The sequence below is a fragment of the Streptomyces sp. NPDC026575 genome, from assembly GCF_055567415.1.
The window spans coordinates 57,672-105,479 of the sequence record NZ_JBVHQM010000030.1 but is presented as its reverse complement, the minus strand read 5'-3'; the positions used below and the strand labels follow the sequence as shown (position 1 = coordinate 105,479).

The 47,808-nt window shown below is 68.5% G+C and carries 32 protein-coding genes and 4 pseudogenes (1 of these 36 cut by a window edge); 16 read left to right on the top strand and 20 right to left on the bottom strand.

Translation table 11 applies throughout. From position 1 onward, the window contains the following. Together ACZ4NB_RS32110 and ACZ4NB_RS32105 are read right to left on the bottom strand one after the other, a co-directional pair. The coding region (locus ACZ4NB_RS32110; protein ID WP_467666557.1) for an SDR family NAD(P)-dependent oxidoreductase at positions 1-341 on the bottom strand (341 nt) is incomplete at its 3' end. 244 nt (positions 342-585) lie between these two features. After that, on the bottom strand, positions 586-1,368 hold the full coding sequence (locus tag ACZ4NB_RS32105) for a VOC family protein (protein WP_467666556.1): 783 nt from the start codon (positions 1,366-1,368) through the stop codon (positions 586-588). Between the two features lie 123 nt (positions 1,369-1,491). On the opposite strand from ACZ4NB_RS32105, the gene ACZ4NB_RS32100 reads away from it, so the two are divergent. Further along, positions 1,492-2,526: a helix-turn-helix transcriptional regulator gene (locus ACZ4NB_RS32100; protein WP_467666555.1), complete on the top strand. Its 1,035-nt coding sequence runs from the start codon at positions 1,492-1,494 to the stop codon at positions 2,524-2,526. An 84-nt stretch (positions 2,527-2,610) separates the two neighbouring features. Here the strand turns inward: ACZ4NB_RS32100 and ACZ4NB_RS32095 are convergent, their stop codons facing one another. Further along, a complete protein-coding gene (locus ACZ4NB_RS32095; protein ID WP_467666554.1) occupies positions 2,611-2,937 on the bottom strand; it encodes a TfoX/Sxy family protein in 327 nt (108 codons plus the stop codon). A 233-nt stretch (positions 2,938-3,170) separates the two neighbouring features. Here ACZ4NB_RS32095 and ACZ4NB_RS32090 point away from each other — a divergent pair, with 233 nt between their 5' ends. Beyond that, positions 3,171-3,503 carry a hypothetical protein gene (locus ACZ4NB_RS32090; protein ID WP_467666553.1) on the top strand — a complete coding sequence of 111 codons (333 nt, stop codon included), beginning with the start codon at positions 3,171-3,173 and terminating at the stop codon, positions 3,501-3,503. 322 nt (positions 3,504-3,825) lie between these two features. Here the strand turns inward: ACZ4NB_RS32090 and ACZ4NB_RS32085 are convergent, their stop codons facing one another. Together ACZ4NB_RS32085 and ACZ4NB_RS32080 are read right to left on the bottom strand one after the other, a co-directional pair. Beyond that, complete coding sequence (locus tag ACZ4NB_RS32085) at positions 3,826-4,980, bottom strand: oxygenase MpaB family protein (RefSeq protein WP_467666552.1); 1,155 nt, start codon at positions 4,978-4,980, stop codon at positions 3,826-3,828. Positions 4,981-5,722: 742 nt separating this feature from the next. Continuing rightward, a complete protein-coding gene (locus ACZ4NB_RS32080; protein WP_467666551.1) occupies positions 5,723-6,136 on the bottom strand; it encodes a winged helix-turn-helix transcriptional regulator in 414 nt (137 codons plus the stop codon). Positions 6,137-6,221: 85 nt separating this feature from the next. Between ACZ4NB_RS32080 and ACZ4NB_RS32075 the strand changes: the two genes are divergently transcribed. Both ACZ4NB_RS32075 and ACZ4NB_RS32070 read left to right on the top strand, forming a co-directional pair. Next, positions 6,222-7,034 (top strand): NAD(P)H-binding protein, encoded by an 813-nt coding sequence (locus tag ACZ4NB_RS32075; protein ID WP_467666550.1) that lies wholly within the window; start codon positions 6,222-6,224, stop codon positions 7,032-7,034. 82 nt (positions 7,035-7,116) lie between these two features. Then, positions 7,117-7,344, top strand: coding sequence for a hypothetical protein (locus ACZ4NB_RS32070; RefSeq protein WP_467666549.1), 228 nt, complete (start codon positions 7,117-7,119; stop codon positions 7,342-7,344). Positions 7,345-7,842: 498 nt separating this feature from the next. Here the strand turns inward: ACZ4NB_RS32070 and ACZ4NB_RS32065 are convergent, their stop codons facing one another. Both ACZ4NB_RS32065 and ACZ4NB_RS32060 read right to left on the bottom strand, forming a co-directional pair. Continuing rightward, the gene (locus ACZ4NB_RS32065) at positions 7,843-8,862 is read right to left on the bottom strand and encodes an isopenicillin N synthase family dioxygenase (RefSeq protein ID WP_467666548.1); all 1,020 of its coding nucleotides are present in this window, start codon (positions 8,860-8,862) and stop codon (positions 7,843-7,845) included. A gap of 546 nt (positions 8,863-9,408) precedes the next feature. Beyond that, a complete protein-coding gene (locus tag ACZ4NB_RS32060) occupies positions 9,409-10,017 on the bottom strand; it encodes a hypothetical protein (protein WP_467666547.1) in 609 nt (202 codons plus the stop codon). Positions 10,018-10,450: 433 nt separating this feature from the next. On the opposite strand from ACZ4NB_RS32060, the gene ACZ4NB_RS32055 reads away from it, so the two are divergent. The 3 genes from ACZ4NB_RS32055 to ACZ4NB_RS32045 all read left to right on the top strand — a co-directional run bounded on the left by ACZ4NB_RS32055 (position 10,451) and on the right by ACZ4NB_RS32045 (position 15,144). Continuing rightward, positions 10,451-12,508 carry a transglycosylase domain-containing protein gene (locus ACZ4NB_RS32055; RefSeq protein WP_467666546.1) on the top strand — a complete coding sequence of 686 codons (2,058 nt, stop codon included), beginning with the start codon at positions 10,451-10,453 and terminating at the stop codon, positions 12,506-12,508. A gap of 60 nt (positions 12,509-12,568) precedes the next feature. Continuing rightward, a complete protein-coding gene (locus tag ACZ4NB_RS32050) occupies positions 12,569-13,858 on the top strand; it encodes a polysaccharide deacetylase family protein (protein WP_467666545.1) in 1,290 nt (429 codons plus the stop codon). A 155-nt stretch (positions 13,859-14,013) separates the two neighbouring features. Next, on the top strand, positions 14,014-15,144 hold the full coding sequence (locus ACZ4NB_RS32045) for an amidase domain-containing protein (protein ID WP_467666544.1): 1,131 nt from the start codon (positions 14,014-14,016) through the stop codon (positions 15,142-15,144). 177 nt (positions 15,145-15,321) lie between these two features. Here the strand turns inward: ACZ4NB_RS32045 and ACZ4NB_RS32040 are convergent. After that, positions 15,322-15,654 (bottom strand): annotated as a pseudogene (locus ACZ4NB_RS32040) (transposase); the annotation flags it as partial. 357 nt (positions 15,655-16,011) lie between these two features. Between ACZ4NB_RS32040 and ACZ4NB_RS32035 the strand changes: the two are divergent. The 3 genes from ACZ4NB_RS32035 (at position 16,012) to ACZ4NB_RS32025 (ending at position 21,278) form a co-directional block, all read left to right on the top strand. Next, complete coding sequence (locus ACZ4NB_RS32035; protein WP_467666543.1) at positions 16,012-16,767, top strand: IclR family transcriptional regulator; 756 nt, start codon at positions 16,012-16,014, stop codon at positions 16,765-16,767. 106 nt (positions 16,768-16,873) lie between these two features. Beyond that, entirely contained in the window at positions 16,874-19,717 is a 2,844-nt protein-coding gene (locus ACZ4NB_RS32030) for a SpoIIE family protein phosphatase (RefSeq protein WP_467666542.1), read from the top strand. A 418-nt stretch (positions 19,718-20,135) separates the two neighbouring features. Continuing rightward, on the top strand, positions 20,136-21,278 hold the full coding sequence (locus ACZ4NB_RS32025) for an ABC transporter substrate-binding protein (RefSeq protein ID WP_467666541.1): 1,143 nt from the start codon (positions 20,136-20,138) through the stop codon (positions 21,276-21,278). Between the two features lie 730 nt (positions 21,279-22,008). Here the strand turns inward: ACZ4NB_RS32025 and ACZ4NB_RS32020 are convergent. The 3 genes and pseudogenes from ACZ4NB_RS32020 to ACZ4NB_RS32010 all read right to left on the bottom strand — a co-directional run bounded on the left by ACZ4NB_RS32020 (position 22,009) and on the right by ACZ4NB_RS32010 (position 23,424). Continuing rightward, a complete protein-coding gene (locus ACZ4NB_RS32020) occupies positions 22,009-22,347 on the bottom strand; it encodes a hypothetical protein (protein ID WP_467666540.1) in 339 nt (112 codons plus the stop codon). A 212-nt stretch (positions 22,348-22,559) separates the two neighbouring features. Further along, a pseudogene (locus tag ACZ4NB_RS32015) lies at positions 22,560-22,763 on the bottom strand (IS701 family transposase); the annotation flags it as partial. Positions 22,764-22,887: 124 nt separating this feature from the next. Beyond that, positions 22,888-23,424 carry an Lrp/AsnC family transcriptional regulator gene (locus tag ACZ4NB_RS32010; RefSeq protein WP_467666539.1) on the bottom strand — a complete coding sequence of 179 codons (537 nt, stop codon included), beginning with the start codon at positions 23,422-23,424 and terminating at the stop codon, positions 22,888-22,890. Between the two features lie 59 nt (positions 23,425-23,483). On the opposite strand from ACZ4NB_RS32010, the gene ACZ4NB_RS32005 reads away from it, so the two are divergent. Then, positions 23,484-24,749: a trans-sulfuration enzyme family protein gene (locus tag ACZ4NB_RS32005; protein WP_467666538.1), complete on the top strand. Its 1,266-nt coding sequence runs from the start codon at positions 23,484-23,486 to the stop codon at positions 24,747-24,749. Between the two features lie 761 nt (positions 24,750-25,510). Here ACZ4NB_RS32005 and ACZ4NB_RS32000 read toward each other — a convergent pair. Then, positions 25,511-28,054 (bottom strand): NACHT domain-containing protein, encoded by a 2,544-nt coding sequence (locus ACZ4NB_RS32000; RefSeq protein WP_467666537.1) that lies wholly within the window; start codon positions 28,052-28,054, stop codon positions 25,511-25,513. A gap of 671 nt (positions 28,055-28,725) precedes the next feature. After that, positions 28,726-28,896 (bottom strand): annotated as a pseudogene (locus ACZ4NB_RS31995) (transposase family protein); the annotation flags it as partial. Between the two features lie 979 nt (positions 28,897-29,875). Between ACZ4NB_RS31995 and ACZ4NB_RS31990 the strand changes: the two are divergent. Continuing rightward, positions 29,876-30,310: an ankyrin repeat domain-containing protein gene (locus ACZ4NB_RS31990; RefSeq protein ID WP_467666536.1), complete on the top strand. Its 435-nt coding sequence runs from the start codon at positions 29,876-29,878 to the stop codon at positions 30,308-30,310. Positions 30,311-30,372: 62 nt separating this feature from the next. On the opposite strand, the gene ACZ4NB_RS31985 is transcribed toward ACZ4NB_RS31990, so the two are convergent. Together ACZ4NB_RS31985 and ACZ4NB_RS31980 are read right to left on the bottom strand one after the other, a co-directional pair. Continuing rightward, positions 30,373-30,528: a hypothetical protein gene (locus ACZ4NB_RS31985; protein WP_467666535.1), complete on the bottom strand. Its 156-nt coding sequence runs from the start codon at positions 30,526-30,528 to the stop codon at positions 30,373-30,375. A gap of 190 nt (positions 30,529-30,718) precedes the next feature. Beyond that, positions 30,719-31,468 (bottom strand): transposase, encoded by a 750-nt coding sequence (locus ACZ4NB_RS31980; protein ID WP_467666534.1) that lies wholly within the window; start codon positions 31,466-31,468, stop codon positions 30,719-30,721. A gap of 370 nt (positions 31,469-31,838) precedes the next feature. On the opposite strand from ACZ4NB_RS31980, the pseudogene ACZ4NB_RS31975 reads away from it, so the two are divergent. Beyond that, a pseudogene (locus ACZ4NB_RS31975) lies at positions 31,839-31,952 on the top strand (FAD-dependent monooxygenase); the annotation flags it as partial. Between the two features lie 222 nt (positions 31,953-32,174). Here ACZ4NB_RS31975 and ACZ4NB_RS31970 read toward each other — a convergent pair. Then, positions 32,175-33,002, bottom strand: coding sequence for a hypothetical protein (locus ACZ4NB_RS31970; protein WP_467666563.1), 828 nt, complete (start codon positions 33,000-33,002; stop codon positions 32,175-32,177). 130 nt (positions 33,003-33,132) lie between these two features. On the opposite strand from ACZ4NB_RS31970, the gene ACZ4NB_RS31965 reads away from it, so the two are divergent. The 3 genes from ACZ4NB_RS31965 to ACZ4NB_RS31955 all read left to right on the top strand — a co-directional run bounded on the left by ACZ4NB_RS31965 (position 33,133) and on the right by ACZ4NB_RS31955 (position 37,729). Next, positions 33,133-33,992 (top strand): IS5 family transposase gene (locus ACZ4NB_RS31965; RefSeq protein WP_467666562.1). Its coding sequence is split into 2 segments (ribosomal slippage): positions 33,133-33,486 and positions 33,489-33,992, totalling 858 coding nucleotides; the frame shifts between segments, so codons are not numbered across the junction. 661 nt (positions 33,993-34,653) lie between these two features. Beyond that, a complete protein-coding gene (gene proS, locus ACZ4NB_RS31960; protein ID WP_467666533.1) occupies positions 34,654-36,066 on the top strand; it encodes a proline--tRNA ligase in 1,413 nt (470 codons plus the stop codon). 463 nt (positions 36,067-36,529) lie between these two features. Then, positions 36,530-37,729 (top strand): MFS transporter, encoded by a 1,200-nt coding sequence (locus tag ACZ4NB_RS31955; protein WP_467666532.1) that lies wholly within the window; start codon positions 36,530-36,532, stop codon positions 37,727-37,729. Positions 37,730-37,831: 102 nt separating this feature from the next. On the opposite strand, the gene ACZ4NB_RS31950 is transcribed toward ACZ4NB_RS31955, so the two are convergent. The 4 genes from ACZ4NB_RS31950 to ACZ4NB_RS31935 all read right to left on the bottom strand — a co-directional run. Continuing rightward, positions 37,832-38,695, bottom strand: a complete 864-nt coding sequence (locus ACZ4NB_RS31950) for a TauD/TfdA dioxygenase family protein (protein WP_467666531.1) — start codon at positions 38,693-38,695, stop codon at positions 37,832-37,834. Next, a complete protein-coding gene (locus ACZ4NB_RS31945; protein ID WP_467666530.1) occupies positions 38,682-39,461 on the bottom strand; it encodes a class I SAM-dependent methyltransferase in 780 nt (259 codons plus the stop codon). Before ACZ4NB_RS31945 ends, ACZ4NB_RS31950 begins: the two co-directional genes overlap by 14 nt. After that, positions 39,454-46,926: an amino acid adenylation domain-containing protein gene (locus ACZ4NB_RS31940; RefSeq protein ID WP_467666529.1), complete on the bottom strand. Its 7,473-nt coding sequence runs from the start codon at positions 46,924-46,926 to the stop codon at positions 39,454-39,456. Before ACZ4NB_RS31940 ends, ACZ4NB_RS31945 begins: the two co-directional genes overlap by 8 nt. A gap of 110 nt (positions 46,927-47,036) precedes the next feature. Beyond that, positions 47,037-47,808: the 3' portion of a serine hydrolase domain-containing protein gene (locus ACZ4NB_RS31935; RefSeq protein ID WP_467666528.1), read on the bottom strand. The gene runs 422 nt beyond the window's last position; only the last 772 of its 1,194 coding nucleotides appear in the window; its start codon lies beyond the right edge, outside the window — the gene reads right to left on this strand; the stop codon is at positions 47,037-47,039.

The following is a 47,808-nucleotide window of genomic DNA, read 5'->3' as shown; positions in this document are numbered from 1 at the left end:
CAGATGGCGTTGACGAGGATGTCCAGCCGCCCTCGTTCCCGGTCGATCCGCTCGGCCAGCGCCCGCACCTGGTCCGCCTGGAGGTGATCGACCACCGCGGCGATGCCCTCGCCGCCGGCCGCGGTGACCAGCTCGGCGGTCTGCTCGACGGTCTCCGCCGGCCGGCCCATCTCGCTGACCGTGCCACGGGTGGTGCGGCCGGTCGCATAGACGGTGGCCCCGGCCCGGCCGAGCTCGACGGCGATAGCACGGGCCGCGCCGCGACTGGCCCCCGTGACCAGCGCCACCTTTCCGGCCAGCGCCTTCTCCCCACCCGCACTCTGACTCTTCCGCGCCTTCACGGCATTAGCTCCTTCTTTGCATCGATAGTCGTGGATGGGAGTATGAGGCGGATACAGGTCACTTTCTGTCCTGCTTGCCGCGCCCACCGACATTCACCCAAGCGCTCCGTTTGCCTGGGCTCGCTCAACGTCACCGACTTCGATGCCGACCGGACATTGCCGTGATCGGAGCAGGTCAGCCGCCGAATCCGGAGAACCCACCCACACGGCCCGCCGGCCCCCGGTATGGGTCCCGTTGGTCGGCTCAGTCCTGCGGCATGGTGAAGAGGCCGAAGCGGTTGCCGTGGGGGTCGGTCAGGCGGGCGAAGACCAGGCCGTAGGCGGTGGCTTCGGGGCCGTACTCCACCGCTCCGCCGAGCGAGACGGCCCTGGAGACGTCGGTGGGCACGTCCGTGGCCAGGAACGTGGGCATGGCGAACTCCGCGCCGTCCGCAACCGCGCTGTAGTCGTACATGCCGCCGGTGGGGGCCGGGCCGGTGAAGATGCTGTAGTACGGCGTGCTCACCGAGCCCGGGTCCTGCTCGAAGCGCCAGCCGAACGCCTGGGCGTAGAAGGCCCGCGTCGCTTCGGCGTCGGTGGTGCCGATCTCGAAGCTGGCGAACGCGCCCGGCTGAGGCCGGCCCGCCCCCTGCTCCGCCTGCTGTGCACCGGTGCGGGAGACGAGCGTGAGGACGTTGCCGCGCGGGTCGGTCACGCGGGCGCGGACGGTCCGGTCGCCATCCGGGGCGGCCGGGGCGACCACGGTGGCGCCCAGTTCCTCCAGCCGGGCCGCGTCGGCGACCACGTCATCGGAGAAGACGCGCAGGCTGGTGGCTTCCTTGCCGCCGGCGGCGTGCTGCCGGATCAGGCCCATGGGGGCGGCCGCGCCCGGGGCGGTGATCCGGATGCAGGTGGAGCTGTCGGCGCCGGAGCCGGGTTCGGTGGCGAAGGTCCAGCCCAGTAGCGGGCCGTAGAAGTCCTTCACGGTCTTGGCGTCAGCGGTGTCGATCTCGAACCCGGAGATCATGTCGAGGCAGGACAGTTCCATGGCGCTTTCCTTTCGGAGGATCGGGAGGATCGGGAGAAGCAGAGGGGTTTCTCCCGGCTTGAACACCACCGTAGGAGCCCTTTAGGACACCTCGCGTCACTATTGCCTGGCAGGCTGAAAGACATGACCCAGGACCTGCCCGCCCGGATGCTGCGCCTGCTGTCCCTGCTGCAGATGCGCCGCGAATGGACCGGCGCCGAGCTCGCCGAACGCCTCGGTGTCACCCTGCGCACCATCCGACGCGACATCCACCGTCTCCGCGACCTGGGCTACCCCGTCCACGGCGCCACCGGAAAGGCCGGCGGCTACCGCCTGGCCGCCGGAACCGACCTCCCGCCGCTCCTGCTCGACGACGAGGAAGCCGTCGCCGTCGCGGTCGCCCTGCGCACCGCCACCAGCGGCGTGCGCGGTATCGAGGAGAGCGCGGTGCGCGCCCTGGCCAAGCTGGAGCAGGTCCTGCCCGCCCGCCTGCGCCACCACGTCGCAGCCCTGCACACCGCCACCGTCTCCGTGCCCTGGGCCGCCGGCCCGCAGGCCGACCCCTCCACGCTGGCAACCCTGGCCGCGGCCTGCCGCGACCATGAGGTCGTCACGTTCACCTACGCGTCCAAGAGTGACGCCGCTGTGGAACGGCGCCGCGCCGAACCGCACAGGCTGGTGGTCGCGGGGGACCGCTGGTACCTGGTCGCCTACGACACCGACCGCGCCGACTGGCGCACCTTCCGCGTCGACCGCCTCACCGACCCGGCCCCCACCGGCCGCCGCGTCACCCCACGACCCCTGCCCGCCGCCAACGCGGCAGCCTTCCTCGCCGCACGCATCGCCGCCGCCCCCGCCCGCTACACCCTGACGGCCACCGTGCCCCTCGACGCCGAAACGCTGCGCGATCGCCCCGGGACCCTTCCCGACCGCGTCCGCTCCATCGACGAGCACACCAGCACCCTCGACCTCACCGCCGACGACCCCCGCCACCTCGCCGCCCAGCTCTTCCGCCTCGACCCCGGCAGCACCGTGAACGGCCCCGCCGAACTCGCCCCGCACCTGGAGGAGCTGGGACACCTGCTGCTGCGCACCGCCCGCGCCCTCGCCCAACCCCTCGACGGGACGGACCAGCACGGCGCGGACCAGCACGGCACCGACGGCACCACGGACCGCTGACGGCACACACCCGCCGCCCGCCCCGCAGCCCGCTTCGCCACCGTGCACGGGGCGGGGTTCGTCACGGCGGGCGGACGGCCCGGCCTACTTGGGCGGTAGTTCGGCGGCGGCCTCCCAGCCCAGACACAGCCAGTCGTCCAGGACGTCGTCGTCGAGGACCTCCCCCGCCACCAGCAGCCAGCCCTTCGACACCCGGCCCTTGACCTCGAACGGCCGTGCACCGGGCCGGGTCAGGGCCTCCACGGTGTCTTCCGGCGCGACTCGTACGAACAGCTCGTCGCCGACCACACCGGCCACCGTGTTGCCCTGCGCCATGAAGACCAGCCCGCCGAACATCTTCTTCGCCGTGACCGGCTCGGTAGCCTCCAACTGCTCCCGGACCCGCTCAGCCAACACCTCGTCGTAAGCCATAACCTCACGCTACCCAGGCACCCCACCGTGCGCCCCCGCACCACCCCAGCCCGGCCCAAGCCGCACACCCTTCCCGGCCTGCCGTATCCGCCCAGCACGATGCAAAGGCCCGCCGAGCCCGGGGCCACCACAACGTGGTCTGCCTTCGGGCTACGCCCGCACTGTCAGCGGGTGGAGATCTGGTACTGCTGCGTCTCGGAGCACTCGGTGGATCCGATACCAAGGACGCCCGCTTGCCACGACCCCATGCGGACCTCCAGTTCCTCTCCCAGGGCGAGTTGTCCGGCACCGGGCCCTCCGCCGGGCTGTCGGCCCGCCACGTGACGGCGACCTGCCCCACCAACACGGTCCTGATCGGCGGTGGCGCCCGGACCACCCCGGCCAGCGTCGGCAGCCTCAAGCCGATCGCCCGCTTCCCCACCTTCAACGACCCGGAGCACCACTTCGGCCAGATCGCCGCGGGAGACGGCGAGAGGGGCCCCGACTCCTGGACGGCGGTCGGGGGGCATCGGAGGCGGACGCGACGAGAACAACATGACGTACGCGTACGCGATCCGCAGTGGTGACGACAGCGTGCGGCTTCCACGAGGTACTGCTGGTGCCACGGAGCGGTGACCTTGAGGAAGTGGTGGATGCCTTTTGCCGCGTTCTCAGCCATGTTCGCGCGGCGCTGGCGGATGTTCCGGAGCGGTTGGTCGGCGGCAACCGTGTGCATGACCTGGGGCCTGAGGGGAATGAGGCAGCACTGGAACTGGCGACTGACGCCCTCAGTCGCACCGGCCTGGTCGAAACAATCGCCGCCTCCACGGTCCCCTCTCAGGACCGGGCCCTGAGAGGAGAGGGGAGCGCGCGTTGTCTCCGCCGCGACCATCCGGCTGTCCCGCTGGGTCAGCGGTCGTCGTGCAGTTCCTGGTGCATCTGGGGCTGGTCGTCCTCGTTGTGGGTGAGGGCGTAGTTTTCGACTTCGTTGAACGCCTTGGAGGCGATACCGAGGATGTCCTTGTAGGGATTGACTCCGACGGCCTTCTTCGCGGTCTCGCCGAACAGTCCGCCGGCCGTGTTGCTGAGGAGGCCGTGGCCGGCGGCGAGGGGCTTGCCCGCGAGGTCGAGGGGGCTCTTCGGGATGCCGGCCATGTCGGCGTACTTGTCGGTGAGCGCCACGCGGGTCAAAGCGATGTACGCGTCACTGACTCCCGGCCCGACAAGCTCCCGGTAGAACTTGATGGCCTGCGCGGTCATGAACACACCGTCGTCGGTCTTCTTCCACTCCTCGTCCCGCACCTGGTTCCACAGGCGCTCGACCTCATCCGCGTTCTTGGGCAGGAGCCACTTCTCCGGGGTGCCGAGGTAGTGGTTGACGTAGTGCCAGGCGCCCACGAAGCCGTTCGCGTCGTCCTTGGAGACGTGCAGGCCCAGGTTCGCCATGCCCTGGAGGATCTGGGTGCTGAAGACGCAGGTGGCGCCGGTGGTGTACTTCTGGGAGACCGGCTCACCCCACTTGCCGTAGTCCCACTCGCCGCTCTTCTTGTGCAGCTGCCGCACCGAGGCGTGGACCATGCGGACCTTGGTCACGGTGGCGGCAAGACTGCCGTCGCGCATGGCGTTCTCATTGCCCATACCGAGAAACAGACGCGAGGACTGCGACAGCCGCCGGCCCGGTCCCTTCACGCCGCCGAGCCGGCCCGTGGAGCGCAGGGTGAAGGCGCCGGTGGGCGAGAGGTAGGTCCCGATGAGGCCGACGGTGCCCTGGAGCATGGACGCTTCCCCGTGATGGTGACGGAAGAAGCTCTCCGCCGCCTTGACGTCCGCCTCGCTCCAGCCCGGCGGCGGTGCCTGCGCCTCCCGAAGGAACTGGGCGAGGCGCTCGGGCAGCTGGGAGAGGTCCTGGCCGGGGCCCAGCTTGTTGATGGTGCGGAACAGGTGGTTGACCCCGTCGACCTCCCGGTTGTCGATCAGCTCGGACACCAGGGTGTCGGCGGCCGGATCACCGACCTTGTTCGCGGCCTCCAGCTCGCCCTCGATGTTCGCCGTCGTCAATGCCACAGCACAGCTCCGTCCTCGTCGATGGATAGAGGCGACCTCGTGGCCTGGCCCAAGCAAGGGCAGCGGTCAGCGTGCCGCAGCACAGCACACCCCCGGCAGCGTCGGAACAACACAGGTCATGCCGGGAAGGCAAGGTCACCGCCGGGGATCTTGCCCGAGCCGACTCCAGCCCACGTTGCCCCATTCGAGGGGCGTGGCCGTACGCCGGCGCACTCAGGGGCGCACACCGGAAGCACCCAGCAAGGTGCCATGGGCATCTGCGGGAGAAGGACGCAGCCACAACAGCAGAACGTGGTCGGCCGGAAGACAGCGAGCATGAGCGGCTGGCCGATCGACCCCGGCACACCACCCCGCCGGATCGGCGAAGCCCTGCCCAAGAACCCGCGGGGGCACCGAGCGACTGGATCCTGTGGCGCCCGACCGACCGCCCGCGACGACGCGCCTGGCGACCAGGACATCGACCGGGAGGCCATGCACTCTGGCGCCCACACACTGAGCCCTCGGACATTCACGGCAATGCTCGTGGTCTGGCGGCAAGGGGAGAGCGCATGGGTGTGTTGTGGAAACTGGAGCCTGCGACAGCGGCGAAGCACCGGCTCTACCAGCGGACGCGTGGTGGCCGATCCTGCTCCAGTCATTCGCGCCGACGGCCGGACACGCCCTAGTGCTGCTCCGCGGAAGTTCGTGGAGGGGGATCAGCCCACGCCACGTCATAGGCCGGCAAGGTGCTGGGGCCGTTTGTTCAACGGATTCCGGAGTCGGGATGTTCGGCATCCCATTCCTGGCGTGCTCGAGCGATGACGTCGCGGTGTTCTGCCGACCAGTCGGCGAGGGCTTTCACCAGATGTGTGAGGCTGTGGCCCATCGCTGTGAGCTCGTACTCGACCTGCGGAGGCACGGTCGGATACACAGTCCGGGTGATAAGCCCGTCCCGTTCCAGCCGACGCACGGTGAGCGTCAGCATCCGCTGCGAGATACCGGGTATGGCGCGTTGCAGCTGCCGGAAACGGCGTACGCCCTGGGCCAGTTCGACTACCACCAGGACCGACCATTTGTCCCCGATCCGGTCGAGCACCTCGCGGATCCCGCAGTCCTCGTGCCCGTCGCCGCAGCTGACGACGGGCTCGGTGGTTACCTCCGTGTGCCTCTCTGACATTGAAATGCCTCCTTACGCGCCCTGACGCAAACCCGCAGGATGATCCCGGTTACCGAAGAGAACCTACCGGAACGGGAAGACCTTCATGATCCTGGTTACTGGAGCCACGGGCGCCCTGGGCACACTGATCGCCGAACGGCTGGCCGACCGCGACGACACCGTCCTTGGAACGCGCGAACCTCAGCGATTCGAGGCTCCGCTGCCTGTCCGCCGCATCGACTTCGACGATCCCGACACGCTGATCACGGGCTTCCAAGGCGTGGACGTGCTGCTGATGATCTCGGCAGGCTACGGCGAGGATGACACCGTCATAGCCCGGCACGGCAGTGCCATCGACGCGGCCCAGAAGGCCGGTGTGGGGCATGTCGTCTATACGAGCTTGACCGCCGACGGCGACCACCTTCCCTACGCCCTGCCGCACCGTTGGACGGAGCGTCGTCTCCAGCAGAGCGCCATGGGCTGGACGATCCTGCGCAATGGCCTCTATGCAGAGTTGTTGGCCTGGCTGGCGGCGCCGGCGGAGGATGGGCGGATCACTGCCCCACTCGGCAAGGGCCGACTGGCGGCCGTGGCACGCGCGGATCTGGCCGACGCCGCGGTACGGGTGACGGTGGAAGCTGCCGCTCATGCGGGGCGCATCTATGAACTCGTCGGTGAGCAGGCCATCGGCGGCACCGATCTGGCGCACGCCCACGGGCCGCACGTCGCCTACGAGCCGGAGACACTCGCCCAGGCCCGCTCCCGCATCGCCGCTTCCGGCGCCAATCCGTTCCAGGTGCCGATGCTGGTGGGCACCTACTCCGCCATCGCTGCCGGATTCATGTCCCGCACCGGCGGTGACCTGCGACAACTGCTGGGCCGCGAGCCGCGTTCCCCGCTCGCAGCGGCCCTTGCGTAGTCCCCGGAGCAAAGAGCCCGCGCGCGACTTCGAAAACGGGGAGACCGACCAATACACCCTGCCCGGCCTCCCCGACGGCTGCGTGCCCGATGCGGTGGTCATTCGGCAGGACTCCTACTGGATCGCCGATGCGTGGCAGTTGAAGTCGCCGATCGACCTGTTCACCTCCACCCGCAGCTACACGCATGAGATGTGGGCGGGCGGCCCCTACGGTGCCACCACCTGGTTCTGGTCAAACGTGTCGGAGAAAGACCGCACGAAGACCTTCCACCTCACGCCGAACCCCGTTGATGACGATGACGACTGGTGAGCTGTTCCTCTTGGGTGTCGTCACCGTGACAGCCCCCATGGAGGGGATGCGGAGTGTGCCGCGCAGGTTGAACCGCTTGAACCGCCGCAGCAGTCACACCGCCAGGGCCATGAGGACGGCCCGGAGCCAAAGATCGGGCCAGGTACGTCGGGGGCAGCTTCCTCGTGTCGTCTCGCGCAGCCGACGGTCAGGCCGCCGGTGGTGCGTCATCAGCCGCAGGCGGCGCCTCTCGGTCCCCTGTGGCCGGAGCTCGCCGCCGGCCACCGCCCATGGCGCAGGTTCCATGAGAATGAGGGCGGGCCTGAAGCCCGGAGGCAACAGGCCCGCCCGGTGGGTCCGGCGCTCAGTGCGATCAGCGCGGAGGTGCGGGTCAGCGCATGTAGTACATGTGCATGGCGTCCTGGGCGCTGCTCGGCTACTCCTGTGCCGCAGCTGAGAGAGCCTCAGCTGCGGCCTCTGTGCCGTTGCCCGCACAAGCGTTGATCAGCCTCATCCGGTCTACTCAGCCGCGCTCAGCTCCTGGGCGAGGAGGGCGGCGTGATGGCGACGGGCAACCTGCGGGTGGGCACGCAGCCAGCCCTTCAGCTCGTTGCGCCCGTACTCGGCGAACAGAGGGTTGGCCGGGTCCTGGGTGACACCGGGGGCGTAGCCGGCGTGCGGGAACGGCAGCGGTGCGATGCGCGCGTCCAGGCGCGGGTTGTAGAAGAACGGCACGGAGTACCGCTCCACGGCCCCGGGCGGGCTGACTACGCGATGGTTGGTGGCCTTGAGGTAGCCGTTTGTTGCCACCTCCAGTAGTTCCCCGAGGTTGACCACGAACGCCCCCGGCAGCGGCGGAACGTCGTGGAAGTCCCCGTCCGCGCGCTGTACCTGGAGCCCGCCGACCTCGTCCTGCAGCAGCAGTGTGAGAAAGCCGTAGTCCTTGTGGGCGCCGACGCCCTGCCCGGTGCCGTCGGTGGCACTGCCGGGGTAGCGGACCAGCTTCAGGTGCAGGTGCGGGTCGGTGGCGAAGACGTTGTCGTAGAAGTCGGCAGGCGCGCCGATCGAGGCGAGCAGTTCGTGCAGCAGAAGGTCGGCGACCTCGGTGAGCCGGTCCACCCAGGCAAGGGCCGCGGTACGCAGATCCGGCAGGGCGGCAGGCCACTGGTTGGGGCCCTTAAGCCACAGGTAGGCGGGCTCGCCTGGGCCGGGAGCGCGGGCGGGGCGCTCGGCGCCTATGTCGAGCTGGTCGCGCCAGTCGCGGCTGCCTCCGGTGTGCTCGTCGCCGATTCGGGTGTAGCCGCGGAAGTGCGGGGACTTGAGGTTGCTCACGGCGAAGCGGTCCGCCTCCGGAAGGGCGAAGAAGCGGCGCATGGCGCCAAGGAGCGCATCGGTCTGGGCCGGGGTGACCCCGTGGCCCGTGAGCTGGAAGAAGCCGACATCTCGGGCGGCCATGTGGAGCTGCGCGTGCAGGTGGGCGCGCTCCTGGGGACCACGGGACGCGGCGGACAGGTCAATCACGGGAAGCTGCTGCGACATGGTGTTTTCCGCGGGTGAAGGCCAGGCCGTACTCGGCGGTGGCCGAGGGAGTGGCGGCAGGCCCGGGTAGGGCGGGCCGCGAGGCCGGGCAGATGTGCAGAGGGAAGACCGCCTGCGCGGAAGGGCCGGGCGGGCGGAGCGGAAGTCAGCCGAAGCGTCGACAGGACATGCTCGTGACGCGGAGGAGGTCCACGTGGCGGCGTCGAACGAGCAGGAGCATGGCAGGAAGGATACTGCGCTGACCAGCGGGCCAAGCGTGGTGCACATCACGCGGAGCTTGTCGGCACCCTGGTGACTGGTGACTGGTGGCTCCCTGAGCGCTGTCGACAGCCCTGACCCAGCAATCAGGTAGCTGACGCCAAGATCCGGACCATCCACGGACCAACGCTCTCCCGACGGCAGTCCTGACCACCGTTTCAGCAGGTCAACTCCGCCATGAGCGCCGTACCACCAGCAGACGAAGAACCTGCTGGTGAGCTACTCGCCGAAGAAGCTGGGGTTCTTCTAGGTCCACGAGAAAAGGCGCCTGAACTGGGCTTTTGCCCGTCAGGCGCCTTTCGCTCCCTCAGGCGCCGCACCCTGGCTGATGCGATCCCACTCCCACATGGACTGCTCGATGAGGCGCTTGGCCTGCTCCCGGACGCCGTCCAGGAACGTGGCGTAGTGGCGGAAGAGGACCTCGATGCTCCGGCCCGCGCGGCGAGCGCATTCGGCCGGGTCCACGCCGGAGTACAACCAGAAGGAGATCCCGGCGTGCCGGAGGTCACAGGGCCGCTTGGCCAGGCCGGAGGCGCGCTCCGTACGGGGCAGGACGTACTCCCTTGCCCGATTCCACGTCGTGCCGTACGCCGCGGCATCCACATAGTTCTCCGCCTGATTCCGGAACAGCCGTCCGTCCGGCGCCACACCGAATCGTTCGATGTGCGCACGGAGCTTGCGGACGAACTGTGGCGGGACGGGCACAGGCCGGGTTGCGGTATCCGCGCGGCGCTTCAGCGAGTGCACCTCGTGCACCGCCCCCTCGCCAGTCCGCTCCTTTCCTGCAGTGATGACGCCACCCGACAGGTTGAGCATGCCCCACCCGGTCTTGGCCAGATGGCACTGCTCAAGCCGGAGATGAATGACCTCCGCCGGCCGCATGGCCGCGTAGTACATGGAGCCGAAGAACGCCTCAAGGTGAGGACCGCGCCCGGGCCTGGTTCGTGAGCGATGACGCGGTGGAGCCGCCAGGCCCCGTCTGCTTGTTTCCGCTCGACCTTTGTGTGGAGATTTCGAAAAGATCGCTGATAGGTTTGTATATGTGGTGAAGGCCGCGGCGTGGCTTGGGGGTGCGGGATGACAGTTGCGGCTGCGGCGGCTGTGTCACCCCGTGCGAGCCACACGCATAGTGCGGAGGGGACACGGAGTGACTGGGGCTGGGCGGGGGGCGGGTAGTCCGGATGAGATACACGGGCCATCGTGCCGCCGACGGATCGCGCCCCGGGAGCCGCTCGCCAGTGAAGGAACCGGCGTCCGGGCACCTGCATCCGCAGACCCTGAACGCACGGTACAGCTGAGGGTCGAACTGCCCGCACTGACCGGTGAGACCATGCTGACGCGGCCGAAGCGGTCCAACGGACGGGCCGGTCAACGTAGAGCCGCGCAGCCGCCATCCCCCCGCATACGCATCGGTGCGCTGCTGGCCTCCCTCGTCGGGCGGCTGGCGCCGTGCGCTCGTCGGCTCAGGCCGCGTTATCCGCGCCCGGGCCCCACCGGCTGGCGCCGCTGGGTGCCCTCCTGCCGGCAGTCGCTGGGCGTCGTGTCGACGGCCGTCGGCCTGACCGGACTGTTCCTGGCCATCGCCTACGCCGCCACCGACATACCCAAGGACTTGAACGCGTACGCCACCCAGCAGGACAACGTGTACTTCTGGTCCGACGGCACGCCCATGGCTCGCACCGGCTGGGTAAGGCGACAGGCGATGCCGCTGAAAGACATACCCGAGGACGTTCGCTGGGCCGTGCTGGCGGCCGAGAACGAGAGCTTCTACGGCGACCCCGGCGTCTCGTTGAAGGGCCTCACCCGCGCCCTGTGGCGCACGGTCGGTCAGGGCGACACCCAGGGCGGCTCGACCATCACTCAGCAGTATGTCAAGAACGTCTACCTGAACCAGGAGCAGTCCGTCAGCCGCAAGTTCACCGAGGCGATGATCGCTCTCAAGCTCGACAACCAGATGAGCAAGGACGAGATCCTGGAGGGATACCTCAACACCAGTTGGTTCGGCCGCGGCACCTACGGCATCCAGCGCGCCGCACAGTCCTACTACGGCAAGGACGTCAGCGAACTCAACGCGAGCCAGGCCGCTTTCCTGGCATCGCTGCTCAAGGGCGCCAGTCTGTACGACCCCACACTGAGTGCGGCCAACCACCACCGGGCAGTGAAGCGCTGGAACTGGACCCTGGACCGGATGGTCGAGATCGGCAGGCTGTCGCCGTCCAAGCGGGCCGGGTATCGGACTTTCCCCGAGCCGGTCAAACAGAACCCGTTGTACGACACCGGTCAGCAGAGTGACTACCTGGTGGAACTCGCCTCCCGATACGCCCAGAAAGCCGGGCACATCTCGGCCAGGCAGTTCGACCTGGGCGGCTATCAGATCTACACCACCTTCGACCGCAAACGGGAGGCGGCTCTCGACGACGTGGTGGCCAAGGCGCGCAAGAAGGCCCGGCAGGCCCACCCGGACGCGGCAGCCACCGCCCATTACGGCGTCGCGTCGCTGGCCACCGACGGCCGCATCCTCGCCATCTACGGCGGACCGAACCACCGAAAGCAGGGCTACAACGAGTCCAACGCCGGGACGGTACCAGCCGGTTCGGCCTTCCTTCCGTTCGTGTACGCGGCCGGTCTCGAACACGGCATCGTCAGGCGGCGGGACGCGCCCCGGGAGAAGGTCACCCCGCACTCCCTCTATGACGGCGACGACAACGTGCCCGTCACAACCCCGGAAGGCCCCTACTGGAACCGCAGCGGCAAGAAGGTCACTGCCCATAACGATGGCCGGAAGTCGTGGGGCCGGTTGACGCTGCGCGAGGCGCTCGCCAAGTCGGTGAACACCCCCTTCATGCAACTGGGCATGGACACGGGCCTGGACAAGGTAAGGAAGACGGCCGAGGCGGCTGGGCTGCTGTCCTCAAGTATGGGGCCGCAGGTACCCGCTCTGTCCCTGGGCAGTTCCACGCCGAGCGCGATCCGCATGGCCAGTGGCTACGCCACCTTCGCCGCCGCGGGGCAGCACATCGAGCCTTACTCCGTGCACCGCATCACCCGGAACGCCTCGGCCGTGCGGCTGGACCCCCCGGACGCGCGCCGCGCGGTCACCGCCCAGGTAGCCGGGGAGGTGACACAGGCGCTTGCAGACTCCTTCCGCTCCGCCCACCCTGACGCCGCTCCCGCCGCGGCGGCGGTGTCCGGCAAAGCCGGCACCGCCGCCGACGGCACGGCCGCCTGGTACGTCGGCACGGCCCGCGCCGTGTCCACGGCCGTGGTCGTCTACCGCATGGATCTGGCCAAGAGCCTCGAACCGCTGCCGCTGAAGGGGCTCGCGGGAACCGCGGCCGACAGCGTCCCGTACGACATCTGGTCGGATGCTGTGGGCCCACTGCGCTGACCGGCCGGTCGGCCACATCCGCATCCGCATTGGAACCTCCCTCGCAGATTTGAGTCCTGTATGAAGTCCACTCCAGGTCGCCGTCGTAAGGGGCGCGCGCCCCGCCGCACCGTCCGTACCCGGTTCGTGGCCCTGGCGTCAGCCGCCCTCGTCGTTTGCGCGGCCGCCGCGGGCTACCTGGTGTTGAGCCAGACCGACGGCCAAGCTTCGGCTCCCTCCGGCGGCAAGGGGGGATCGGTTGCCCAGGGCTCGACGGAGCCTCGCAAGGAGCCGGAGTGGGACGGCACACCCAAGGTCCTCGGGGACGGATCGACCTCCTACACCGGTCCGCAGAAGGGGCAGTTGAAGGCGGCGCCGCTCAAGGCAGCGGAGAGGCCGCCACAGTTCGTCGTCTTCTCCTGGGACGGCGCGCTGGAGGGCGACGACCGGCTCTTCTCCCACTACCGCGATATGGCCAAGGACTACGACGCTCACATGACCTTCTTCCTCACCGGCATCTACCTGTTGCCCAAAAGCAAGAAGGATCTCTACCACCCGCCCCAGCACACAGTGGGCTCCGCCGCGATCAGCTACCCCACCGACGAGCACATCCGCACCACCCTGACGCAGCTCGCCGCGGCCTACGAGGACGGCAACGAGATCGGCACCCACTTCAACGGCCACTTCTGCGGAGCCAAGGGGGGCGCTGACTGGAGCGTGGCGGAGTGGAAGAGCGAGATCGACCAGTTCTACAACTTCGTGGAGAAGTGGCGGACCAACACCGGCTACAAGGACAGTCCCGCGCTGCCTTTCGACTTCCGCAAGGAGGTGACCGGCGGTCGCGCCCCCTGCCTGGAGGGCCAGCCGAACCTGCTCAAAGCCATGAAGAGCTACGGCTGGCGCTACGACGCGAGCTCCCCGGGCGACTTCCAGATATGGCCGAGCAAGAAGAACGGCATCTGGGACTTTCCGCTGCAGATGCTTCCGTACCCCGGTGGCAATTACCAGGGCCTGTCGATGGACTTCAACTTCCTCTACAACCAGTCCCATGGTGAGACCGAGGGCGATCCGGCCAAGTATGCCGACTGGGAGCAGCAGACCGTCGCCTCTTACATGGCAGGCTTCAATCGCGTCTACTACGGCAGCCGAGCACCACTGTTCATCGGCAACCATTTCGAGGACTGGAACGGCGGCATCTACATGAAGGCCGTTGACCAGGTAGTCAAGAACATCTGCGCCAAGAAGGGCGTCAAATGCGTGTCCTTCAAGGAACTCGCGGACTGGCTCGACGCGCAGAAGCCCGAAACGCTGCAGCGCCTGCGCGGTCTGGATCCGGCCCAGTCGCCGGACTGGTCCACGGTCGTCAAATGACCCGGAAACCAACCTGACCCTCTCACACATCCCTTCACATACTTCACACACCTCGTGCAAAATTCGATCGCCCGGTCTGTGTACCGGCGCAGAGGGGAACATCGTTGAAATCCAGAAGAACAGGCCGCAAGCGGAGCCGCGCCACCATAGTCACGGTGGCGGCAGTCTCGGTGACCGCCGGAGTCCTGCTACCCAGCGGGAGCGCGAGCGCGACGGCCACCGACGCCCCGACGGTGGACTCGGCAACCAAGGCCGCATTTCAGCGGCTGGCCGACGCGGTCTTCACCGATCGCACGCAGTCCCTGGTGGGCGACGCCCGGAGCGGACGTCAGAAGTCGTACCCGCAGCGGACGTCCGGCTTCACCGGAAGGGTGCGGCTGTCCGAGACGCAGTCTCGCGAGGAGGAATCGACGCTCGCCGAACTGCGCGCCCGCAAGTCCAGCCTGGCCCGACTCGGCGAGAGGTACAGCGGAGCCGGCACCAGTGTCGCGCTGGACGCCACCCGGGTGAAGGGCCGGCACGCCACGGTCGACGTCACCGAGACCACGACCCTGGCATACGAGAAGGCCCAGGGCGCCGAGCCCAAGACCACCGGATTCCGGGCCCACCACGAACTGACCTTCCAGGCCGACCACAAGGGTGACTGGCAGCTGACCGCTGTCGGCGATATCGACGACGGCTACCTCGCGGTGAACCAGGTCGCCAAGCCGTCCGTCGCCGGGCCGGCCACCGCCGCCGACCCGCCCTCGGCGACCCGCTCGGCCACGACGCGGCCCGCGCCGGCCAACCCGAAGAATTTCACGGCCACCGGGTACGACTACAACGCCATGGCGGCCTACGCGACGAAGTACTGGAACAGGTACAACCCGGACTACCCCGACTTCAGCGGCGCCGGCACCGGCGGGGACTGCACCAACTTCGTCAGCCAGTCCCTGAAGGCGGGCGGCTGGCAGCACGTCCCCGGCTACACGACGGACTTCCACAAGTGGTTCGGCAACTCCGACATCCAGTCGGACTCCTTCGTCGGCGTCAACGAGTTCTCCTGGTTCGCCCTGTCTTCCCAGCGCGTCACCAGCCTCGCGAACGTCTACCAGATGGACGTCGGGGACGTGCTGCAGTTGGACTTCGACAGGGACGGGTCCAAGGACCATTCCATGATCGTCACCCAGCGCAGCCGGCAGGGCATGCCGTACGTCACGTATCACTCCACCGACACCTACAACAGGTCGGTGGCCAGCCTCGTTGCGTCGTACCCGAGCGCCGCGTACTACGCCTACCGCACCTGAGCGGTACCCGGCACCAGCGGCCTGCGCTGCGGCCCGTGGCCACCGCACTTCAGAATCCGCACGGTCGGATGATCCGCGGTGGCCGTACGCGTTCCCGCCCAATCGGCGGCCTGATCGGCACCCGTGAAGCCACAGCCCGGATCCGGAGCACCGTCGCTTCGTGGCTCTGAGCAGTGAGAATGAGGTTCGCCCGGACATTTGCCGCTTGATCGTTTTGATTCTGTTGACGGGCCCTTCGACGTTGCCGGAGCTGTGGGGCAGGGTGATGCCGGCGGTGACGGCGTAGAGGTCCTGGCGAATGGAGTCGGCGAAGATGCCGATGGCATCCGGGCCGCCCAGCTCGGCCTTCTGAATCCAGTCCGGCAGTAGGCGGACCTGGCGTTGGCGGAGCATGTCCGTGAACTCTCGCGCGACGTCACAGGCCGAGGCGATCTCCGGGCAGGGACTCCGAACAGCTTCCAGCTGGGCAACGTCGGAGGTATTGAGTCTCTCCTGGGGCGCATGATCCATGAAGTGATGCCGCGAGGGCCGGGAGTCACCGAGCGGGCAGGGGCCGCGATGCCCGCCCGAAGTGCCATCACGTGGCGGTTCGGCGCCGCTGCTTGCCGTCGCGGCCTCGATTTCGGTGCGGGCGCTCGGTGGGCCGCGGGTGCCGCACTCGTGCCGTCCCTCGACGCGGCCGTAGTCCATCCCCGCGGCGCGCCGGGCCGCCACTACCGTTCCCTCGTCCGCCCGACTCCCCCACCGGCGTCGGCGGCAGCAGGTGGCCTACCGAGCGCAGTCGCTGCCCGTACGGATGCGGTACAGATGCGTGAGCCCGCGAATTACCGCCTTGCCTGCGCCGAGCGGCGGACGCAGGCTGGGCATATGGCGACCGAGGGCCCCATCCTGATCGCTTCCGTGCAGCGCGCTTTCCGGCTGATGGAGGCCGTGGGGGCGCACGAGGGCGGTGCGCCGGCTCAGCAGCTGGCACGGGAGACAGGGCTGGCGCTGACTATCACGCATCACCTTTTGCGTACGCTCGCTCACGACGGGTACCTCCGCCAGCTGGAGGACGGCGGCTATGTCCTCGGGGACCAGCTGGGCACCCTGCAATCCGGCGGACGTGAACAGGCGCGGCTCAGCTACGTCCGCCCGGCTCTGGCATCGCTGCGGGACGATCTTTCGGCCGCCGCCTACCTGACCTTCTACGAGGACGGCGAGATCCAAGTGGCCGAGATCGTCGACAGTCCCCGGGCGCCGCGGGTCGACATCTGGGTGGGCTTCGAGGACGCGGGGCACGCCACGGCACTGGGCAAGTGCCTCCTGCGCGAACTCGGCGACGAGGCGCGCAACGATTACCTCTCCCGGCACCCGCTCGCCGACCTCACGCCGCGCACCATCACCAGCCGCTCCGAACTTGTGCGGCGGCTCGACACCTCGCCCCGTCCGCCGGTCGTCACGGACATGGAGGAGTACACGCTCGGGACGTACTGCGTTGCGGTACCGGTGTTCCGCGGGCAGACGCCCGGTTCGCTCGGAGTGTCCTTGCGAGTGGACCGGCTGGCGCAGCTCAACCAGGTTCGCGACCGGCTGATTCCGGCGGCGAAGCGCGTGACCAGGGGGCTCTCGCTCACCATCTGAATTCGCCCTCCCACCGCCTTCTCGATGTGCTGTGGGAGGCCATCGCGTGGGCAGCTGCCATGGCACGCCTTGCCAGCACCTGGGCAAATCGGAATAAATAGGAACCATGAGCGGAGATTCGCGCCGTTGCCGGCGTTGGCTGGGCCGCGCGGCCGGCCGGTCCGCTTTTCCAGGCGTGCCTCCTACCCGGAGCGGCACCGACGACCGGCAGGACGAACGCTCTGCGGTGGCCGGTGGGCCGCGGCCCATACCGCCCTCGTTGGCCAGACGCAGCGTCGCCCGGGAAGTCTTCCTCCTCCAGCTGGTGCTCGTGGTGCTGCTCGTCGCGGCGGCAGTGGTGGCCATCGTCGTCCAGGCCCGGCGGGACACCATGACCGACGCGCGGCACCGGACGCTCGCCGCCGCTGAGTCCTTCGCACACTCCTGGGGGCTCCAGGAGGCGCTGAACAGCGACAATCCGACCGCGAAGCTCCAGCCGCTCGCCGAGGCGGCCCGGAAGGCCTCCGGCGTCGACGCCCTCATCGTGTACAAGCTCGACGGGATCACCCTCACCCACAGCGACCCGCGACAGATCGGCAAGCACGTCATCGGCCCGTACGCCGACGCCGCCCGGGGCAAGCCCTTCACCAGGACCTTCGAGGGCGCCCTGGGCCTCTCCGTGATCTCTGCAGTCCCCGTCAAGGACTCCTCGGGCAAGGTCGTCGCCATCGTCGCCGCACCGGTCAGGGTGGAGGAGGTGCAGAAATCGGTCGACCAGCAGCTGCCCCTCTTCCTGGGCACCGCAGTCGCGGCGCTGGCACTCGCCGGAGGCGGCGCGGGTCTGGTGAGCCGTCGGCTGCGCCGGCAGACCCACGGCCTGGGACCGGCCGAGATGACCCGTATGTACGAGCATCACGATGCGGTCCTGCACGCGGTGCGGGAGGGCGTACTCATCGTCGGCCGCGACGGGCGGTTGTTGCTGGCCAACGACGAGGCACGGCGGCTCCTGGACCTGCCCACGGACGCGGAGGGACGCCACGTCGGCGACCTGGGGCTGGACCATCGCACCGCCGAGCTCCTGGCGTCCGACCGGATCGCCACCGACGAGGTGCACCTGGCCCAGGACCGGCTGCTGGCCCTCAACAAGCGGTCCACTGCCCCCCACGGAGCCCACCAGGGAAGCGTGGTGACCCTCCGCGACACCACCGAACTCAGGTGGCTGTCAGGGCGCGCCGAGGTGGCGCGGGAGCGGTTGCGGCTCCTCTACGACGCCGGGGTACGGATCGGCTCCACGCTGAATGTCGAGCGCACCGCCGAGGAGCTGGCGCAGGTGGCTGTCCCCCGGTTCGCCGACATCGTCACCGTCGAGCTGCTGGACCCGGTCCTGAAGGGCGAGGAACCGACCGTGGCGGGTACCGAGCTGCGCCGGACGGCCATCGCCGGCCTGGCGCCGCACGATCCGCTCTACCCCGTCGGCGAGCTGATGGGGTTCGTCCCGGGCACCGGGGTAGCGGCGGGTGTGGGCGAAGGCCGCTCCGTGGTGGAGCCGGACCTGGCCGGCTCCACCGGCTGGCGGTCCCAGGACCCCGAACGCGCCCGGCGCATCCTGGACCACGGGGTGCATTCCCTGGCGGTCGTACCGCTGCGCGCCCGGGGAGCGGTGCTGGGGCTGGTGCACTTCTGGCGGTCGGGGGGCTCACCTCCGTTCGACGACGAGGACCTGTCCTTCGCCGAGGAACTGGCAGGGCGGGCCGCAGTGGGGATCGACAACGCCCGGCGATACACCCGCGAACGCACGATGGCGATGACGCTGCAGCGCAGCCTGATGCCCCGCGGCCTGCCCGACCAGGACGCTCTGGAGGTGGCACACCGCTATCTCCCTGCCCAGGCGGGAGTGGGCGGGGACTGGTTCGACGTCATCCCGCTGCCCGGCGCCCGGGTGGCGCTGGTCATCGGCGACGTGGTCGGACACGGCCTGCATGCGGCGGCCACCATGGGCCGGCTGCGCATCGCCGTGCACAACTTCTCGGCCCTGGACCTCTCCCCCGGCGAGCTGCTGGGCCACCTGGATGAACTGGTGACCCACATCGACGTCCAGGACGAGGACACCGAGGACGGACCGGCGATCACCGGCGCCACCTGTTTGTACGTCGTCTACGACTCCGTCTCCGGGCGGGCCACCGCGGCGACGGCCGGCCATCTGCCGCCCGCCGTGGCCCACCCCGACGGCAGGGTGGAGTTCCTGCACTCACCGGTCTCCCCACCGCTGGGACTGGGCACCGGCCTGCCCTTCGAAACCGCCGAGCTGTCGCTGCCGGAGGGCTCCCGGCTGGTGCTCTACACCGACGGGCTGGTCGAGAGCCGCAGCCGCGACCTGGATACGGGGCTGGAAGCACTGCGTGCGGCCCTCGCCGGGCCGGACCGCACGCCGGAGGACACCTGCGCCGCCGTCATGCAGTCGCTGCTGCCCGCCGGGTCCACCGACGACGTCGCGCTGCTGGTGGCCCGGACCCGGCGGCTGGACCCGGCACACGTCGCCGAGTGGGACGTGCCCCGCGATCCGGCGGCGGTGGGCCCGGTCCGCAACGGCTGCGTCCGGCAGTTGGCGGACTGGGGTCTGCAGCACATCGCTTTCGGCACCGAGCTCATCCTCAGCGAACTGGTCACCAACGCCATTCGCTACGGCGCCGACCCCATTCACGTGCGACTGCTGTACACCACCCGAACCCTGATCTGTGAGATCTCCGACGGCAGCAGCACCTCCCCGCACATCCGCCAGGCGAAGGACACCGACGAAGACGGCCGCGGCCTCTTCCTCGTCGCGCAGTTCGCCGAACACTGGGGCACCCGCTACTCCCCCAGGGGCAAGACGATCTGGGCCGCTCAGACGGTCTCCCCCGACGCCCTGCCCTCCGAAGAGGAGCCGCGGGAGGACCTCCTCAGCCATTGGGAGAACCGCGGGGAGTGGTGAGGCCGTGGGTGAGGCGCTCACGCCCGGGGACGGACGTGGCGCCTCCTACGCGCGTGGCGCCTACTCGCCGCTGTGACCTGGCCCGATCACCGTCCCAGCAGTGGCCCGCAAGGCGGCGGAGTACGCTGGTTTGGACCATTGCTGGAGAGAGAAGCGTCGGGCAGCGACACGGCGCGGCGGGATGACTCAAGGACCGCCCGCGCGCCAAGCCGTCGGCGGCTCTGTGGGAGTGCCGAGAACACCCACTCAGCGAGCCTGTGAGGCCCCGTCGGTGTTCCGCCCCACCTCCGGCGTGCACCGTCCTTGGCGGTCGGGCCGCTGTACGGGCCGTACGACCGCCTCGTGTCATGGCTCGCCCTGGTCCGCGTCCGCCACCCGTTCGGCGGACCGCTCCCCACCTGGCCCTGCTGGAGGCGTCGTGGCTACACATCACCGGGTCCGCGCAGGCGCTCTCCTCTGCTGTCTCGGCCTTGTGGCGCTCGGTCTCGGCGCCTGTCAGGAAGAGAGAACCACCCGACCGGTCGAGCCCTCCCGGGCCGAATCCGCCGCGGAGGTAGGCGGGACGACGACACTGATCAAGGCGGCGAAGAAGGAGGGCAGGCTCAACACGATCGCGCTGCCGCGCCAGTGGGCCAACTACGGCGCGCTGATCGACGGCTTCGAGAAGAAGTACCGCATCAAGGTCGTCGTCGACAATCCGTCCGGTCACAGCCAGCAGGAGATCGATGCCGTGAAGCGCCACCGCGGCCAGGAGCGCGCTCCCGACGTGCTCGACCTCGGGGACTCCTTCGCCCAGTCAGCGGCGCGGCAGAACCTGCTGGCCCCTTACCGGGTCGTACAGTTCGACAAGATCCCACCGGAACAGAAGGACGCCGAGGCCCACTGGTACAACAACTACGGGGGCTACGTCTCCATCGGCTGCGACGCCGCCCGCGTCCGGACCTGCCCCGCGTCCTTCGCGGACCTGCTCCGTCCGGAGTACAAGGGCCTGGTCTCGATGCACGGCGAACCCACGATCGCGGGATCGGCCTTCGCCTCCGTGTACGCGGCGGCGCTCGCCAACGGTGGCTCGTTCGACGACATCCAGCCGGGCATCGACTTCTTCGCGCGGCTCGACAAGGTCGGCAACTACAACCGGGCCGACCCCAACCCGGCCGCGATCGCCAAGGGCAAGACACCGATCAGCATCGAGTGGGACTACCTCAACCTGCAGCACATCGACCAGCTCCGCGGGACGGGCGTGGACTGGAAGGTCTCCATTCCCTTCGACGGCAGCTTCTCGCAGTACTACGCACAGGCGATCAACAAAGACGCCCCCCACCCGGCCGCGGCGCGACTGTGGGAGGAGTACCTCTTCAGTCCGGAAGGCCAGAACCTCCGTCTCGTGGACTACGCCCGCCCGGTGCTGATGTCCGCCATGGCGAAGAACGGCACCCTCAACAAAGCCCTGGCCGCCCGGCTGCCGACGGTCGAGGGCACACCCCAGTTCCCGACCGAGGCCCAGCTGAACAAGGCGCTGCAGACCGTCCGTGAGAACTGGGCCAAGGCCGTCGGCGGCTGATCCGTCCTCGCCGGCCCGACGAAGACACCTGGTGTTCCTACCCAGGGAATTCCAGCCCGCCGGTGACCTTTGAGGAACGGAGCCGTCCGCGGAGCGGATGTGATCGAGGAACGTCTTCGCTGAGACCGCCGCATGACGCCGGGGCGCGGGGGCCGCGCACTCCTACCTCACGCCGTTGCCAACCACCCTGACCTGACCTAACGTCAGCCGAGCCGATACCGCTTTCCTCAGAACTTCGCAACAGGCGGCCGTGGATCCCATGGCGGATCCAGGGCACCACCAAACCCCTGGGTTCGACGGAAAGCGCCGGGTATCGGAGCCGACAAGCACCAGGAGCCGACGCCGTGCCAAACGGCCAGGCGCGTATCTCCGTATCGCCTCCGACCGCTTCGGTCTCGAAGCAGGCATCGAACGCCAGCTCGAAGACGCCGAGGGCTCCAGGAACCGCCTGCGCTGGGGCCCGTTCGCGAAGGTCTACCGGGAGAATGACACCTCGGCCCTCAAAAACCGCAAGGTCATCAAGGCCCGACGGCTCCATCGATTGGATGGTCCTGCGTCCCGAGTTCCGCCGGCTGCTCGCCGACCTCGCCCACGGCGTCATCGACGGAGTGATCTTCTACGACCTCGACCGGCTCGTCCGTCAGCCCCCGGGACCTCGAAGACCTCATCGACATCGTCGAATACGTCAAACGGCCGGTCGCAGGCGCCACCGGCGGCCGCATGAACCTCATCAACGACAGCGACCGCCACATGGCTCGCATGATGTGCGTGATGGCCCCAAGATCAGAGCAGCATGTTGATTCCCGGCAACCCTGAGCAGCCGCGGCCGGCCCGTCCCGACCGCGATGATCGGGTCGACCACCGTCAGGCAAGCCATGGCGACCTCGGGCGGGCCGTGCACGTACGCCCGCTGGACGAACCAGCCTCCCGCCACCAGCGCGAGTACGACGGCCAGTGCGTCCACGACGACTGCGGTGCCGACGCCCTCGGCAGCGACGCGCTGGGACGCGGCGTGCACCAGTACGGGCACCAGGCCGAAGCACGCACCCGCTCCGGTGGCGAAGGCCAAGCCGCGCACCCGAGGGTTCACACGGGCACTCCGTCGCACGCCGGCCGCCGCGCAGAGCGCCACAACAGCGAAGACGAGCAGACCCGTGCGCATCTACGCCCACGGCGGCACACCGTCCGATGCCGCGCGGCACACGCGGGGGACAGCCACTGGCGGACGTATGGACGGCGTGATGCCGGAGCCGCGCGGCCGACGCGAAACACAGGCCGCCACCACCGCGAGCACGGCGGCAGGACCAACTCGGCAATCTCGATGCCGACGGGTGCGTAGGCGAGGTAGCAGGCGAGTTCGCCGGGGTCGGACAGCCTGCGGCGAGCCATCACCCAGCGGTGATGGGTGGGCGGATCGGAGTCGACGATGAGGTTGGCGGGCAGTTTCGCCGCGGCCCGGTCGTAGACGCGTGGGCCCTTCGCCCCGCCTGCCCGCGCGGCCGCTAACTTCACCGTCAAAGGACAACTGCGACGGCCGCCTCGCGGCGCGGCACATCCTTCGCGCCTCCGAGATCCGAATCCGCGGCTCCGGCTTGGGCCGGTATACGCATCAGCCTCCTGGGTTCCCGGGGGCCTGATGGTCGAACGTGGTCGTGGGGGCGGGAGCGCCGTCGGGCCGGGGCGGCAGCAACGGGCCGCAGTCCCACTTCTGGAAGATCAACCGGGTTTCGACGCGCGCCACTTCGGGCCGTGAGGTGAACCCGTCGAGGACCAGGCGCTGAAGGTCCGCCATGTCCGCGACCGCGACGTGGACGAGATAGTCGTCGGGCCCGGTCAGGTGGAAGACCGTAATGGACTCCGGAAGCGCCCGGATCCGCTCCACGAACGGCCCCACCAACTCCCGCCGATGCGGTCTGACCTGCACGGACAGCAGTGCCTCCAGGCCCCGGCCCAGCTTCGCCGGGTCCAGCCGCAGCTGATGGCCGAGAATCACTCCCGAGCGGCGCAGCCTGGTCACCCGGTCCAGGCAGGTAGATGGCGCGACACCGACCTGTGCGGCGAGATCGCGGTACGTCATCCGTGCGTCGTTCTGCAGCAGCCGTAGCAGATGGAGATCCACCGGATCGAGTACGACAGAATCGGTCATATGCCGAACGTAGCACGGGGGTCCAGGCTCCGACCCCGCTCAGTGTTCAGACTCTGCGCATGGACTCCGGCAGCTTTGACACCTATGACGTACCGGCTGACCCGCAGGGAACCGGCCATTCTCCCGACGGCACCAGTCGTCGTATCCCAGGCGTGCCCGCACCCCGGGCGCTCGCCACCGAGGCGGTGCACGCCGGGCGGGACGACCTCGCGCGGCAGGGGGTGCACGCCCCGCCGATCGACCTGTCCACGACCTACCCCTCGTACGACAGCCGGGGCGAGGCCGCCCGGATAGACGCCTTCGCGGCCGACGGTGCCGAACCGGAGGGCCCGCCCGTCTACGGTCGCCTCGGCAACCCGACCGTCGCCCGCTTCGAGACCGCCCTCGCGCGTCTTGAGGGCACCGAGAGCGCGGTCGCTTTCGCCACCGGGATGGCCGCGCTGAGCGCCGTGCTGCTCGTACGCAACGCGATGGGCCTGCGCCATGTCGTCGCCGTACGACCGCTGTACGGATGCAGCGATCACCTGCTCACCGCGGGGCTGCTGGGCTCCGAGGTGACCTGGGTCGACCCGGCGGGCATCGCGGACGCGCTGCGCCCCGACACCGGCCTGGTGACGGTCGAAAGCCCGGCCAACCCGACCCTCGCCGAACTCGATCTGAGAGCCGTCGCGCACGCCTGCGGTTCCGTCCCGCTGCTCGCCGACAACACCTTCGCCACCCCCGTGCTGCAACGCCCCGCCGAGCAGGGAGCCCGTCTCGTCCTGCACAGTGCCACTAAGTACCTGGGCGGCCACGGAGACGTCATGGGCGGCGTGGTGGCCTGCGACGAGGAGTTCGCCGGGCGGCTGCGCCAGGTGCGGTTCGCCACGGGCGGAGTGCTGCATCCACTCGCGGGCTATCTGCTGCTCCGTGGTGTGTCGACGCTTCCTGTACGGGTCCGAGCTGCGTCCTCGAACGCGGCGGAGCTGGCCGGCCGGCTCGCCGCCGACCCGCGCGTCACCCGCGTCCACTACCCGCGCATCGGAGGCGCCATGGTCGCCTTCGAGGTGGCCGGCGACCCCCACGACGTCATCGCGGGCGTCCGACTGATCACCCCGGCCGTGAGCCTCGGCAGCGTCGACACCCTCATCCAGCACCCCGCGTCCATCAGTCACCGCATCGTGGACGCCGACGACCGCCGCGGCGCGGGAGTCAGCGACCGGCTGCTGCGGCTCTCGGTGGGGTTGGAGGACGTGGAGGACCTGTGGGCCGACCTCGACCGGGCGTTGGGGACGGCTCCGCGGTCGGGCAGGGTCCCCCGGGAAACGGCGGTCGCGAACAGGTAGAACCGCAGACGACGACCGGTCCGGTCGTCGTCCTGTGCGGTCGGGACCCCACCGCGGTGCCGAGCCGCAGGCATCGACGACGAGATCGAATTCGCACCGTAGGGACGCGGTGTCCGCGCGGCGCTTCGGCGAGTGCACCTCGTGCACCGCCCCCTCGTCAGTCCACTCCTTTCCTGCAGTGATGACGGCGCCCGACAGGTTGAGCATCCCCACCCGGTCTTGGGCAGGTGGCACTGGTCAAGTCGCAGATGAATGACCTCCGCCAGCCGCATTTCCGCGTAGTACATGCAGCCGAAGAACGCCTCAAGGTGAGGACCGCGCCCAGGCAGCTGGGCAACTGCACCGCATCCTGCTCAGCGAGCTGAACGCGGCCGGCCGGCTCGACTGGTCGCGGGCATGCGTGGACGGCTCCCATATCCGCGCGAAAGGGGGGAGCCGACACCGGACCGTCGCCGGTCGACCGCCGGATCCATCAGATCGACGGCGGCCCGAGGTGCCTGGCGCGCCCTTCGCGGATCGGAGCCGCATTCGAGCACTGCAGTGCTACTCACTGCCGCGCCAGCCTGGCATGGGGAGGGCAGCAACCTCCTGCGCCTGTTCTCCAGGCAGGCTGGGACGCTTTCCACTTCGAGCCGTCCTTCCCTTGGTTGAACCGTTGCATCAGGCTGGTGTGGCTCCCGCAGCGAGTGCGCACGAACCACCGTGAGGCGCGGCCACACCGACGACAGTCGCCGCCGGCCCGCGGGTCAGCTGGCAGTCCGTCACCTCCCTGCCGGAGGCCGCCAGCGTTCGCCTGCGAAGCGTACGAGCGCCTCGTGCAGTTCGGGCGGGGTCGTCACGTCGTCCGGGTCTCCGGTGGGGGTGTCGAGCGGCCACAAAGCGATCCAGCCCGCACTGTTGACACGGATCCGCGGCCCGGCAGCGATCTCGGGCCTCAGCCGCAGGTGAAGCATGACAGTGCCGTCGCCCTTGCCGAGCGGCGGTTCGTACAGGCGCGCAGCGACTTCCGCGATGTCCGCCCACGCGAAGCGGGTCGTTCGCTTGCCCACCGCGAATGCGATGCCGTCGGTGTCAAGGCGCAACTCGGCCCGGCGCCAGGTCAGTGGCGGGACCAGCAGGTCGATGACGGGTGGGAGCGCCACGAAGAAACCCACGATCTGCCAGGCGTCAGGATCGTGCCAGCCCTCCTCGATGGTGATGATCCCGATCCACACCAGGGCCAGCGTCCACATCCCCACGTACGCGGCCGGATACCCCCTACGGCGCCGGAGCCCGACATAGCCGGGGATGTGTACGGACCGGAGGGTGCTGCTCGTCGCAGGAAGCGGGCGGACCGGCCAGGGCGCGCGGGCGGCGGAGTTCCGAGGCCGGGGAACGGGGGCGCCGCCGCGCCAGTCGGCCGCAAGGTGTGCCTGGAGTTGGGCGTGGCGGAACTGGTAGACGCCGCCGACCTGCCGCAGCAGGCCCACCCGGCGCGCGTCTTCGAGGAACGCCATGGTCGACCACGGCACTCTCCCCAAGGCTGCGAGCGTCACTTTCGCAAGCAGCCACTGCGTCCAAGGGCTGAGTGCCACGATCACCGCAGCCACCCCCGTGGTTCCGGAGATCCAACTGCCCAGCAGCACGGTGCGGTCGGGGACCCTGACAATGGCCAGGGTGCCGATGGCCCCGATCACGGGCGCGACGCCGAGCACCATCAGCACCGTGCTGGCCCGCTCGCCACGCAGCAATGCCCGCGGTCCGACGGCCTGCGCGGTGTCGGCCGGCGCGCCGACGACCATCATGAGCAGCGCCGGAACGATGAAACCCAGCGCCAGAAACGGTTCGTCCCGGGCCAGGAGGAGAGCGATGGGCGCCAGGAACACAAGGAACCAGAACAGCCCCGGGATGCGCGAGCGGTGCCTGCCGAACGCGGCGAGCCGACGGGGCAGAGGCCCCTTCCACAGCTGCGAGAGCAGCAGGAGCACACCGCCCATCAGCCCGAAGTTCGTGGCGGCAACGGCTCCCGCGGCCACCTGGAAGGCCAGAAACGGATCGCCTCCGGTGAACCAGTCCTGGAACCACGTGGAGCCCGCCATCAACAGGACGTACCCGGCCACCAGCACCGGCGCCTTGAGGACCGTCGGCGGCTTCGCGCGGTGCAGCTCCCACCACGCGAGCTCCCTCGTCTTCACCGCGGTGAGATGGGCTGCGAGGAAGCCGAGGGCACGCTGCGCGTGCGCGAACCCCCACTCGCGTATCGGGTGGGGCTGATGCGGCGAGGCCGGCCCGGAGGGGAACGCCGCGGGAACAATGGAGTCGAGCAGGTGGCGCTCGACCATCGCCGCGTCGGGGAAGCGGGAGCCGTCGGCGAGTTCGCCCGGGTCGGCGTCCGGACGGGCGTACACCGTGCGGGCCAGCCACAGCATGAGCGGGGACGAGAGAGCTTTGGACGCCGTGTCCTCGGGGCGGTGTGCGAGGTGGTCGAGGAGCACCTGCCACTGCCGGCTCCGCCGCGGATGCGCGGAACCACGCAGGTACTCCGCCGCCGCGGCAGCTGCCACCGGCTGTGCCCTGATCACGGCTGCCGCCTGTAACACCGCATCTTCTTCGACGATTTCGGTGTACTCGGCCGTGCGGGAGGTGAGGATCAGCGGCAATCCGTCGGCACCCGCCTTGTTGAGGCCGGCCAGCGCCGCGGACCGGAGCGGGCGCGGTAGTTCGTCCAGGCCGTCGAGGACCGGCAGGACCCGCCGGTCGCGTACCAGCTCGCGGATCCGGGTCCGGTCGAGGTCCCTGGTCAGACCGACGTATTCCTCGCGGATACGGCGTGCGAGCCAGACGTCGAAGTGTTCCTTGCCCGCGTCCCAGGACGACACCAGCAGTGGTACGGGGACGGGTCGCGTCGCATCCGGCAGGCTCAGCAACTGCAGGGTGAGCAGGATCGCCAGGGACGTCTTGCCCGCACCGGGAGCGCCGATGATCACCAGGCGCCGGGCGGGGAGCGCGTGGTAGGCGTCGGCGAGTTCGGCGAGGCCCGCAGTGCTGCCGGTGATGTCGGCGCCGACGTGCTCGCGGTGGTCGGCGACCGTCCAGTCGGCCCGCCAGCCCACCGCGAGCCTGGCGCTTCCGGTCAGGCCCCGGGCCCCCGCCTCGTCCCGCCACTGGGCGAGCACCACGCGCGCCAACTCGGCGGCGGCGCGGTCGGCCGGCGTCTGCGGCGGCGGATGGATGTGCACGGCACCGAAGTCCCGGCCCTGGATCACATACGTCGCGCTGCCGCCGGAGAACACGTTGTGCACGTCGCCCTGCGTGTGATCCGACACGTCCGCTCAGCCCGCCTCTCTCGGTAAATGGTTCCGCCGCTTTGACCGCATGTACGTGATGTCGTGCGTGGAGCCCGCGGCCATCCCCAAGTATTCGAGTCGTCCAGGGTCGCTGGTCACCTTCCGCACGAGCATCTCCTCACCGTCCGGTAACTCCCACTGGCCGGTAGCCACCCCTTCTCTGCCCATCCTGTCGGCGCGGGCCCCCGTCCGGGAGCCCCGCGACGTAGGCCGTCACCACCTCACCTGTCGCTCTGTGGCGCGGTGCAGGAGCGGCGACCGCCTTCAGACTGGGCTGGGAGGTTTCCGTCAGGCAGCCGTTGAAGGCTCTCCCGTACCGGCTGGTCGCGAGTAATGCTCCGCAGCTGCCGCTGTCTCCGTCATGGGCAGCTACGGCAAGTACCGTACGGCGGACAGTCTCCGGGTCGACGAGGTGTACACCATCCGGGCGCCGATGCCCGACGAGGAAGTGGAGTGGCAAAGGGCCCAGCCCCAGGCCGGCGCAAGGTCCGGCGCGAACGGCGTGCGTGCACGGCTGATCCCTGGTGCGGTGACACTCGCCGTCAAGCCGCCGAACTCCTGCAGGAACCTGTCCGCAGCAGCGTGCACGGCTGAAGGTTGTTGCAGAAGTTGGGGGCGGGCAGGTCAGAGTGGTGGGCTGACCTGCTTGTTCATGCCGTGTGGGCGAGGTTGTGCATGGTGGCGACTGCTTGGACGACGTGGTGGAGGCCAGCTCCCTTCTGGCGGCAGTCGCGGAGGATCTTCCAGTTCTTCATGCGGGCGAAGGTGTGCCCGACGCGGGCGCGTACGCGTCGGTGTTCGGCGTTGTCTTCCTCCTGGGCCCGCAGCAGGGGGCACATGCGCCAGTCCGCCGTGCACCACCTCTGAGCTGCAAAGATGCTGGCCAACCCGCTACACCAGCAACGTTGCCCCAAACCCGGCACCAATGGAAGCCGAAGAGGTACGGCAAGGCATCGTTGCAGGTAAGGGGCATTTCAAGGTCAGCAAGTCAGCACAAAGTCAGCATCGGCGGCGCTACTCCGGGGAACGAGTTCGTCACCGGGGCCATACGCCGACGCCGCGGTCCGATCCTTCGCAGCATTGGAGATCGGACCTGATGCCAATTGTGGCACCAGAGTACAGTTGCCTCCGGGCCCCAAACATCGCCGGTCCATTCAGAGTTGTGCACAGGCTGGCGCCTGGGCCTCGTCAACAGCCGTAGTGGAATGGCGAGTTCGTCGATGCGCATGGCCAGGCCGCGCCATACCAGAGGCGGTTGATGCGACGTTGACGAGTGCGCCTCGGCTGCCGGGGCGCACGGCATGTTCTACGCCCGCCTCAACGACGTACCTCTCTCCCCCCGCGTACTTCGACCTCGGTGCCGTCTGCCATCAGCCGCAGTGTGACGTCCACCACCAGCAGTGCATCTGCTGCGTCAGCGATATCGCGCCGTTCGATGACACATGCCGGCCCCGACTCGACCGCCACCCTTACGGGCGGCGGTCGAGTCGGGCGGTGGAATCACCTAATCGCCGACGCGGGCCACGAGCAGCGGCTGGAAGAAGCCCGTCTCCTGCGGCATCCGCCAACCGGGGTCGAAAACGGCCCTGGCCTCCCGAGACCCGCGCACGAGCACAAGCGTGGCTTGCGGCGGCGGCGATCAGTTCGGCGCCGGCGGCGCTATTGATGTCCGCGTGGTGGGCGGTGTCACCGTTCCCGCCACCGAAGCCCGCGCTCATACACCTGGCATACCGCGACGATCAGCAACCGTCACCCCCTACGACAACCCATCTTCAAGGTCAGTAACTAACCTCAGCACTCATGAACCAGCGGCAGCGGAAGAAGCTCTCCCGGAACCTCGGCGTAGCAGTCCTCCTGGGCGACACCGCCCGTGTGAGGGTGCTTCTGCGCGCCGGGGCCGACCCGGAGCGTGCCGACAGCGATGGCACCACCCCGCTGTATCAGGCATCCGTGAACGGGGAAGCGGAGATCGCCCGGCTGCTCCTGAAGGCCGGGGCCTCCCCGGACACCCAGAGCCGCGGAATCGGCGCGGAAGGCACGCCCCTCTGTGCAGCCGCATGCTGGGGTCACACCGAGACCGTGCGCGAACTACTGGCGCACGGCGCCGATCCGAACCTCCGTGAGGACCACGGCACGGGCTGGCCCCCACTGAAGTGGGCAAACCGCGGCCCCCACGCCGCAACAGCCGAACTCCTCACCGCAGGGGGAGCAACCCTCCACGGGACAACGCCATAACGTCGCCGCTCGCCATCGGGCACCCGGTCAGCTCAAGTCGCCCGGCCCTGCTGCGGCCGATCTCAGATCTGCGCGTGCAGGGTCATGAACGACCGCCGTTCGATGAAGCGGTCGAAGACCGGCTTCACCTCGCCCTGTACCAGGTCGACGCCGCAGAGGTAGAGCTCGGGACGGTTCGACAGCAGTTCGAGTCGCGCAGGGCGTCCGCGAACCGGCACACCGCGCCCGGCTCGGCGGCGGAATCGATGACGAGCACGTGGCTGTGCAGGGCAACAGGGGTGCTGCGAGCCCAGGCCACCACCTCCTCATCCGAGACGCCATCAAGGGGCAGCGAGCGGTGCGGCAGGTCTCGCCAGTCGATGCCGCTGCCCGCCCACGGGAGCGTGCAGAGGTAGGCATTGAGCTTCTTCAGCGCTCCCGCTCCAGAGTGAGGATGGCCTTGGCGATTGACGTCATGCGGTTGGGGCTGCACCGGGACCTGCGGAAGATTCGCCAGGACTTCAGCCTTGCGACGCCGCGTTCGACGGGCGCTCGCGCGGCGGCCAGTGCCTGGTTGAGGGTCTTTTCGGTGGGGGTAAGTTCCTGCAGGGGCTTGCGTTTGATGCCGGTGGTCAGCCACGGGCCGGCGCCTTGGTAGGCGAGATCGGCCAGGATGGGAACGCCCTGGCGCTCGCAGATCCGGATGATCCGGTGGGTACGGGCGGCGGTCAGGTCGTGGGTGCGGCCCGGCAAGGCGGGCGAGAGCCACAGCAGCCGGCCGCCGGGGTCGGTGACGACCTGCACGTTCACGCCGTGGCGCCGGTGTTTGTGGGGGTAGTCGGCCCGGCCGTCGCCGACCCGGTCGCACTCGGCGAGGGTGCCGTCGAGCAGGACGAAGTCGGGATCGTGCTCGCGCAGCGTCTTCAGCAGACCGGGTGCACGTTCGGCGAGCAGGTCGACGACCGTGCGGGTGTAGGCGTGGGCGGTGGACTCGCTGATCCCGAACCCGGCAGCGATCTTCGCCAGAGTGGTGTGTTCGCGCAGGTACACCAGTGCCACCATCGCGCGCTGAGACGGACGGAGCTTGCAGCGCCGGTCGCCCTCACGGGTGACAATCAGCATGGTGACCCACTCCACGAGCACATGCGGCAGGTCGAGTGCGGCAGGATGGACGACCAACGAGGCCCCCGAGCAACGTGATGGAGACGTCAGACATCTCGATCAACAGCTCGGGGGCCTCGCTCGTTGCGCTTCACGGCCCATCACCCGATCGGTGGCCAACTCGAAGAAGCTCACTGAACCGGGCAGCCAGGGCCGCGGGCTGTATTCGTGCTGCATGACTACGGCGCCAGGTCTCGAACGGGTCAATGCGCATGCCGCAAGGCTAGATCACTTCGCCGGGAATTACGGGACAGCCCATTCGGCCCTCCGGAGTCGCGAGTCGCCGCCGGCTCCGTGAGACTTGTCACGACTTGATCACAAAATGTGAATTCCCTGACGCAGTAACCAATTTAGCGAACAACCATTTCCGGCGAAAGGGTGGATCCGCATGCCGAGCACGCCCGCGTATGACGCCGTCATTGTCGGCTCCGGGGCTGCCGGCGGAATGGCAGCACATGAGCTTTCGGCCGCGGGCCTTCGCGTCCTTATGCTGGAGGCCGGCCGAGACTACTCCCCCGTCGCCGAGACACCGATGTTCAATACGCCGGAGGCTGCGCCACTGCGGTCAGCGGTGACTGCGGACAAGCCCCAGGGCTTCTACGACGCCACCGTCGACGGAGGTACGGAACTCCCTGGTGAGCCCTACACCCAGGCCGACCCCGCGCAGGCGTTCAGCTGGTGGCGGCCGCGGATGTTGTGGTGTATGTGCATGTGTCGCCGCGTGTCACCACCTCTGGCAGGGTGCATCTCTGGGGTTCCTGGTGAACATGCCGATGTAGTCCGCCGAGACCTCCAGCCGGCGCGCGGATTCCGGGATCGAGGTCACGTAGTCGTAGGCGGTCCTCGCGTGGGCGGAGTCCGGGAAGCTCATGGCGGACAGGCTGCCGTGGGCGAGGGAGCAGGTGGGGCGTTCGGCGGTCATGGCGCGGCCGGCCGCGTCGTAGGTGCGGACGGAGGCGCCGTGGAGGCTGTCGGCGACGAGGGTGCGCCAGGTCTCCCAGGCCCCGGAGACCTGCGGGGAGCTCCATGGGAGGTTGCCGGAGAGCCACTTCTCGTAGTCACCCCGGCCGCCTTGCCCGCCCGGTCCGCTGTGGGCGAGGAGGATGTCGGCGATCCAGTCGGCGCCCGGCCAGCCGGAGGTCGGGCCGGATGCCAGTCCCAGGCACCAGGCGCTGGGATTGCGGCGGGTGAAGGTATGGAGGTCGGGGAGTGCCGAGGGTGGTGGTTTGCGAGTGACTGCGGGGTTGTACCAGATGAGGCTTTTGACGTCGGCTTTGACGGGTATCGCGTAGACCTTGCCGTGGACGGTTGCCAGTCCGCGGAACGGCTCCCGGTAGTCCCTGGTGACGGCGCCGAGCGGCTGGAGGTTGCCGTTCTCGGCGTAGTGGTTCAGCGCTCCCACGCTGCGTAGGGCGGCGGCCTTCTCCAGCCACATCCGCTCGTCGTCGGTGCGCGGTCCGGCAGGGAGCGGCGGCACGCGCTGCTCCGGGCCGGCGGCACGGGCCCGGAGTTCTGAAGGGCTGCTGAGGGTGTCCTCATTTCTCGTCGTCATGGCCGGCTGGCTGCCAGCCGTTTCCTGCGGTGCGTTGCATCAGGTATACGTCCGGCCACGAGGTCCGGCGGTCGGTGATGACTAGGGTCCGTCTTCAAAGATCATTGGGTTGGTGGATCATGGTGGGGCGATACGCCGCCATGAACTCACCGATCAGGAGTGGGAGTTACTCGCTCCGCTGATACCGCGGGCCGCTACGGGACGGCCGCGTGTGTCGGACCGACAGGTCATCAACGGCATGGTCTACAAGATCCGGACCGGGATCTCCTGGCGTGACCTGCCGGAACGCTACGGGCCGTGGCAGACGGTCTACACGCGCTTTCGCCGTTATGCCCTGGACGGCGTGTTCACCCAAGCTCTCCAGTACATACAGGCCGAGGCGGACGCGGCCGGCGATATCGACTGGCTCGTCCAGATCGACTCCACCGTCGTCCGCGCTCATCAGCACGCTGCCGCCACCGGCCGAAAAGGGGGCCCGGCAGGACGGACGAAACGGATGATCACGCCCTTGGCCGGTCCCGTGGAGGGCTGAGCACCAAAATCCACCTCGTCTGCGACGGCCGTGGCCGGCCACTCGCGATCCTGCTGACACCCGGCCAACGCCACGACAGAATCTGTGCACAGCCCCTCCTGGAGCGGATCCGGGTCCCTCGCCTCGGCATGGGCCGACCCCGCCGCCGCCCTGACCAGGTCGTCGCCGACAAGGCGTACAGCTCCCGCGGCTTCCGCACCTACCTGCGTAAACGCGGCATCGCACACACCATCCCAGAGAAGACGGACCAACGGCGCCACCGTCACAACCGTGGCCGTCATGGTGGCAGGCCACCAGGATTCGAACGCCAGGTCTACCGTCAACGCAACGTCGTCGAACGCTGCTTCAATCGCCTCAAGGGCTTTCGCGGCATCGCCACCAGATACGACAAGACCGCTGCCTCCTACGAAGCCGCGGTCAGTCTCGCGTCGTTCCTGCTCTGGGCAAGATCCGTTTGAAGACGGACCCTAGGATCCAGTCCAGGTCCCCGATCAGTCGCTTTCCCGCAGGGCCGCAGTCTCTGCCTCGCGCAGCCTTCCGTGCACTCGTGAGCCGGAGGCTATGTGCTCCCTCGCCAGCCGTCTGGGAGCCCATAACGGGAGCCGCATCCGCCTTCCGGCGAAGGGGCGGGGCGGCCTTCCACATCAAAGGATTCGCGCCTGGCCCCCTCGGGCGCGAAGCCGGTTCCAGCCACCCGCAACGGCAGCCAACCGGCCGCAACGAGGGTCGTTGGGCGTGTAAGGGCGGCCGCTTTGGTGAACTGAGTGGCCTGAAAGCCACCCTGATCGAGGAGCTGAGAGCGGGGAAAAATATGCATGGCGTGGGTGAACACGGCACCAGGCAAGCTCGCGGGACTCCGCGTGTTCGAAGGAGACTCCCAGCTCGAAGACCGCTTCTTCGAAGGGAGCGGCGTGTTCGCAGTGACGTTGCCCGGCGCCGTGCGACTTGGCTACCTCTGCTCAGCTGGCCGGACTGACGCCTGCCACAGACCGCTAGCCGTACTGCAGGCGGCGCCCACACTGCTATATCCGGCATAGAGTTCGAATGTTATCAGCCATCAACTCACGCCAAGAGACAGGCGATTGGCCCCCTGGCAGGCCCGGACCGTACCATCTCGCCATGGCAAAGGCACCCGTTCTCACGCCCCAGGCGCACGACTTCCCGCGCTGGTATCAGGATCTGGTCAACAAGGCCGAGCTGGCCGACAACGGGCCAGTTCGCGGCACAATGGTAATCCGACCGTACGGGTACGGCCTGTGGGAGCGGGTGCAACAGGAGATGGACGCCCGCATCAAGGAAGCGGGCGCCTCCAACGCATACTTCCCCCTCTTCATCCCGCAGTCGTACCTGACGAAGGAGGCCGAGCACGTCGAGGGCTTCGCACCCGAACTTGCGGTCGTCACACATGGCGGCGGCAAGGAGTTGGAGGAGCCGGTCGTTGTCCGGCCCACCTCCGAGACGATCATCAATGACTATTTCTCTAAGTGGGTGCAGAGTTACCGTGATCTGCCATTGCTGATCAATCAGTGGGCGAACGTGGTGCGTTGGGAAATGCGACCGCGTGTCTTCCTCCGGACGACCGAGTTCCTGTGGCAGGAAGGACACACTGCCCACACGTCGTACGAAGAAGCCCGTGATTTCGCCGCCCACATCCATTGCGATGTCTACGCCGACTTGATGGAAAACGTCCTCGCGATGGACGTCGTCCCCGGACGCAAAACAGCCAAAGAGCGATTCGCGGGAGCCATCAACACCCTTACCCTCGAAGGCATGATGGGCGACGGCAAGGCGCTCCAGATGGGCACCAGCCACGAGCTTGGGCAGAACTTCGCAAAGGCCTTCAACACGCAGTACCTGTCGAAAGAAGGCAAGCAGGAGTACGTCTGGCAAACCTCCTGGGGCGCGACGACCCGCATGATCGGCGCTCTGGTGATGATGCACGGTGATGACGACGGCCTCCGCGTCCCGCCGCGTCTGGCGCCGATCCAAGCCGTGGTTCTCGCGATCAAGGAAGACGAGGCGGTTCTGGCCAAGGTCCGCGAACTCAGCGACCGTCTCCGGGCGGCAGGCATCCGCACCCAGGTCGACGACCGCACCGACACTCCCTTCGGCCGCCGCGCCATCGACTGGGAGCTCAAGGGCGTACCCGTACGTATCGAAGTGGGTCCACGCGATCTGGAGAACGGCACCGCCATGCTGGTCCGCCGCATCGCCGGAGACAAGCAGCCGGTCGCGCTCGAAGCGCTGACCGAGTTGCTGCCCAAGGTACTGGAAGACGACCAGATGTTGTTGCTGACGCAGTCCCGCGAACGCCGCAAGAGTCGCACTACCGATGTGAACACGATCGAAGAAGCTGTAGAGGCCACGAGCACCGGCTGGGCACGCATCTCCTGGGCCAAACTAGGCCCGGAGGGCGAGGCGAAGCTCGCCGAGCAGGGCGTGTCCGTCCGGTGTCTGGTCTCCGAGGACGGCTCGGTCCCTGTGAGCGACGACCAGCCGGACAACGTCGCTCTTGTGGCTCGCGCCTATTGATACGCACCTGCCGACCATATGGCGTCGGCGCCTGTCGGGCGCTGAGACAGGAGTGAGAAGGGCGTGGCGCTCCTCTCGCTCCTGCGTCGTCTCATCATGCGCAGAAGTTAAGCAAGCCAGCCTGAGCCTTGCGGGCTCACCCGGCAGCCGAGCCACCTTCGTTGGTGGTGACTGACCACGGTCGGCCCCAGCCTGGCGCACCCAGCCTGGACGGTTCCTTAGGTATGGCCTGAACCCGTCGCAGCGTGCGCGATGTTACGGCCTGTGGAGGGAATGATGGCCCTTTCTGCCGATGATCGGTGACGCGATTCGGACTGAATTCGTGATCCGCTGGGTCTCGGTCCAGTTCGGCGGTACTCGCGGGTCCGCCCGGTGATGGGAGTGCGCTACGGTCAGCGAAGTCAACCTGGATCCCAGCCGCGGATGGCGCGCTGTCTACGCTCGGTACCTGCTCGGGCGCGGCGTGTCCACGGCAGGAACGAGCCTGGTCAACGTCGTGATGGCGTTCGCGGTTCTTCGGGCGGGCGGGGACGGTTTCGATGTGGGTCTAGTCCTGGCCTCCTCGTTTCTCTTCCTGACGCTGATGCTTCCGGCAGGCGGAGTGTTGTCCGACCGCATGCCCCGGCGGGCCGTATTGATCGGCGGGAACAGCCTGCTGGCCGTCACTCAGGCCATGTTGGGCCTGCTGCTGTTCACCATGGGACACAGGACGGCAGTTTGGATGTTCGTGGTGGCCGCCGCGGTGACGGGGGCCACCACAGCCGTGGTTCAGCCAGCCTTCCAGGGCATGATCGTGCAGATCGTGCCCACCACCGCGATACAGCGAGCCAACGCATCGCTGCGGCTAGTGGTGAACGTGGCGCGGGTCGCCGTCCCCGGGCTGGGGTCAGCACTGGGTGCAGCCTTCGGGTACGCACAGGTGCTGCTCGGGGCCAGTGCGGCCTTCGCTCTGTGCTCTGTAATCTTTGTGGGGCTGCGGCTGGAGGGGATGCCGCGTCAGGCCGGCCGGGGGCTGCACCATGTCCGCGAGGGTTGGGCGGCGTTCCGCAGCCGACCATGGCTGTGGGGTTATGCCCTGGCCGGAGCGGTCGCGTATCCGCTGTGGATGGCCGGCTACCAGCTGCTCGGTCCGCTGATCATGTCGGGTCGGCCGAGCGGGCAGCAGCATTGGGGCTGGGCGGTGTCGGCGTTCTCCGGCGGGATGGTCATGGGTTCCCTCATCGCCATGCGCTGGAATCCGCGTCGGCTGATGCTCGCATGTGTATGTGTGCAGGCGCTATGGCCGCTTCCGCTGGGCGTTCTGGCGGTGCCGGTGCCCTCGGGGTGGCTGATGGCTGCCATGCTGATGAGCGGTACAAGCATGGAGCTGGCTGTGGTCTTCTGTGAAACGGCCAAGCAGCAGCACATTCCCGAGCAGCTGATCGGGCGGGTGTCGTCCCTGGCAATGATCGGCGAGTCGGCCTTGGTTCCCTTGGCCTATGTCCTGGCCGGGTTCGTGGCGGACCGTGTCGGGTCGACACCGGTCATGTGGCTCTGCTGCCTGGGCGTGCTGGTGTCCTCTCTCGTCCTGCTGGCTGTGCCCAGCATTCGCCGCCTGGCACGGGTGGAGGAGCTCGTCGTGCACGGCACGGCCGCTGCTACGGTGCGGAGCGGCACCCGCTGACCGGGCCCGGCGAGTTCCCCCGGCTCTCCATGGGCGGTGCCCCGGTCCGCCTGAACGGACCGGGGCACCGTTGTACGTCATCTGCCGCTCGCCGTTGGCGATTCAGCCAGAGAGTCCGGTCTCGCCAGCGATGGTGATCCGCCGGGTGGTCTTGAGGCTGCCGGGCGCGGGCGGCAGCGCGCGGTGCATCACGGCCGCATTGTCCCAGATGAGCAGGTCCCCGGCTTGCCACTGGTGGCGGTAGAGGTTGTCCTCGGCGGTCGCAGTGGCGTAGAGCAGATCCAGCAGGTCGCCGTCCGGTGCCCCCTGGATCTCCCGCAGCCACTGCTGGTTGAGATACAGGGCGCGGCGCCCGGTCCTCGGGTGATCTCGCACGACGGGATGGGCCAGGTCGCGCAACTCGGCGAGTTTGGCCGCCTGCTCGTCCTCAGGGACGCCGGCGCCCTGCATCTCGCGTAGCGCGATCTCGCGGCATGGATACCAGCCCTTGGCCCCGTCCACACGGTCCTTCACTTCGGCTGGCAGAAGGTCGTAGGCGCGGCGCATATCGGCGAACAGGGTGTCGCCCCCCTCGGCCGGCGAAAGTTCGCAGTGCAGCAGGGTGAGTGCGGTGGGTACATCGGTGAGTGGTCCGTCGGCGTGCCAGTACTCGCCGCCGCCGCCCACCCCGACTCCGTCCACGTTGGACTGCAGGCGGATCTCGGGCCAGCCTGGGTCACGGTGCGCGGCCGGGAAGACCTCTTCCCTGGGGCCGAAGCCTCCGGCGAACGCCGCGTAGCGGGCGTTGTCGAGCTCGAGCCCGCGCAGCACGAGCACTCCATGAACGTCCAGCGCGCGACGTACCCGTTGTGTTGTGGCGGGGTCGAGGTCGGCGTCGAAAGGCAGGGTTATCACCGCACCCAGTCCGAAATCTGTCAGCGGGGTGACATTCTCGCCAATGTGCGTGGTGGGTTCACTTGCTGGCACGGGTGACTCCTTTCAGTACACCTTGGAAGACCCAGGTGTCGTAGTCGATACGCACATGGCCGTGCTCGGCGTACCGGGCGTGCAGATTCCTCAATGCCTCAGCCAGGCGTGACCATGCCGGGTCGGACTCCGCGGGCGCGTAGGAGTTGGACAGCACCCGGCCGAGCAGCGCTTTCTCGTCGAGGAACTGACGGTTCGGCAGTACTTGCCAGGCCGGCAGGTAGCCGAAGAACCTGCTGGCCAGTTCACGTACCCCGTCGGCCCGACTTGCGGCGGCCGCATATTCGGGCAGTTCGCGACACAGCAGTGCATCGATGTCGGCCTGGAGCGCACATCGGCTGGGCACCTGTTCGTTCCAGGCAAGCAGAACCCTGCCGCCGGGCCGCAGGATGCGGGTGAACTCGGCGCGGGCGGCAGGCAGGTCGAACCAGTGGAGTGCCTGGCCCACGGTGATCAGGTCCACCGAGCAATTCGCCAGCCCGGTGCGTTCGGCGGTGCCGTCGACGCTGATGAAACCTGGGTGTCCTGTGAACCGTTCCTCGGCCGCCGACCTCATCGCCGACTCGGGCTCAATTCCGTATACCTGGTAGCCGCTGCGCACCATCGGCTCGCTCAGCAGCCCGGTGCCGGAAGCGACATCGGCGACCACCGCGCCCGCGGGGAGGCCGCCTCCGGGAAGCACTGCAAAGACGGTGTCCGGATAGGATGGGCGGCCCCGCACGTACCAGGCGACGCGATCGGCGTACATGGTCTTGGGATCACCCATCGTTGGCCTCCGGGGCGAACTCGTCAAGCAGTGCGGTCAAGAACTCCTGGTGCCTTCCGGCCCACCGCGCCACGGTGTCCTCGCGGAAGCGGTCCTGGTGGTACCAGTAGTTCGCGGTGAGCGTCTCGCCGGTCACGTCGGCCACCAGGTGGAGGCCAGGGATGCGCCGCAGCGAGCCAAAGTCTGCCTCGGTGAGGTCCGGGTGGCGGACTTCACCGAGGATCTCGGGTACCTCTACCTTCAGTGCGCCGGCGCGCTCGGTCCGGTGGTAGTTGAGGAAGTTGATCGTGGTGTCGGTGAAGTAGGTGTCCTCGGGAAACCCGGAGAAGGCAGGTGCCACCTGGATCAAGTCGGTCGGAGGGTAGTCGGTACGGGTGGTCATCGCCTCCACCAGTCGTTGGCACTGCCCGACGAGTGCGGCGTCTGTGCGTCCCTGACTGCGGATCGGCAACGGGAACGGGGCGGTGAACGGGCCGAGCGTGTTCGACCAGCTCGCCTGGGAGCGGCCGCTGCGGATCACAGCGATCACGGGGTCACTGGTGTCGCCGATTGCGCCGACGAGCCGTGCATAGGAGGCGAGCAAGACCGCGAAAGGAGAGGTCTGGAGTACGTCAGCCGCGGCCAGCATCCGCTTCCACTCGGTGAGCGGTCGCGAATAGCGGCGGGCAGGGCAGGCGGTGGTCGTGACGAAGCCCGGGTGGCCAGGCAGGGCGGTGGTGCGGTCCAGTCCGGAGAACAGTCCGGTGAAGAAGGCGCGGTCGGTCTCGATGGGGCCCGTGAGATACCTGCGCTGGTACTCGGCATACTCCCGGTACTGTGCCGGTGCTGCCGGGAGCGTCCCGCCCTCGTACAGTTCCCGCAGTTCGGAGAGGAAGGACGAGAGCGCGGAGCCGTCGAACTCCAGGTGCTGGGCGCCGATCAGGACCATGAACCGGTCCTCGGCCAGCGTGCAGCATCGGATGGTCCAGGAGGGGCGCGCATAGGGGTCGGGCATGTTTTGGCGGCACCGGTCGACCTCGTCTGCGACTGCACGCGCTCGGTCGGCTTCGGCCAGGCTGCTGTAGTCGGCGAAGAGGTCGGCGTCCGGAGGCAGTACCTCATCGACGGACATGACCTCGACCTTGTCGTTGGGATAGCGGTAGCGCAGCAGTTCGTGCCGACCGATGACCTCGCGCAGCGCGCTGCGGAAGGCGTCCCGGTTCAGCGGTGCGTGGAAGATGACGGGGACGGTCCGCTGCCCGTACGACACGTCCCGTACCAGCCGCAGCCAGCGTCGTTGCTGGAAGGTCAGTGGTGCTGGTCCGTCCACGGCGGTGGTGGGCCCGGCCGACTCGGCCGTCTGGGTGGCCGTGGCAGCTGCCCAGGAGTCGTCGAGTACGTGGTCGAGATGCGCAGCCAGCTCGCGGACCGTGGGGTGGCTGAAGAGCACCTTGGGTTCGAGTGAGCAACGCAGTCTGCGCTGAAGCTCGTTGCGCACCTGGATCGCACTCAGCGAGTCCACGCCCAGGGCGCTGAACGGGTCCTCCTTGTTGATCCGCGCCTCGCCAGTGCCGAGTACCTGCGCAATCACTCGGGAAACATGGTCGGACAGCAGCGTCAGCCGCTGGTCCCCCGTCGCGGTGACGATGGCCGTGAGGTCCGTTGCCTGGGATTCCGCAGGTTCCTCTGCAGGCAGCAGCTCGGCGAACTTGGGATTGCCGGTCAGATTGTGCTGGGCCAGGAAGACGGGCCAGTCATTGGGCAGGACGCAGACCTGCGGGAGTGTACTCGCGAGCCCGTGTTCGAGCACAGCCGCGCCGGCTTCGGCACTGAACCGCCCCATGCCGCGCTTGAGTACCTGTGCGAGCAGTTCGGGCCTTTCGGCGAGTTCTCCGGCGCCGGTCCAGGCACCCCAGTTGATCGAGAGGGCCGGCAGCCCGGAGGCCCGTCGGTGCCAGGCGAGCGCGTCGAGGAACGCGTTCGCAGCGGCGTAGTTGGCCTGTCCGAAGTTGCCCAGTACCGAGGTGGCCGAGGAATACATCACGAACCAGTCCAGATCGATTCCGCGAGCGATGGTGGCCTGGTGCAGCAGCCAGGAACCGCGCACTTTGGGCGCCAGCACCGCTTCGAACCGGTCCCAGTCCAGCTCGGTGAGCAAGGCGTCGTCCAGCCGTCCGGCGCAGTGCAGGATGCCTGCGAGTGGTGGGGGGACGCTGTCGAACAGCTCGTCTACCTGGTCGGCTTCCGTGATGTCCACCGAACGCACGGTGACGTCGACTCCCTGATCACGCAGCCCGGCGAGCACTGCGGCGGTCTCCTCGGACGGTGGACGCCGTCCGGCCAGGATGAGGTGCCGGGCGCCGCGGTCAGCGAGACGCTGCGCCGCAAGCAGCCCGAGTCCGGTCAGGCCGCCGACGACCAGATAGCTGGCGTCCGGCCGCAGGGGCGGCATCTCGTGCACTCGCGGTGCGCGGACGAGCCTCGGCGCGTACCAGCCTTCTGCGCGCAGGGCGAGTTCCCGCTCTCGTGGACGGGAGGCCAAGAGAGCGGCCAGGACGCGTGCCTCGTCGGCGATCGCGGTGCCGGGCAGGTCCACCAGCAGGCAGTCCAGGTCCGGGTGTTCGACCATGACGACACGGCCGAACCCCCACAATGGGGCCTGCGTCGGTGTCACTGCATCGTCGGGCCCGGCCGCGTGTGCCGCCCGGGTTGCCAGGCACAGCGGCGCGCCGATGTGTGCGGCCGTCTGCGCAAGGGACAGCGCTTCCCGCAGTCCTGGTCCGACAGCGTCGAGTGCATCACCCTCGGCGGTCCTGTTCACGTACAGCACTCCGAAGCCGGGATGCGCGGTCAACAGTTCGGCCACCTGCGCGCACGTGGCGGGCAGGCAAGGAAGGCCACTGTCTCGCAGGGCTGGTGCGAGGCCGTCGTCGGCAGCTACGACCAGCCAACCCGGGACACCGCGTCCCTGCTCACCGAGCGTGATGGGGCGCCAGCTCAGCTCGTGCTGAAGGTCCGGCCACGGTGCCTGTGCCCCCCGTTCCTGCACTGTGTCCGGTGCGTCCACCCAGTGCCGCTCCCGCTGGAACGGGTAGACCGGCAGGTGAACGGGGCGGCCCCGGCGTGGTGACAGAGCTGTCAAGTCCACCTCGCACCCGGCTTCCCACAGTCCGCCCAGGCTGTTGAGAGCGGTGGTCACATCGTCCTGCTTGCGGTGCAGAGAGGGCAGCCAGCGAGCTGGCAGATCGGGCAGAACCTCCTGGCCGATGCTGAGCAGCGTCGGCGAGGCACCGATCTCGACGAAGGCTCCTGCGCCGGGGACAGCCGCCGCGCGCAGTGCGTCAGCGAATCGCACGGTCCGACGCACCTGGTCGCCCCAGTACTCCGGCCGACACACCTGATCGGCGGCAGGACCACCGGTGAGGTTGGAGAGGAAGTCGATTCGTGGCTGCTGAAGTTCCATACCCGCCGCGGCGGCGGTCAGCCCGGCACGCAGCGGTTCCATCATGCGTGAGTGGCCGGCCCGAAGTGTCCGCAGCGGCTTGACGCCGAGACCGTGTGCAGTGAGCTCGGCGCAGGCCCGCGTGATCTCTACTCGAGGGCCGGAAATCACCGTGTTGGAGGGTGAGTTGACTACGGCCAGATCGACTTCGGCGCCTACGTCGACGAGCACGGTTCGCACGGTCTTTTCGTCAGCGAAGACCGCTGCCATGCCGCCGTCCTCGGGCATGTCGAGCATGAGCTCGGCCCGGGCGACGATCAGCTCGAACCCGTCTTCTGGGCGGAAGACGCCGGCTACGCAGGCGGCGGCGAACTCGCCGAGGCTGTGCCCCAGTACGGCGTCGAACTCTACTCCCGCCGATTCCCAGAATCGGGCCAGTGCCAGCTGGGTGGTGTAGATCAGTACGTGCGCCTCACGTACCCCGGTCACCGGTGCACCCTGTTCCACGCCGGGCCCGTAGAGGGCCTCACCGAGAGTACGGCCCAGTTGTGGGGCGGCCATGTCGTCGAAGGAGTCCAGTGCGGCGCGGAACGCCTTCGAGTGCTGGTAGAGACCTCGTCCCATACCGAGGTATTCCGCGCCGTGGCCGGTAAAGAGGCCGACAATCCGGTCGCTGCGGATCGGTTCGGTGGCAGGCGGGCGCGCCGCGAGGCGGTCCAGTTCCCGGATGGCCGTCTCCCGGTCCCCGACCACCAGGGCCCGCCGGGTCTCCAGCCGAGTGCGGCCGGCGCGTAAGGTGTATGCAATGTCGGCCGACTGCAGCCCAGGGTCGGTGCGCAGCGCGTCACGGTGCCGGCCAGCGAGGTTCGCGAGTGCGGCGGGCGTCCGCGCGGTCAGCGGTAGCAAATACGCTCCGGTGCCAGCGCCGTCTTCTGCATCCGTGGTGTGCTGTGGCGCTTCTTCCAGTACGAGATGGGCGTTGGCCCCACCGAGCCCGAAGGCACTGACTCCCGCGCGGCGCGGTACGCCCTCGTCGGCTGGGAAGGCAATGGGTTCGGTGTTGATGTAGAACGGCCCTTCCTCCAGTCGTAGTTCGGGGTTGGGCCGCTTGAAGTGCAGGGTCGGCGGGATGGTCTGGTGGCGCAGCGCCAACACGGCCTTCATCAGTCCGGCCATTCCCGCTGCCCAGCCGAGGTGGCCGAGGTTGGTCTTAACCGAACCCAGCGCGCAGCGGCCGTGGTCGTCGCCCTCATCGAACACCTGGCGCAGCGCATCCACTTCGATGGGGTCGCCGACCGGGGTGGCCGTGCCGTGCGCCTCCACGTAGCGCACCGTACGCGGCGGGACGCCGGCGCTCGCCAAGGCCTGGGCAACCGCCTGCGCTTGTCCCTGCGCACTGGGTGCGGTCATGCCTGCCTTGGCGGCACCGTCGTTGGTGGCCGCGCTGCCCAGCAACACGGCGTAGATGTCATCGCCGTCAGCCACCGCGTCCTTCAACCGCTTCATCGCGACCACGCCCACGCCACTGCCGAACACGGTGCCGTCAGCGTTTTCCTCGAAGGCGCGGCAATGCCCATCAGGGGAGAAAGGCATGCCCGGCTCCCGCAGGTGTCCGGACAACTGCGGCACTGGCACACAGGCCGCTCCGGCAAGCACCAGGTCGGCATCGCCGGCCAGCAGCGCCCGCCGTGCGTAGTGGACCGCGAACAGCGAGGTAGCGCACGCCGCGTTTAGATTCATGCTCGGGCCGCGCAGGTCCAAGGTGTAGGACACCCTGCTGGTGAGGAAGTCCTTATCGTTGGCCACCAGCATCGCCACATCGGCGGCGGAGTCCATAAAGTTGCGGTCGACCCGTGGGCTCTGTGTGGGATTCAGGTTATTCATGAGGTACGTGCTCGGCCCGCTGCCGCCGAAGACACCGATCCGCCCGGAGAACGTTCGAGGGTCGACGGCCGCGTCCTCTAGGGCCTCCCACGAGCATTCCAAGAAGAGCCGGTGCTGGGGGTCAAGCTGTCTGGCCTCTCGTGGCGTGAGCCCGAACAGCTCGGCGTCGAAGAGGTCGATGTCCGGGAGCACCGAAGCCGCGGGCACGAAGTTCTCGTCGTCAGCCGGACCACGCTCGAAGTGGGTGATCGACTCGACGCCCGCGCACAGGTTCTTCCACAGGCGTGCGGGGGTGTCGGCTCCGGGGAAGCGGCAGCCCATGCCGACGATGGCGATGCGGTCGTCGGTGCCGATGTTGGCCGTCACCTCAGGCGCCGCGGCTGGACGGCCGTCAAGTGCTTCCGCGAGCAGCCGCACGGTCGGGCTCTCGAACAGGCGCACCCGGCTCACGGTCGAATCGGTGGCCTCCCGCAGCCGCGCGACGACGGTGTTTGCGAGTAAGGACGTGCCGCCGAGATCGAAGAAGCGGTCGTCGATACCTACCGAGTCGACGTCCAGCACTTCCTGCCAGACTGTCGCGACCAGGCGCTCGGTCGCGGTCCTCGGCGGTGCGAAGGTGGTGGCCAACGGGGGACGTTCGCGGGTGGCGGGCGGCAGCGACTTGCGGTCGACCTTGCCGCTGGACGTCATGGGCAGCGCGGGCATCCGCATCCATACGGTGGGCACCACGGCCTCTGGCAGTTCCGTCAGCAGGTGCTCCCGCCAGGAAGTGCCGTCCTCGCGGGAGGGCCGCTCGTTCTTGGCTGCGCCGCGCGGCAGCACATAGCCGACCAGCTGCTTTTCGCCGGAGGGCATGCGCCGGGCGACCACCGCGCATGCGGCGACGTCAGGGTGCCGGCTGAGCACCGCCTCGATCTCGGCGGGCTCGACCCGTACGCCCTGGATCTTGAGCTGGTCGTCCGAACGACCCAGGAACTGGTAATCGCCGTGGGGAAGTTGCACCACCAGGTCACCTGTCCGGTAGGCCCGGCCGAACTCCGTTTCCACGAACCGTTCAGCGGTCAGCTCCGGCTGTCCGAGGTAGCCGCGTGCCAGGCAGATGCCGGAGACCCACAGCTCGCCGTGATCCCCGGGCGCGACCGGCAGCCGGTCCGGCCCGAGTACGTGCAGGCCCGCCCCTGGGACGGCGGTGCCGATCGGGGCCAGCGCCGGCCACGTGTCCGGGTCGCCGGACAGGACGGCCGTGGTAACTACATGAGTCTCAGTCGGCCCATAGACGTTCTGCAGCACGCAGTGGGGCATGCTCCGCCACCACTCCACGATCCCGGGTGTGATGACTAGTTGCTCACCGCCGGACATCACCTCTCGCAGCGAGCCGGTGTTCGCGCCAGTGCGCGCTGCGGTGTCGGCGAGCTGCTGCAGGGCCACCAGTGGGAGGAAGACGCTGGTGATCTGGTGTTGTTCGATCAGCGTCAGCAGTGCCTGCGGGTCGCGCCGGTCTGTCTCGTCCGGAATCACCAGGGTGCCGCCGGCCGCCAGGGTGACGAAGATGTCCAGGAAGGACACGTCGAAGGTGAGCGCGGTGAACTGCAGGGTCCGCATCGGCTGATCGGCGTGGTGGGCCGCGCTGAGTGCCAGCTGGTACTGGATCAGGTTGGCCAGGGGCCGGTGCGCCATCGCTACGCCCTTGGGCTTACCGGTGGAACCGGAGGTGAAGAGCGTGTAGGCGAGGTCGTCCAGCTTTGGCCCTTCGGGTACCGGGTTGGTGGGTTCTATGGTGTCGACGTCCAGAAGCGTCACGTCGTCGAACAGGCCTGTTGGTGATGCGCCGTTGACTAGCACGAGCCGGACGTTGCCGGTGTCGAGGATGTGTTTGACGCGTTCCGGTGGCAGGTCAGGGTCCACAGGTACGTACGCCGCTCCGGCCTGCAGCACGCCGAGCAGTGCCGGCACCAGTTGCAGCGAGCGCGGCAGGCACACCGCCACCAGGTCCTCGGCGCCCAGTCCGTGGTCGCGCACCGCGGTGGCCACCCCCGCCGCCAGGCGTATCAGTTCCCGATAATTGAGTAATTCGTCGTGGAAGATCACGGCATCGGCGTCGGGGGTCTGCCGGGCGCGGGCAGCCACCATTTCGGGCACGGGGAGCAGGGTTTGGGACATGGGGCTCCTTACAGGGGATGGGCGGCCGTTATCGGTTGGCAGCACGCAGGCACGGCGGTGCTCTCCCGCGGACCTGCGATGACGTGGCGAGAGGTCTGCGGCGGTGGCGCTTACCCGGTCGCTGCGTCTTGGGGCGTGCGTCCGGTTCCGTTGGCCCGCACAGCGGCGTATGTGGCGTTCACCAGTGCGGTGGCACGTCGGTCGGGGAGCTCGTAGAGGTGCTTCATGCGGGTGGGGAGATAGGCGAAGGCGAGTTCGTTTTCGGGGTCGGCGAAGGCCAGCGCTCCGGTGGAGCCGATGTGTCCGAAGGCCCGTGTGCCGCTGCCTGGCCAGAGCCTTCCGCCGGGCAGCATGTAGCCGAGGCCGAAGGAAGTGTCGAGCCGCCAGACCTCGTCGGTGCCGTTGGCATGCGGAGTACGAGCCCGGTCCACCCATGCAGGTTCGAGCAGCCGTATGCCGCCGGGCGCGCTGACCAGAGCGGCAAACAGCCTTGCAACGGCGGCCGCGGTGCCGTACCCGGCTGCTGGGCGTTCCACCGTGTGGTAGCGGCTGTCGTTCATGTCATCGAAGCTCATCGCGGTGCTGCCGAAGGTGGCGCGGTAAAACAGCGAGGTGGGGTCCTTTACCGCCAAGCAGTACTCGCCGATCGACGGGTCGAACCGTTCCTCGTCCTCCCCGGGCACCACCACTCCAGCCAGCCTGGGTACGTCCGACGGGTCGAGTCCGATGTGCAGGTCGATGCCGAGCGGTTCGCTCAGCAGCTCTTGGACCAGCCGGCCTTCGGTGCTGCCAGTGGCTCGGCGCAGCACTTCGGTGAGTAGGAACCCGAGCGTGATCGCGTGGTAGCCGTGCCGCGTGCCGGGCGTCCACAGCGGGCGCAGA

Excerpts from the sequence above, each read along its gene's own strand:
- ACZ4NB_RS32060 (WP_467666547.1), bottom strand. The coding sequence starts at position 10,017 with ATGTACTACGCGGCCATGCGGCCGGCGGAGGTCATTCATCTCCGGCTT.
- ACZ4NB_RS31940 (WP_467666529.1), bottom strand. The coding sequence starts at position 46,926 with ATGTCCCAAACCCTGCTCCCCGTGCCCGAAATGGTGGCTGCCCGCGCC.
- ACZ4NB_RS31970 (WP_467666563.1), bottom strand. The coding sequence starts at position 33,002 with ATGACGACGAGAAATGAGGACACCCTCAGCAGCCCTTCAGAACTCCGG.
- ACZ4NB_RS32055 (WP_467666546.1), top strand. The coding sequence starts at position 10,451 with ATGCTGACGCGGCCGAAGCGGTCCAACGGACGGGCCGGTCAACGTAGA.
- ACZ4NB_RS32005 (WP_467666538.1), top strand. The coding sequence starts at position 23,484 with ATGGACTCCGGCAGCTTTGACACCTATGACGTACCGGCTGACCCGCAG.
- ACZ4NB_RS31945 (WP_467666530.1), bottom strand. The coding sequence starts at position 39,461 with ATGGGTGATCCCAAGACCATGTACGCCGATCGCGTCGCCTGGTACGTG.
- ACZ4NB_RS32105 (WP_467666556.1), bottom strand. The coding sequence starts at position 1,368 with ATGGAACTGTCCTGCCTCGACATGATCTCCGGGTTCGAGATCGACACC.
- ACZ4NB_RS32065 (WP_467666548.1), bottom strand. The coding sequence starts at position 8,862 with ATGTCGCAGCAGCTTCCCGTGATTGACCTGTCCGCCGCGTCCCGTGGT.
- ACZ4NB_RS32010 (WP_467666539.1), bottom strand. The coding sequence starts at position 23,424 with ATGACCGATTCTGTCGTACTCGATCCGGTGGATCTCCATCTGCTACGG.
- ACZ4NB_RS32075 (WP_467666550.1), top strand. The coding sequence starts at position 6,222 with ATGATCCTGGTTACTGGAGCCACGGGCGCCCTGGGCACACTGATCGCC.
- ACZ4NB_RS32050 (WP_467666545.1), top strand. The coding sequence starts at position 12,569 with ATGAAGTCCACTCCAGGTCGCCGTCGTAAGGGGCGCGCGCCCCGCCGC.
- ACZ4NB_RS32030 (WP_467666542.1), top strand. The coding sequence starts at position 16,874 with ATGAGCGGAGATTCGCGCCGTTGCCGGCGTTGGCTGGGCCGCGCGGCC.
- ACZ4NB_RS32080 (WP_467666551.1), bottom strand. The coding sequence starts at position 6,136 with ATGTCAGAGAGGCACACGGAGGTAACCACCGAGCCCGTCGTCAGCTGC.
- ACZ4NB_RS31990 (WP_467666536.1), top strand. The coding sequence starts at position 29,876 with ATGAACCAGCGGCAGCGGAAGAAGCTCTCCCGGAACCTCGGCGTAGCA.
- ACZ4NB_RS32035 (WP_467666543.1), top strand. The coding sequence starts at position 16,012 with ATGGCGACCGAGGGCCCCATCCTGATCGCTTCCGTGCAGCGCGCTTTC.
- ACZ4NB_RS32095 (WP_467666554.1), bottom strand. The coding sequence starts at position 2,937 with ATGGCTTACGACGAGGTGTTGGCTGAGCGGGTCCGGGAGCAGTTGGAG.
- ACZ4NB_RS32100 (WP_467666555.1), top strand. The coding sequence starts at position 1,492 with ATGACCCAGGACCTGCCCGCCCGGATGCTGCGCCTGCTGTCCCTGCTG.
- proS (WP_467666533.1), top strand. The coding sequence starts at position 34,654 with ATGGCAAAGGCACCCGTTCTCACGCCCCAGGCGCACGACTTCCCGCGC.